This window comes from Sphingomonas pollutisoli (genome assembly GCF_029167165.1).
In the GTDB taxonomy this organism is placed as follows: Bacteria; Pseudomonadota; Alphaproteobacteria; order Sphingomonadales; family Sphingomonadaceae; genus Sphingomonas; species Sphingomonas pollutisoli.
Genome location: NZ_JARFNJ010000005.1, coordinates 115,344 through 173,014 on the forward strand (window position 1 = coordinate 115,344; position 57,671 = coordinate 173,014).

The window sequence follows — 57,671 nt, forward strand, 5'->3', positions numbered from 1 at the left end:
CGTCGGTGTAATAGAAGGTCAGGAAATTGGCGATCAGTCCAGTGATGACCGTGCCACCCGCGTCGCCGAAGCCATAGCAGATCTTCTCGAAGAACGGCACGCCCCGCGCCGGAGCCCCGGCACGCGGCACGATGCCGCCCGTATCGCCATGTTGCGCTATCGCCGTCATCGCCGTCCTCCTCTCCGTCCGCCGCTTTGCGCGTGCTGTCGATCGTGTCAGTCGTTGGTGAATGCCGCCGCCGCCACCGTGCTCGGGCGCACGAACACGGGGATGCGGTCGATCGGCGCCGTGGCGCGCACCATCGCGCCCCCGGAGACGGCCGCGCCAGTCCAGGCGTCCACCCATGTGCCCGCCGGCAGCCAGACGTCGCGCGCGGTGGCGCCGGCCGCCAGGATCGGCGCGACGAGCAGATCGGGGCCGAACATATATTGGTCGTCGATCGCCCAGCAGCGCGCGTCATCGGGGAAATCGTAGAACATCGGCCGCATCAGCGGGTCGCCATGCTCGTGCGCCGCCGTCATCAGCGACGCGACATAGGGACGCAGCCGCTCCCGCACGTCCGCGTAGCGGCGCAGGATCGCGTACACCGGCTCGCCGAAGCTCCAGAGCTCATTGCCCGCGCCCGTGTCGCACTGCGCGACACCGTCGCGGAACGGCTCGGCCGGCGGGGTGATCGGGTCGCGGTGGCCGTGCATCCGCAGCACGGGCGTGAACACCGCCCATTGGAACCAGCGCACCATCAATTCGTGGAAGGCCGGATCATCGACATGGCCACCGTGGAACCCGCCGATGTCGGTCGTCCACCAGGGAATACCCGCCATGCCCATGTTCAGCCCCGCGCTGAGCTGGTTGCGCATGGCCTCGAACGAGCTGTGGATGTCGCCGGACCAGACCAGCGCGCCGTGGCGCTGGCTGCCCGCCCAGGCGCAGCGCACGAGGGTGACGATCTCCGTCTCACCCTCCGCGCGCAGCCCGTCGTGAACCGCCTGCGCATAATGGAAGGGATAAGCGTTGCCGACCGCGAGCACCTCGCCGGCGTGATAGCGATAGCTGTCATAATCGTAAGCGCCGTATTCGGGTTCCGCCTCGTCGAGCCAGAAGAGCTTGACGCCCTGGTCGCGATAATTGCGCTTCAGCCGATCCCACAGGAATGCACGCGCGCCGGGGTGGGTCGTATCGATGAAGCGCGTGTTGCCGAGGAAATCCTGCTGGATGTCGAGCCCGCGGCTCGCGCGGACCAGATACCCCTTCTCGATCATTTCCGCATGATTTTCCGAACGCGCATCGACCGTCGGCCAGACCGACACGAGCAATTCGGTCCCCATCGCCTTCAACTCGGCGGTCATCGCGGCGGGATCAGGCCATTCGCGCGGATCGAACCGCCAGTCGCCCTGCACCGGCCAGTGGAAGAAATCCGCGACGATCACCGCCAGCGGGATACCGCGCCGGTGATAGTCGCGCGCGACCGCCAGCAATTCCTCCTGGGTCCGGTAGCGCAGCTTGCTCTGCCACAGGCCGAGCGCGAAATCGGGCATCTTCGGCGCGGTGCCGGTAACGCCCGCATAATTGCGCACGATCGCGGCGGGCGTTGCGCCGGCCGTGATCCAGTAATCGATCTCGCGCGCGGCATATGCGGTCCAGCAGGCGCCGTTGGCGGCGAAGCAGACCTCGCCGACCGCGGGGTTGTTCCACAGAAAGCCATAGCCGTCGCTGGAAACGACGAACGGCACGCTGGCCTGCGAGTTGCGCTGCGCCAATTCGAGCACGCAGCCGGCGAGATCGAGGTTGGGTTGCTGATATTGGCCCATGCCGAACAAGCGCTCGCCCGGCTTGGCCTCGAAACGGACGGTGATGCGCGCGGCGTCGCCGCGCAACGGCTTGAACTCGCGGCCCGCGATGCCGAGCGCGCTGATCGTGCGGACCTCTTCGGTGCCGATCGTCCAGAATTTGGTCACCGTGTCACGCTGCCGCCACTTCTCCTCCAACAGCAACCGCCCGTCCGCGTCCAGAAAGCGCACGCGCCCCTGCAGATCGACCTCGGCGGCGATCCGGCCGTTCACGATACGGGCGACGGCCCCGTCGCGGCTGACCACCGGCTCGCACGCGGCTACCTCGATCAGCGCACCGGGGACGGCGTCGCGCGGGGCGCTCGCGGCGGCGCGCACGCGCAAGCCATCGCGCCCATAGGCTTCGATCCTCAACCAGTCGCCATTGTACGACCAGCCGATCGCGCGTGTTTCCAGAACGAGCGTATCCAAGCAACCATCCTCTCGCCAGTCGTCATATGCGACCGTAAACGTTTCCGGGCTTTCTTCGCGTGATCTCGCGATCTTGTCAATCCGCTTGCCTAATCAGGCCCGGATTGGGATCAGGCCGTATGGACATTCGCGCGCTTGCCAGCCACCTGGAGCTTTCGATCGGCACGGTTTCGCGTGCGCTGAACGACCGTAAGGACGTCAGCCCCGCCACCCGCCAGCGCGTGCTCGAAGCCGCAGCCCGACTCGGGTACACCCCGAATCAGTCGGGGCGCACGCTGCGCAGCGGGCGCACCGGCACGATCGGCTTCATGCTCACGCTGGAACATGACAGCGCGGTCCACGGCGAACCCTTCTTCATGGCGCTGTGGGAAGGCGTGCAAAGCGCCTTGACCGAGCACGGGCTGGATCTGGTCATATTGCTCGCGCGCAAAGGCGAGGATGGCCTCACTTTCCTGCGCCGTCACGTCGCGCGCGGCACTGTCGATGCGTGGTTGCTCTCCGCCACCCAATATCAGGACGACCGGATCGATTTCCTGCTGAACCAGAAGATCCCGTTCGTCGCGCTGGGCCGGTCGGCGATGGCGGCGCCGTTCGCCTGGATAGATCTCGATTTCGAAAACGTGATCGCGGAGGCGATCGCGCTGTTCGCCGCCGCCGGTCATCGCCGCATCGGCCTCGTCGCGCCACCGGCCGCGATCAACAACAGCCACATCATCGTCGACTGCTACCGGACCGCGCTTGCCGTCGCCGGCATCCCGTTCGATCCCGCGTTGGTCCACAATGGCGACACGGACGAGAATGACGGCGAATCGACCGCGCACCACCTGATGATGCTGGCGGATCGGCCCTCCGCGCTGCTGCTCATGGGCGAGACCGCGCCGGTGGGGGCATATCGCGCGTTGCGCGGTCTCGGCCTAGAACCCGGCCGAGACATCGCGCTGATCGGCCTGCGCGACAACCCCGCCTGCCGCGCATTGTCGCCGGACCTCACCTGCTTCACGCTCGCGCTCGACGAGCTCGGACTGGCGCTCGCCAACGCGCTGGTGGGAACGCTGGCCGCGCACGACACCAAGGACGCGGCGCTGCTGCAAATGCGGTGGCCGATGACGCTTCGCCTCGGCACCAGTCACCACATTCAAAACTTGCCCTGAGCGCCGGGCGGGGCGCCCCGCCCGGCGCTCTATTCCTCGCCGGTCGTCGCGGTCGCGGCGCGTGCCTTGTCAGGGGTCGTCCCCTCGCCGGCGAACCCCGCCATGCGGAACGTCACGCGGGTCGGCGCCAGGGGCACGCGATATTTTGGCAGGGGCTTGCCGACGTCGCTCCACTGCGTGTCGCCGCCGACGCCCCATTGCGCCCCATCCACCAGCAGCGTGACCTGATCGTGCGGCACGACATCGGTCGATTTCCACGTCCCCGGCGTGTGCCGGTCGAGATCGGCATAGGGAAAGGCGAGCACGTTCATCATCAGCGGCGTATCGCCCGCGACACGCAGCCCTCGGCCCGCGCCGCTCACTTCCATCCAGCGGACGTCGACCTTGTTGCCGGTCTCCTGCGGCCGGATATAGTCATGGTTCTGCGCGGCGATCGGCCCGCGCCACAGCCCGATCGGCGCCGAAGTCTTGCGGTCGACATAGCTTTCATGCGGTCCCCGGCCGTACCATTCGGCGGTGGTGATGTCGCTTGGCAGCGCGAAGGCGAAGCCGACGCGGAACGGCGGCGGCAGGTCGGGGCGAACCGGATCGAGCGCACCCGTCACCGTGACGCCGCCGTCGCGCGCCATCGTGTAGATCGACTGGAAGCGCGCGGCGCCATCGCCCAGCTCATAGTCGATCCGCACCGCCGCACCGCCGTCGGGCGCGTCGGTCGAGGACACGCCGCGCACCGTCCGCGTCTCGCTCATCGTCTTCCAAACAGCGAGTTGCCGGTCGGTGCCGATGCCGATGTCGTTGTCGGTCACCGCCCGCCAGAAATGCGGCGCGCCGCCGCTCGCGAGCGGTTTGCCGCCGCGCGCATAGCCGCGCACGAGACCGGTCTTGCGGTCGATCGCGAGCGTCGCATCCGCTGCCGATAGCGTGATGACGTCTCCCGCCTGCCGCACCGTCACCGCCGCACCGCCGACTTGAGCCGCCCTGGCCGCCGGCCGTTCGCCGAGCGCGAACTGCTCCCAGCCCACCACATGACCCGTCGGCACCAACGGCACCGCACCGGGCCGCGCCACCGCACGCACCGTCACGAAATATTCCGCGCCCGGCTTCCGCGCGATCGTCCCGACCGGGATCGTCAGCGTATCAGTCGCGTGCGGCGCCGTGGTCAACGCCGGCAGCGTTCCTTTGGCGACCGCGACGCCGTCCTCTTGAACCTCCCAGTCGAAGGCGAAGCCCGACAGATCGCGGAAGTCGTGCCGGTTGCGCAGCGTCACGCGGCCGGTCGCGGGGTCGAATGCCTCGAACTGGATCGGCGCATACACTTTACGCACTTCGTACAGCGCCGGATTGGGGGTCCGGTCGGACTGGAGCAACCCGTCGCCGAACTCGATCTCCCCGGTCGGGTTCGGGCCATATTCGCTGCCGTCCCCCCAATAGCGCCGCCCGTCCTTGGTGTAGCGGTACATCGACTGATCGACCCAGTCCCAGACGAAGCCGCCCTGCAGCTTGTCGGGATGCGCGTAGATCACATCCCAATACTCCTTAAGGTCGCCGCCCGAATTGCCCATCATGTGCGCATATTCGCACTCGATCAGCGGCTGCCTGAAGTTCCAGTTGGTGGCATAATCGGCCAATTTCTCGGCGCTGTCGTACATTGGCGCGTAGATGTCGGCATAATCGTTGGGCTGATGCTCTTCCAACGTGCCCCAGCCAAGATAGCTGATCAGCCGGCCTGGATCGCGCGTCTTGGCGGCTTTGGCGGCGGCCGCGAAATTGGGGCCGATCCCGGCTTCGTTGCCGAGCGACCAGAAGATGATCGACGGATGGTTCTTGTCGCGCTCGACCATGTTGGCGACGCGGCTGACATGCGCGTCCTGCCACGCCGGATCGAAGCCGATCTGATATTTGGCACGCTCGCCCAGGTGATTGTTTCCATACTCCATGTACGCGTGGCTTTCGATATTGGCCTCGTCCATCACGTACAGGCCATATTCGTCCGCAAGCGCGTACCAGCGCGGATCATTGGGATAATGCGACGTGCGTACCGCGTTGATATTGTTACGCTTCATCAATTCGATGTCGCGCCGCATCGACGCTTCGGAGATGACGTGGAAGGTCTCGGGATCATGCTCGTGGCGGTTGACGCCGCGGATCACGATCGGCTTGCCGTTGACGCTGACCAGCCCGTTCTTCATCTCGACGGTACGGAAGCCGATCCGCTGCGGCGTCGCCTGGAGCACCTTGCCATCGGCGCCGACCAGCTCGATCAGCAGCGTGTAGAGGTTGGGCGTCTCCGCCGACCAGGGCTTCACGCCGGGCACCGGCGCAGCGAGCGTCACCGTCCGCTCGCTCGATCCGGCGGCGACCGTCTGCGCACGCACGAGCAGGGTGCGCTCACCATCGAGCAGCGTCATCCGCGCCGTAACCGGCTTGGCCGACGGGGAGACGGCCACATCCGTCGACAGGACGCCGTCGCGATAGGCGGCGTCGAGCCCGGCATGGACGAAGATGTCGTTCACACGCGTCTTCGGCGCGGCCATCAGATAGACTTCGCGCTCGATCCCTGAGACGCGCCAGAAATCCTGGTCCTCCAGATACGAACCGTCCGACCAGCGATGAATTTGGATCGCGATGGTGTTGCGGCCCGGCGCGACGAAGCGGGTGACGTCGAACTCGCTCGGCAGTTTCGAATCCTGCGAATAGCCGACCTTCTTGCCGTTAACCCAGACGTCGTACGCCGATCCCGCCGCGCCGATGTGAAGGATGACATCCTGCCCGCTCCAGCCCGCCGGCAGCGTGACGTCGCGGCGATAGCTGCCGACCGGATTGGTCGCATGCGGGATCAACGGGCGGTCGGGCGGGAAAGGATAGTTGATGTTGTTGTAGCGCGCCTGATCGAACCCTTGCGCCTGCCAGTCCGCTGGCACCTTGATATCGGCCCAGGAGGCGACATCATAGCCCGGCTGCTCGAAGCCCGCCGGCGTCGCGTCGGACGAGGGCGACAATGCGAACTTCCACGTGCCGTCGAGGCTGAGGAAACGGGCCGAGCGCGTCCGGTCGCCGGCGAGCGCGGCGGCGCGGCTCTCGAACGGGAAGCCGGTCGCGTGCGCCGGCATCTTGCCCCGCGCGAACACCGCCGGATTTTCCCAATCCGGCCGCGCGGGATCGACCTGGACCGGCTGGACGCGTGGCGCGTCTTTGGCGAGCGCCGGCGACGCGAGGACGAGCGCGCTGGCGCCGACGAGAATATCGTTGAACTTCATCTTGATCCCCTACCCCAAACGACTCGCGGTCGGCCGTTGCCGCCACGCGTAACGCTCGCGCTGATACGCGCGATACTGTTGCCGCGACATGGCTGCCCGTCGAGGCGGAACAGCCAGTCTACGTGTCTTTTCACATGCCGCGCGCGCTTGAGGCGCCACGAATGCTCCGAACACGGGAGCCGAGCTTGGCCGTAAACGTTTCCGGACGCAAGCCAGTTGTGAGGAGGGATATCGCCGGACATATAATGTTACAGCGGCCGCGACGATGCCGACCGACCCTGTCCCGCTCAGGCCGCGTTGCGCTCCAGCAACGCCGCATACAGCGCCGCGCCGACGCCCGGTTCGTGTCGGGGCGTGACCAATTCATATCGCCCGCGCCGCTCCAGCCCGCGCAGGAACGGCTCGCGCACCTCCGCCAATTTGGTGAGCACCCCGCCCGACCACGACAGCGAAACCGTCTCGTCGGCCAGGAACCCCAATTTGCCCCGCAGCGCGTGCGCGATCTCGACCAGTTCGACCGCGGCGCGCTCGAGGATCGCCGCCGCCTCGATGTCCCCGTCCGCCGCCGCGCGCGATACGATCGGCGCCAGCGCGGCGATCTCATCGCGCGCCAGACCGCGCTCACCCATCACCCGCGCGCAGATATCGAGATCGGCACCGAGGTCGAACGCCTCGACGAACGCGCCCCGCAGCGGGCCTTCGGCCACGCGCCCGTCGCTCATGCGCGTGAAGAGATTGAGCCCCTGGATCGCGATCCAATAGGCCGAACCTTCGTCGCTGAAAATCTCGCCCCAGCCGCCGGCGCGTGCCTTCCGGCCTTGCCGCTCGCCATAAGCGATCGAACCGGTGCCGGCGACGAGATTGATCCCATCCGCACAGGCCAGCGACCCGGCCCAGCCGCACACCATGTCGTTGTCGCACGCATAGCGGTCATGGCCCAGCAGTTGCCCGCATGCGGCGCGAAGCAGCGGATCGACGACCGCATCTTCGCCGAACGCCGGCAAACCGAAGAACACATATCCGAACTGTTCCCGTGAGACGGACAGTTGGGCGCAGATCGCGTCGATGCCCTTGGCCAGCCGCGCGACAGCTTCGTCCAGCCCGACCTGAAGATGATAGGTCGTGCCCGTCAACGCGCGCGCCCTCACCGCGCCGGTCTGATCGATGCAGACAAACTCGGTCTTCGTGCCGCCGCCATCGATGCCGAGGTACAAGGTCATGCGGCCGGCGTGTGGATTCGAACGCCCTGCACGACGCGATTGACCGTACCGTTGGCGTTGGGCTGATCCGGCGTGCGGCCGAGCCGCAGCGAGCAATGCAGGCCGTAGAGCTGGGCGAAGGTGATGTAGGGGAACAGCAGGTCGGCATCGACGAGGTCGGCGGCATGCTCGACCAGCAAGGTCTCGCCGGCGGCCTCACGCGCGGCGATCACGATCACGGCGCCACATCGGCCATCGGCGCGCAATTCCTCGATGATGTCGAGATCGTACAGGCGCGTCAGCGGATCATTCGAGACGAACACGACCACCAGCGTACGCGGCGTGACGATCGTCTTGGGGCCGTGGCGGAAGCCGAGCGACGAATCGAACGCGGTCGGAATCGCACCGTCGGTGAGTTCGAGCAGCTTGAGCGCGGCCTCGCGCGCGAGGCCCTGGAACACGCCGCTGCCGAGATAGACGACGCGTTCGAAATCGGCGCCGGCGAGCGTCTCCGCCGCATGGTCCGAACGGCCGAGCATCGCCTCGACCGCGTTGGCGATCGCCTCGACACGCGCCGGCATCGTGCCCGCCCCGGTGAAGATCGACAGCGCAGAGAGCATCATCGCGCTGAAGCTGGACGTCATCGCGAAGGCGCGATCGTGCGTCTCCTCGGGCAACAACACGACGAAGGTATTGCCGGGCTGCCGGCGCGACAGCGCGCCCTGCGCGTTGCAAGTGATGACGAGGTGATGGACCGAGGCGATGCGCGCATCCGCCAGATCGACGGCGGCGACGCTTTCCGGGCTGTTGCCGGAGCGCCCGAACGACACCATCAGCGTCGGCCGGCCCGCATCGAGATAGAGGTGCGGCGCGCTCACGATATCGGTCGTCGCGACCGCTTCGACCGGGCGGCCCAGCGTCGCCGACAGCCACGGCGCGAGGCATTCGCCGATGAACGCCGACGTCCCCGCGCCGCACAGCATGATCCGCAGGCCGCGCTGGTCGAGCAGCGGGCGCATGAACGCGTCGATCTCGTCCCGGCGCGCGTCGAGGATCGCCTGGGTCGCGCGCAACGTGGCGGGTTGCTGGAGGATTTCGCGTCGCGTCCAGCTCTCATCGCCCGTGGAGGGCTGGGCGACCGCGAGGGTGCTGTCAAGCATTGGGGTTACAGGCTCCGTAATAGGCATCGAGCGTCGCGCCGATGTGCGCGACGATCAGATCGATGGGGTCGAGCGTCGCGGTGCCGGCGCGCACGGCGGCATAGGCGACAGGCAAATACTGGCTGAGCAGCGGCAACGGCGGCACATGCTCCCGCAGATTGTCGAACAGCACGGCCTGCGCGGCCGCGATCTGCGCGTCCGGCCAATAGTAGCGGATGCGATCGCTCAGCGAATATTGGAGCTGGAGATCGAGCGCGTCGCCGCTCTCATGATAATATTTGCGCCAATTGCCGGGTTCGGCCTTCATCCGCGCGATCGCGGTTTCGCGAAGGTTCGCGCTCTGGTCCGCCGGCACCGTCTCGCGCTCGATCGCGTCGAGCGCCCAGAGCGCCTCACGCAACGCGAAGGTGACGCCGGGGCCGACCTTCAGGATCGCGAAGTGATCGCGCACCAACGCGGCGAGCGCGCTCGCGGATTGATAGTCGGTGGAATGCGCCTCGAACACGATATGGTCGACCGGCACGATCGCCTCGCTCAGCGCCGTCGCGGCGGCGGGGTCGTAATCTACCACCTTCATGTGGTCGAATTCGACACCAGGCTGGACGACGGTGGCGATCACCCGCTCCCACGCGGCTTGCAGGCCGCTTTCCGCGAACAGCGCACGGTGCATGTCGAGCGTGGCGAGCGCCGCCTCGGGGGTGGTGACGGCGAGCGTGTCGAGATCCTCCGCCGCGCCGCCGGGCACCGGCACTTCGGTGCCGATCACATAGACCGGCGCGCGCGTAGGCTCTCCGGTGTAGGCGTCCTCCGCCACCCGGCACAGGCGCGCCGCGCGCTCGGCGATGGTGCGCTCGGGGAGCGGCGTGGGGTCGTCCGCGCAGGACATCGAGCAATCGAGATGGATCTTCGAGAAGCCGGCACGCACATAGTCCGCGATCATCACCTCGGCCTTGGCCATCGCCTGATCGGCCGGCAGCGCGGTCCAGGCATTGGGGCCGAGATGGTCGCCGCCCAGCACGAGCCGGTCGCGCGGATAGCCGAGCCGATCGGCGATGCCTTCCACGAAGGCGCGGAAATCGGCAGGCACCATGCCGGTGTAGCCACCGTCCTGATTGACCTGGTTGGACGTCGCCTCGATCAGCACGAACGCGGCGTCCCGGCCAAGCGCGTGCGCGAACGTCGCCTCGATCACCAGCGGATGCGCCGAGCAGATCGAGGTGATGCCCACCGTCTTTCCGCTCTTATGTTCGGCAACGAGATTTCGAATCATCTCCATCGGCTACTCCTTTGGCGGCTTCTTAGTGGCCTTGGATGCATAAGACAACAAATAGATGCTAAACGAAACTTACACTTCCGCGAGCACGGCGCTTTCGTCTTTGGTGTCGGGCTCCACCGCGAGCAGCAGCGAGGCGGCGACGGCGAGGATGATGCCGACCAGCTTGATCGGGCCGGGCATGACGCCGAGTGCGACGAGCGAGATGATCGCGGTGGCGAGCGGCGCGCCCGCGTTGGTCAGCGGGGCAACGATGATCGCTTTGCCGTAGCGGAACGCGAATACGAGCGTGAGCGCGCCAATCGCGTTCAGCACCTGGATCACCGCCGCGAGGCCGGGGCCGTCGAGCCCATAGTTGATCGGCCGGCTGAAATCGGTGAGCGACAGCGCGACCGGTACCAGCGCCAGACCCGTCACCGTCATGTAGAAGAAGATGCTCTCGCCAGACATCACGCCGTTGGCGGACTTCATGAAATAGGCCTGCAAGCCCCAGCACACCATAACGATCAGCGCGAGGATCAGCCAGCCGCCGCCCTGCGCATCCCCGCCGGGCGCGAAATCGAAGGTCGGCAGCGCGAGCAGCGCGAGCAGGATGCCGATTGCCCCGAGCCGCCCGGTACGCTCGCCCATGAACAGGAACGACAGCGCGATCGTGACGACCGGCGACAGCGAGATGACGGGGAAGATCAGATAGGCCGGCCCGCGCGTCACCGCGTAGAACAGCACCATCTGCCCGCCCGCACCAAGCGCGCCGACCGCGACGCCATAGGCGATCGCGCGCGGGTTCACATCGAGCTTCCACTTGGCGAGCGCGAGCACGATCAAGGCGGGCGGGATCATCGTCAGCGCCCAGACGCAATAGACCAACGTCTCGGGAAAACCGTGCTGCGGGGACAGGCCCGAGAACGCGCCCCATATACCCCACAGCACCACCGTGGCCATCGCGTTGAGCAGCCAGGCGCGGCCGCCCGGAGAGGTTGCGGTCATGCGTTGGTCTTTCCGTCGAGAGGCGTGGTTTCGAGCACCAGGAAATGCTCGAACGTGGCGGGCAAGCGCGCTTGCGGCCCGGAAACGGTGCCGAGCGGCTTGCCCGTGAAGCTGTCGGTCACCCGGTGCCGCCCCGGCGGCAGGCCGCGCAAGACGACCGCGCCCGACCAGAGATCCGCGTAGAACGCATAATGCATCCGCCCGTCCTTGCGGATCGCATGACTTTCCGGCTTGTCGAAGCCGATATCATACAACCCGCCGAGATACTCGCCCTTGGGCAGCATGTTGGCGTGGTACAGCGCGATCCACTTGCGCCACAGCGCCTCCTTCTGGGGGTGCAGCGCGATACCGCCCGGCGGCAGCGGATCGGTGGTACCGACCGGATCGTTCGGCCAGGTGAACTTAGTCGAGAGGATCGCGCCGATGCCGTAATGCGTCGCGAAATCGTCGTGGCGGTCGCTGAGTTCGACATGATCGCCCGCGAACGGCGCGGACGGCCCCATCATCGCCTTGAACGTCTTGCCCTTCAGGCGGATCTGCCAAGACGAGGTCGGGTCCGATGCCGGCGTGTGGTTCATGCCGGGAATGTTGTGGAACGCGAAGGAATCGCCGCACGGGCAGATTTCCATCACCGCGTTCGGATTGATCGAGATCGCCTCGTCATAAAGCGCCTTCCAGAAATCCTGGAGCTTCTCGTACGATTCCTCGGGCCGCGCGTGCTTGTGCGCCGGGTTGTAGCAGGGCGCGACGGCGTTGAGATGCTGGCCGTCGAGCTTCAGCCCTTCGAATCCCCAGCCGAGGATGCGCCGGATCTGGCCGCGAAAGTAATCGACCACCGGCGGATAGGCCGGGCACAGCGTGAACGCATCCCAGAAGCTGACGTTCTGCGCCGCGCCGTTCGCGTCGAGCAGCAGCATGTCCGGGTGATCGCGCAGCAGATCGGTGCCGGGATCGGCGGCGAGCGGCGCGAGCCACAGCCGCGGGCGCATGCCGCCCGCCTTGATCTGCGCGGCGAAGGCTTTCATGTCCGCGTCGCCGCGCGGGAACTTGGCGGGGTTGAGCTTCCAGTCGCCCTCCGAGGTCTGCCAGCCATCGTCGAGCACCGCCCATTCGAGGCCGATCTCCTTGGCCTTGCCCATGGCGGTGAGCACTTCGGGAATTTTGAAATCGCGGCCATAGCCCCAGGCGCACCACACTGGCGCATAGCTCGGCTCGGGGATGGCGGGCGCGGCGAAGCCTCGCTCGGCCATCAGACGGCGATAGGCGTCGAGCGGGCGGAAATGGTCCCCTTCATGCACCATCAGGAACACCGGCGGCAGCGCGAGCGTGCCCCCCGGCGGCACCACCGCCCCCTGATCGCCCACGATGGCGATGCGCGTGCCGCCCGGCTGGCCCGCGACCGGCAGCGAGACCAGACGTGGCACGGTGTCGACATGGCCGACCGCGATCCCGGCGTCGCGCCGCCACACCACCGCGACCGGCGTGCCGCCGCCGTAATCGGTCGCGTTCATCCCCATGAAGTTGCGCTGGCCGGTGCCGGGGCGGATCGGCTGCACCCAGTCGCGGCGATCGGGGTAGGAAGCGCCGGAGAAACTCCACGCGCCGTCTGGATGCGACAGGAGATCGTGCGTCGCCGCCTGCCATCCCGCCACCGCGAGCGGCGCGGCACCGGTGTTGCGATAGCGGATGTCGAGCAACGCCAGTCCGGGGTAAGCCGCGAGGAAGGTCACCGTGATGCGCTTCTCGATCCCTTCGGCCGTGCCACGCAGGTGGTGGACGCGGCCGCCAGCGATCTGGTCCTGCGTGTGTTCGACGAGGAGGAACCGGTCGACGACACGCTGGTCGCCGAGACGAATCGCCTCCCCCGGCTCCATCGCGGTCAGCGGCTTGCCGCGCATGGAAACGCGCGAGTGCATCCCCGTATCGAACGCGATGGTCAGCACGCCGTCGCTCAGCGGCAGGATCGGCGCCTCTTTCAGTGCCACTCGGGCGAAGGCCGCCGGGGACGTTGCGATGAGCGCGGCGGCGCCCGAAAGCCGCGACAGCGCGCCACGACGGGACAGATGCGATTGCGACACGGACAAGCCTCTCGTGAACAGCCGCTCGGAACCGGAAGCGCGGCTTTGGCCAAGGATGTGCCCGAAGGTTATCGCTTGCGCAAACCAAAACGCAACATAGGATGCATTTCGTTACGTTTCGTTTGGAGAGTATGATGCGCCTGTCGACGACACTGCTTCCCCTCGCCGCGCTGGCGCTCGTCGGTGCCGGCCCGGCCCCCAGCACCTATGGCGAAGCGGATTTCACCCGCGTCGCCAAGCTCGACGCGCATGTTCACGCCAATCGCGACGCGCCGGATTTCCTCTCCGTAGCCCGCAAAGACGGATTCGAGCTGCTGTCGATCAACGTCGATTATCCGGATTTCCCGCCACTCGCCGTCCAGGCACGTATCGCGTACAAGATGCACGCGGCCGATCCCAAGCGCTTCCACTTCGCCACCACCTTTTCGATGGACGGGTTCGGCGGCAAGAACTGGACCGCGCAAGCGACGCGCGCGGTCGATGACGGCTTCGCGCACGGCGCGGTCGCGGTGAAGGTGTGGAAGAACATAGGCATGATCGCCAAGGACACCGCCGGCAAGCGCGTCTTCCTGGACGATCCGCGGTTCGATCCGGTCATGGCGCACATCCAGGCGCGCGGACACCCGCTGATCGCGCATCAGGGCGAGCCGAAGAACTGTTGGTTGCCGCTCGACCAGATGACGACCGACAACGACCGCACCTATTTCAGCGAACATCCCGAATATTACATGTATCGCCACCCGGAGGAGCCGAGCTACGAGCAGCTCATGGCGGTGCGCGACCGCTTTGTTGCGCGCCACCCCAAACTCGCCTTCGACGGTGCGCATATGGCGAGCCTGGAGTGGAGCGTCGACGAACTCGCCAAGTTCCTCGACACCTACCCGAATGCGATGGTCGATCTCGCAGCGCGGATGAGCCAGGTGCAGGTCCAGTCCAATGCGAACCGCGCCAAGGTACGCGATTTCTTCATCAAGTATCAGGACCGGCTGATGTACGGCACCGACCTGACCGACAGCCCGCTCGATCCCAATGCACGCGCGCAAAACCCGCCGACGACGGGCAATTTCACCAAGGAAGCCGATGATATGTGGCGCTCGGACTGGCGTTATCTCGCCACGCCGCTGTCGCAGCCGATCGCCGCGATCAAGGCGGACGCACCGGGGCTGGCGCTGCCGCGCGCGGTGATCGACAAGATCTATTACGCCAACGCGCGGCGCTTCTTTCACTTGAAGGGGTGACGCCCTGCCCGGCCTCGGCCCCGACACGGGCCGGAGCCGCTCCTCGTTACGGACGCCCCCGCTCACGCCTCGTGGATGCGGAAGCCCAGGCGTTGCGAGGCCGCGTGGATATCGGCGGGCACGCGGTTGTCGGCGATGAGGTGCTGGATATCCTCGACCTTGACGATGCGGTGCAAGCAGACGCGGCCGAACTTAGACACGTCCGTCACCGCGATTACCTCGCGCGCCGCCTCGACCATTTTGCGGTTGAGCAGCGCTTCCGGTTCATAATGGGTGGTGATGCCGCATTCGATGTCGAAGCCGTCGACGCCCAGAAACAGCTTGTCGACGCGGAGATTCTCCAGCGCTGCCACCGTCTGCGCACCATAAAACGCGCGGTTCTTGCGGCGCAGCATACCGCCGAGCATGACGATGTTGAGCCGTTCCTTGGCAGCCAGCACCGACAGGATATCGAGATCATTGGTGAGGACGGTGATATCCTCGTCATCGGGCAGGAAGTGCGCGATCTGTAGCGTGGTGGTGCCCGAATCGAGCACGATCGACTCGCCGGGGCGGACCATCGAGGCGGCGAGCTTCCCGATCCGCACCTTCTCGTCGGCATGGCTCGAACGCTTCACCTCGACCGCCGGCTCGGCCGTGACGTTGACCGCGTCGGCACTGATCGCCCCGCCATACGATCGCTCCATCACGCCACGCGTCTCGAGATAGCGCAGATCCTTGCGGATCGTCTGCATCGACACGCCAAACCGCTTCGCGAGCGGCGCGACCTGCACGCTGCCGCGCTCACGGACCATGGCGCTGATGCGCAGCCGTCGCTCACTGGTGTCGCGGACCATGCCGCCGTCTTCCTTGCTCACGTGCCTGTTTCCACCACAGCCCGGCCCGGTGCCGGTCGTCCCATTATGTCGTCCGCGCCTTCGTGCGGAAAGCGAGCATTGTCCATGCAAATGCTATCGGCGACGCAAGCCCGCATCGCCCCAGCCGATCATCGGCGGGCGACCGGCGCGCGCACCGTCGTCGAGCGCGACGAGTTCGACGATCTCGGCCCCGGCGACGTCCGCCTCGATAGGTCGGGGCGCTGCCACCGGCGCGACCGCGACCTCCTTGACCAGCTTGCGATCGGCATAGACGCGAAAGCGCACGGTCCGCTCGCCGCCGAGGACCAGCGGCGTCGCGACGAAGCGGCGATATTCGCGGCCGGCACGCACTTCGATCCGGGAGTTGGCGAACAGGCCGATGCCATGCGCGAACGTCCGCCCCGCCGCGGTGAGCGGCGTGCCGTCGGGCGCGGCGGCGATGCGCGCGGGGAACTTGCCCATCGGCAGCGCCGTTTCGGCGGTCAGCCCGTCGGCGGCGATATTCACCCGTGCGGGCATCTCATCGAGCAACGTCGAGGACGGGTCCGCGGCGACGCCCTGGACGCGCAGCAGCAGCGCACCATGCGCGGGCAAGGTCGCGGTGATGGCGTCACGCGCGGGCGCGCGATCGGCGCGCGCCCAGATGTCGCGGACGCGCGCGCGGCTACCGGGCGCGAAGCCGAGCTGCGCCCATGTGACGCGGGCCGTGACCGGCTTGTCACCGCGATTGAGCAGCGCGACCGCGCGTTGACCGGTGCCCGCGAGCGTGCGGACCACCGCCATCGCGTCGCCGTCGCGATAGGGCACCCCCTGGTTGCCGGCGGCGTCCTGATCGATCGCGATCATCTCGGTATTGCCGACCAGATCCAGCAAGGACGGCGGCGCGCCCCGCAGATCGAAGCCGAGCAGCAGCGGCGCTGCGGTGATCGCCCACATCGTCAGGTGCGATCGTGCCTCGGTGGGATGATCCGCATCGAAATCGCCATGGCCGACCGCGAGCATGTCCGGGTCGTTCCAATGCCCCGGCCCGGCATAGAGGCCGCCATCGACCACGCTGTCGAAATTGCCGAGCATGCTCTTCCAGGTGAATTCGACGTCGGGGCTCGTGCGCCACAGATTGCCATGGACATGCCCCCAGATCGGCGAGAGCGCTTCGCCCCATGCGCAGATCGACAGGGTGGCGGCGTCGCCTCCGAACCGGCGCGCCGCTTCGCCCAGTGCGGCATAGAGTTTCTCGACCGCACGGGGATCGGACTTGGGGATATCGCCGCGCACGATCAGCGGCGCGAACGCCTGATATTGGCCGGATGTCACCGGCGGATCGGCCGGCGTGTAATCGGCCACGCCGCACGCGTCGATCTTGACGTAATCGAACTTCCACTCGGCGAACATGATGCGCATGTCCTGCTCGGCATGGCCAAAACTACCGACCTCGCGTTCGGCGACGGTGCCTTCGGGCAAGTTGCGGCTGTCGGCGTCCCAGCGCTGCGCACAGGTGTTGCGGCCGATATCGGTGTAGAGGCCCGCTTTAAGGCCGAGCCCGTGCAGGAAGGCGGTGAACGGCAGGAACGAACCCGCGTCGCTGCCCGCCACCTTGCTGGATGGAAACATGCTGTCGCGGATGCGCAGACGCCCGTCGGGGAGGCGCTTCAACGCCCAGCCATCGTCGATATTCACATAGCGATAGCCCTTGGCCGCGAGCCCCGTATCGACCAGCGCCTGCGCGGAGGCGCGGACCTTGGCCTCGTCCACATCGGTGCGGAAGGCGTTCCACGGGTTCCATCCCATCGGCGGGGTCTGCGCCGCCGCGCTCGGATACGCGGAGAATTGGCCGGAGGGTTCGAGCGGCGCCACCTGTGCGGCGGCCTGCTGCGCCGCGACCGACGCGATCAACGCCGACGTGGCGGCGAAGACGGTGCGCAAGCGCCGTATGGTCGACAATCTCTGCGTCATTTTAGCGGAATTCCTGTCAGCTACGAGGCGCTACCGATCCGCCGCACGCCGGCCATTCGCGAATCGGGGGAGGCGCACGCTATCAGCGAAACGGGGCGAACGCTACAAAACGAAGCCTTATGCCGTGTAAGGCGCCTCCCCTGACGTCCCCGTGCTCGCAGCGCGGCGTCGTCACCTTTCAGCAACATCCCGCAAGTTTCGTTTTAAAGCGTCTGACAACTTTGTTTCGTGCGAGGTAGCAAAGCGCAACAAAGCGATCGCCGCACGCCGCGTCGCTTACGATGATATCGCGAAATGGGAGGACGGAACATGGTCAACGCTAAATCGTGGCGGAACGTCGTTTGCACGGGCATCAGCGCGACCGCGCTGATCGCGGGATCACAGGCAGTCGCGCAGACCGAGCAACAAGGCCCGGTCGCCGGCGCGCCGACCGACCAGACCAACCTCGGCTCGACCATCCAGTCCGGCCCCGGCGCCAGCGGGGATGCGACCGCGACGACGGGTGACACCGGCACCGATATCGTCGTGCGCGGCGTGCGCGGCAGCCTGCTGCGCTCGATCGACACGAAGCGTGACGCCGCCACGATCGTCGATGCGATCTCGGCGGAAGAACTCGGCAAATTTCCGAACCGCAACGTGGCGGAAGCCTTGTCCAACATTCCGGGCGTCACCGTCGGCCGCGACGGTCGTGGCGAAGGCCGCAGCGTCACGGTGCGCGGGCTCGGCGAGAATTTCGCGCTGACCACGCTCAACGGCCGCGTGCTGCCGACCGATGGCCCCGACCGGTCGTTCGCGTTCGACGTGCTGCCCTCCGAAGTGATCTCGGGCGCCGAGATCCAGAAGGCGGCGCAGGCGTCACAGCTCGAAGGCAGCATCGGCGGCAATATCGATCTGCGCACTGCGCGCCCGTTCGATCACCGCGGCTTCCATGCCGCCGGCTCGCTCGAAGGCCAGTACAACCAGTTCGCGGAGAAGGGCGGCATCAAGGCGTCGGGCGTGGTCAGCACCACCTTCGCCAACGACACGATGGGCTTCCTGATCTCGGGCACGTACAACAAGTACAAGTTCCGCACCGACAATCTGGGCGAATATTCGAGCAACGACATCTACGACATCGTCACCGGCCCGAACGGCCAGCGCAGCGTCGTCAACGCGCCCGACGGCGGCGGCGTGATCGAACCGTATTTCTACAGCGTCGGCTATGTGAAGGGCGAGCGCCAGCGCTGGGGCGGGTCCACCGCCTACCAGTGGAAGCCTTCGGACAGCTTCGAACTGCGCATCGACGGCATCTACAGCAATTACACCGATACCGAGCACAACCACCGCGTCTCGGTCGGGCTGACCCCGTTCGATAACGACGGCAACGTTCGCTACGATCTCAACAACGTGCAGATCGACAAGAACAAGGTTCTCACCAACTACACGGTCAACGACGCGACGATCGACGTTCTGTCGACCGACGAGCCGCGCAACTCGGTGACCTATCAGGTCGGCGGCCACATCGACTGGAAGGCGACCGACCGGCTGAAGGTCGCCGCCGACGTGTCGTACGGCAAGGCGTCCGACAACACCGGCGGCCAGAACCGCTTCGTGGTCGCGGGCATTCCCGGCTCGCGCGCGCAGGTGGCGACGCGTGATGGCGGCTTGCCCGATCTCATCCTGACCATCCCCAACGCCGACGGCAGCGTCACCAACCGTACGCTCGATCAGGCGGGCAACCAGGATCTGCGCGTTCACTATATCGGCATCCAGGGCCAGAACATCTCCGACCGCAGCACCAGCGCCAAGCTCGATCTGGTGTATGAGGCGGATAACGGCCTGCTGCGCTCGATCGCGTTCGGCGGCGCCTATACCGACCGCAAGAAGACGGTCGATGTGATCGACAACCAATACACGACCGCCAACAATTTCGGCGGTTATCCCTTCCCGTTCTCGGCGATCGGCGCGAACGTGGTGCAGGCGCCCGAGTTCACCCACATCCTGCCCAACGTTTCCGGCAATTTCCCGCGTGCGATTCCGGCGTTCGACATCAACACCTATCTCTCGTCGCTGTCCAAGGCGGAGAACAATCCAAACGTCATCAACCCCAATACCGGCCAGCCCTACCCGACCGGCTATGCCACGCAGCAGATCGTGCCGGACCAGCTCGCATCCTACGCGATCACCGAGAAGACCTGGAACGCCTATGCCCAGCTCAACGTCGGCGGCGACAATTGGAAGGGCGATTTCGGCCTTCGCTACGTCAACACCACCGTCAATTCACTTGGCTACGGCGCGAGCGTGCGCAGCTATGTCGTGGTCGGCGTCGGCACCGCCAACGTGGTGTTCAACCCGATCGCGCCGATCTCCGGCGGCGGCAGTTATCAGCGGCTGCTGCCTTCGGCGAACTTCTCCTACGACATCGCCCGGGGGTTCCGCGTGCGCCTCGCCGCGTCGCAGGCGATCTCGCGGCCGACGTTCGGAGAATTGTCCTCGGCCAAGGATTATTCGGCGGCACAGTCCAACACCCCGGTGGTCACCGATGCCGGCAACCCGAACCTGAAGCCCGTCTCCGCCGATCAGGCGGACATCTCGCTCGAATATTATCCGAACCGCCGCATCGCGCTGACGCTCGCGGGCTTCTACAAGCACCTGACCAACTTCGTGACGACCAAGGCCGTCGCGTTCAACCTTGTGCCGACCAACCAGGTGCCGGGCGCGCCGGCGAGCTTCCCGTTCACCGAACTGACCTATGTCAACGGCGACAGCGCGACCGTGTACGGCATCGAGGCGGGCGGCCAGTATTTCCTCGACAACGGGCTCGGCTTCCAGGCCAACGCCACCTACAACCGCTCGCGCGCCAAGCGTGAGGGGCTGCCGACCACCGATTTGCAGGATGCGGTGCCGTTCTCGGCCAACGCCAAGATCTTCTACGAGAAGCATGGCATCAACGCGTCGGTGTCGTACCAGTATCAGTCGAGCTTCACCTCGTCGCAGTATAGCTACATCAACACGCTCGCGATCAAGCAGCGCCCCTATCACGAGCTGGCGGGCAGCATCTCCTACGACATCCTGCCGCAACTGACGGTGTATGTGCAGGGTTCGAACCTGCTCGACTCCGCCACGCAGCGCTACTCGACATACAGCAACGTGCCGGCCTTCTACGAATATACCGGCCGCGCGTTCTTCTTCGGCGTGCGCGCACGCCTCTGATCCGCTCCGCCGATCCTGCGTTCGCCCGAGCGGGCAAGCCCGTCTCAGGCGAACACAGGCCGGCAGGATCGAACAGCCGGTTCTCGCGGAACCCGGATTAGGCCGCACGCGGCGCGGGCGAGCCTACCGCCCGCGCCGCGGCCTGCGAGCGATCACATGTTGGCGGCGGTGGGCCGGACGATCACTTCGTTGATGTCCACGCCTTCGGGCTGCTCGAGCGCATAGCGGATCGCACGTGCGATCGCGTCGGGCGTCAGCGACTTCTGGCGCCAGTCCTGAAGAGCGGAAGCGATCGCCGGATCGGTGATGTCGTTGCCGAGTTCGGTCGCGACGACACCCGGCGAGATGACGGTGCTGCGGATCTCGTCATGCTCCTGCCGCAGCCCCTCGCTGATCGCCCAGACCGCATATTTGGTCGCGCAATAGACCGCGGCACTCGGCAGCACGAGATGCGCCGCGATCGACGCGACGTTCACGACATGGCCGGACCGTTGCGCGACGAACCGGGGCAGCACCGCCGCGATGCCGTTCAGCACGCCGCGGATATTGACGTCGATCATCCGCGTCCATTCGTCCTGCTTGAGCGCGGCGAGCGGCGAGAGCGGCATCACGCCGGCATTGTTGATGAGCACGTCGACCCGTCCGAACCGTGCCTCCGCCGCCTCGGCGAACGCGGCGAAATTCTCCGCGCTGGTCACGTCCAGCTTCTGCCAGGCGACGGTGGCGCCGAGTTCGGCGGCCAGCGCTTCCAGCCGATCGCTCCGCCGTGCGCCGATGAACAGGCGCGCGCCGCTGGCGGCCAGTTCGCGCACGGTGGCCTCGCCGATGCCGCTGGAGGCGCCGCTGATGAGGATCGTCTTGTCGATGGTGGTGGTCATGATCGTCCCTTCCTGTCGCCCCTTTCTCTCGCCGGGGCGGCTTGCCTCAAATGGCGGCGAACGGTGGCGGGCGTGAGCGCGATCGTCCGAACTCCTTGCCCGATTCTCCGGATATGGCCCCCGGCGCTTGCATGGCGCGGCGGAACGCGCGCAGAAGGCGGCATGGACCGCATCGCCGATCTCGCCGCCTCGATCGCGCTTCAAATCCCCCGCACGGGTATGACGGTCACGGCGGTTCCGCGCCTTTCGCTGTTCCGCGCCGATCGGCCGACCGTGCCGCTACCGGCGGTGTATGACGCATGCCTTTGCCTGATCGCGCAAGGATCCAAGCATGTGTCGCTGGGCGAGCGGAACCTGGTCTACGATCCCGCGCATTATCTGCTGGTGTCGGTGGACCTACCGCTGGTCGGCCATGTCACGCAGGCGAGCCCCGCCGCGCCCTATCTTTGCTGCAAGATCGATATCGACCATGCCGCGCTGGCGGACTTGATCCTCGCCGAAGGCGGTCGCGCGCCGAAAGCCGACCTGCCCGCGCTCGCCGTGTACCGGAGCGATGACGACCTGATCGACGCCGCGTGCCGGCTGGTGCGGTTGCTCGATCGGCCGGAGAGCATTCCCGCGCTCGCCCCGCTGATCGAACGTGAAATCCTCTATCGTTTGCTTACCGGCCCGCATGGTCCGGCGCTGCGCTACATGACCGTCGCGGACAGCCGGCTCAACCAGGTCGGACGGGCGATCGCCACTATCCGGCGCGGCTTCGATCAGCACCTGCGAATCGACGACATCGCCGCCGCCGCGAATATGAGCCCATCGTCGCTGCACGAGCATTTCAAGGCGGTCACGCGGATGACGCCACTGGAGTATCAGAAGCAATTGCGCTTGCAGGAGGCGCGCCGCCTGATGCTGTCGGAGGGCGCGAGCGCGGGCTCGGCCGGCTTCGCGGTCGGCTATGAAAGCCCATCCCAGTTCAGCCGCGAATATGCCCGGCTGTTCGGCGCCCCGCCCAAACGCGATATCGAACGCATGCAGGCGAGCGGCGATCTGCTCACGCCGGTTTGATCCGGAGTGCGCCCGGTGCCCGGAACACCGCGGCCCTTGTCTTTCGGCAGCGGCTGGGCTGAAACGGCGCGATGTTCTTCCGCAAGAAACCCGCCAGAAGCTCGCCGGTGCGCCAATATTACGGCGAGTCGGTCTCGGCGCGGCTCGCCGCCAATCCCGCGACGACGCGCGCCAAGAGCGATGCGATCCAGCTCTTCTACTACCCGGACTTTCTGAACGCGGCGGTCTGCGCGCGGCTGCGCGCGATGATCGACGCCAACCGCCGCCCGTCGACCGTGCTGAGCACCGCCGATCCCGATTACCGCACCAGCGACAGTTGCGACATGGATCGCTGGTCGCCCGAGGTCCGGCCGACCGACGAGGCGATCGCCGAACTGCTCGGGCTCGATCCAGTTCACGGCGAGACGATGCAGGGCCAGCGCTACGCGCCCGGCCAGCAATTCCGCGCGCATTGCGACTGGTTCAGCGAGGATCAGCCCTATTGGCCGGCGATGCAGCAATGCGGCGGGCAGCGCACCTGGACGACGATGATCTATCTGAACGATGTCGAGGAAGGCGGCGCGACCTGGTTCCCGCTCGCCGGTGTGCGCGTCACCCCGAAGCGGGGCCTGCTGCTCGCGTGGAACAACATGAGCCCCGATGGCAGCCCCAACGACAAGACGCTCCACGAAGGCGTCGCGGTGATGAAGGGGACGAAGTACATCGTCACCAAATGGTTTCGCGAGGGGAATTGGATTCAGGGGTAAGCGCTCCCCTTCGCCCTCCCTGGAGGAGAGCGAAGGGTGACGCGATCAGGCCCGGGCGACCTGGAACCCCGCGAAGCTCTGCCGCACCGGCATCAGTTCCAGCGTGTTGATGTTGAGATGCGGCGGCAGCGTCGCCACCCACGCGATCGTCGCGGCGATATCCTCGGCGGTCATCGGCTCGGCGCCGCCGTAGAGCGTATCCGACGCGGCCTGATCGCCGCCGGTGCGCACCAGCGTGAACTCGGTTTCCACCATGCCCGGTTCGATCGAGGTGACGCGCACGCCCGTCCCCGCCAGATCGGAACGAAGCCCAAGGCTGAACTGATGCACGAACGCCTTGGTGCCGCCATAGACGTTGCCGCCGGTATAGGGATAGGTCGCCGCCACGGAGGACAGGTTGATGATCGCCCCCTTGCGCGCGATCAGCCCCGGCAGCAGCCGGTGCGTGACGGTGGCGAGCGCGGTGACGTTGGTGTCGATCATCGTGCGCCACTGCTCGAGATCGGCGGATTGCGCGGGCGCGGTGCCGAGCGCGAGGCCGGCGTTGTTGACGAGCAGATCGATGTCGCTGAACGGCGCGGGCAACGCTGCCAGCGCGGCCTCGAACCCGGCTTCGTCGCGCACGTCGAACGCGGCGACATGGACGAGATCACCGATCTCCGCCGCCAGCGCGTCGAGCCGGTCGGCACGGCGGCCGGTCGCGACGACATGCCAGCCCGATCCGGCGAGTTCCCGCACGGTCGCGGCGCCGATGCCGGAGGTGGCGCCGGTGATGAAGGCGGTCGGCATCGGAAACTCTCCTCAAGGTTGCGCGCCCTCATGTCGCGGACGGTGCGGCGATTGCAAGGCTCGTGCGGCACAAATCCTCCTCCGCCAAGGGGAGGTGGCGCGAAGCGCCGGCGGGGAAGGTCGCGGCGCGCTTGCGGCCGTCTCGTGGTCCGCCCCCTCCGCCACGCTACACGTACCACCGCCCCCGGCGGGGCAGGATCGCCGTCAGAACAGCAGCTTGCGCACCGAGACGCGGATCGTCCGCCCGAGCGGGTTGATATAGCCCGGCTGATAGCTGACCGGCGTCACCCCCTGCGCGTCGCGCACCGTCTGGCGCGTGTCGAACAGGTTGGTGATGCCGACCGCGATCCGCATGCCCCGCACCCAGGGATGCGCCTTCACCAGATCGAGCCGCTGGCCCAGATCGGCGAACAGCCGCAGGTTGATCGTGCCGAGCGCGGAGAAGTGCAGCGGATCGGGGTTGCCGACGGTGCCGCCGGTCACGTCGGTGGCGCTCTGCCAGTCGGCGGAGAGCCGCGCACCGAGGCCGTTGTTGCTATAGCCCGCCTGCGCCTCGATCTCGTGGCGCGGCTGGCCCCCGCCCGAACCGACCGTGTCGCCGCGCAGCAGATCGAGCGCGGGGCCGCCTTGCGCGACCAGCACGCGATCGGTGAAGTGCCAGGTGTGATAGACCGCGAACTGGAGCCGTCCGCCGCCCTGCCCGCGCCCGCCGAAGCCGCCGCCACCGCCGCGAAACCCGCCACCGCGGGGTCCGCCACCGCCGCCACCTGGCCCGCCCGGCCCGCCACCCGGCCCGCCGAAGCCGCCGTTACGCGGGCCGCCGCCATTCGGGCCACCCGGCGGCGCGCCATCGCCCCGGCGTCCGCCCGGCGGCAGCAGACCTTGCAACGGGTTCGGCCCCTTACCCGCGCGATAAGCCTCGAACGCCTTCTGGATCTTCGACTTGAGCGGCACGGAGAAATTGACGCCCCAGCGCAATTCCGATCGACGCGATTCGGCGAAGTTGATCGGCCGCTGGTCGATCTGGGTCAGATCGCCATCCGCATCGCGCACGAAGCGGCTGGGGAACACGCTCTCGATCGCGGCGGTCGCGCCCGGGAAGGACACCGCCGAATTCTCGGTGCGGACCTGCACGTAATTCGCGGTGAGATTGATGTCCTTCGCCGCCCATGGCTTGAGCGTCGCGCCGATCTTCTTGGTGTGCGTGGTGTCGGCGAGGAGCCCGCGGTTGCCGCCGCTGATCGCGGTGACGATCGCGGTGGTGCCGCGCACATAATCGAAAACGCGGACGTTGGGGGTGATGATGCTCGGATTGCCGAGTTGCTGCGCGGTCGGCGCGTCATCCTGGTCGGTCGCCGAGGCGATGATCCGCAAAGCCGGGATCGGCGCCCAGTTCACGCCGTAGCCGACCGTCGTCAGCGTCCCGAAATCGGAGAGGTGATCGACCGCGAGGTTGAAATTGGCCGACAGCGTCCCGATCGCGCCGAGCACCTGCTTGGATCGGCTGGTGAGCGGCACGTCGACATTGATCTGGCCGTTGACGATGTCGCGGCGGACGGTGCCCGCCTGCTCGATGTTCGAGCGGAACGAGTGGCTGTCGAAGCTGTTGGCCTGCGCGCCGATGCGGATCGAGGTCGAGATCGCGCCGGCTGGCAGCTTGAACAGCGTGCCGCTGAACAGCGCGTCCGCACCGCCGGTCTGCGCGGTCGAATAGCCGCGATTGACCGGCAGCACGCCCAACTGGCCGCTGAGCGGGCCGTACGGGTTGGCGGTGCGGTCGCCCGCGTTCAGCCGCGCCTGGAAGGCGGAGGCATCGACGCCGACATCGGTGAAGGTCTCGCTTTCGGTGCGGTCGTACGTGCCCGTCACCGACCATTGCCAGCTACCGACATTGCCGTTGAGCGTGGTGCCGAGATGCGCGATCACGCTGGAGGAATCCTGCCGCAGCGGCAGATATCCCGTACCGAGCGCGCGATCCACCACCACCGCCTGCGAGAAGGGCGAGAAGGGATTGCCCGCCGGCAGCGTGAGCGCGACGTTGGCCGGGCCGTTCAGCGCGTGGCTGTCGGTCACCTCCAGCCGGCCGTTGAACGATGCGCTCACCGTGCCGAGGATAGAGGTCGCGTAATTCGTGTTGACCGCGAAGTCGCGGCTCGAGGGAACGAGCGTGCGATAGGCGCCGGGGTCGGCCACGTTGGCCGCCGTGCCCGCGAAATCGCCGAGCGACGGTGTCGTCGCCCCGGCGGTGCGCGGCACGCCGACGATCGTCGCGGTGCCCAGCGCCGGGTCGATCGCGCCGCCGCCGACTCCGGTGATGTTGCCGCCCACCGCGAACGGGCTGGCGATGGGGAGGATGCCGCGCTCGTCCTCGGTCAGCGCCGTGCTGGACTTGTAGGAGAGATGGACGTTGGCGCGCGTACCGCTCTGGATCTTGAGCAGATCGGCCTCGACGCCGGGGCTGTTGTTGCCGCCGGCGGTCGGCACCGTGTCCGCCAGTTCGGTGGTGAGCGCGCGGAAGCGACGGCGCAGCACGATGTTCACCACGCGCTGATCGGCCCGGTAGCCGTATTTGAGCGCGACCTCTTCGGGCAGAATTTCTGCGCGCAGGATCGCCTCGGTCGGAATGTCTCGGATTTCGGCTAAGCTGGAGATGCGCTTGCCGTTGAGGAGCACCACCGGCGCTCCCCCGCTGCCCCGGTCGCTGCGGGTCTGGGGCGACAATTCGGTGAGCAGGTCGGCGACCGAACTGACCCCGTAGGAACGGATGTCGGCGGGGCTCAGCGTCTGCTCGGGCGGAATGTCGCCAACCACCGAGCCGGGCGGCTTGACGCCCTGCACGACGATATCGCCGGCCTCTTCATTCTCCTCGGACGGCGCGGGAGCATGGGGCCGCTCGGACGGCCGATCCTGCGCGGCGGCGATCGTCGCGGTGCTCGCACATGCGAAGAACACTATGGCGGAGCTGCGGCGCATCGATCGTCCTCGTTTCGTTACGAAAGACGGGATGCCCGCATTTTGTCGCAGGATTATGCCAGATCGGCCCGAAATCGATTATTGTGCGTCGCAACCCGTGGTGCGCGACGACCAACTCGCGTTGGCGATCTTCCACACGCCGCCTTCGCGGATCAGGTCGAAATGGTCGGTCCCGCAATGATGCACCTTGCCGTTCACCCGGAAGGTGTACGGCGCCCACACCATCGCGATGTCGCCATCGCTCTCGATCGCGGGGTCGCTGATCCGCTCGTCCCAGCGGTCGGCGCCGGGCGCGAAGCGCGCCGCCACCTCGGCCCATGTCCGCCGCGTGATGCTCCGCCCACCGTCGGCCGCCTCGGTCGCATAGGTCGCGCCGCCGTCGGGACGCACCACCGCGAGGATCGCCTGCGGGTCGCGCGCGGCGACGCCGGCGAGGAAGGCGTTGATCGGCGCCATCACCGCGCTGGTATCGGCATCCGCGAGCGGGATCGGGTTGGCGGGCGGCAGCTTGGGGGTCGGCGTCGTCTGGCCGACAAGCAAGGCGGCGGCAAGTAGCAGGCTCATCAGCGTCTCCGGAAATCAGGCGGGCAACATCGTCTTGAGCGGTACGTCGGCATCGGCGAGCAGCGCGGGATCGACCGCCGCACCCGCCAGCACCAGCGCACGGCCCTGCACATAGTCCCTGGTGGAATTGACGCAATCGAGCGCGATCACACGGCCCGCCTTCAGGTAAATCACCGAGAAGCTGCGCGTCTCCGGCGCCCCGCGCACCACCACCGCGTCATGACCGGTCGAGAGGCCGACCGTTTGCAGGCGCAGGTCATATTGGTTCGACCAGAACCACGGCACCGCATCGTACGAGACGGCGTCGCCGAGGATCGTCTTCGCCGCGACCGTGGCCTGGTCGTTGGCGTTCTGCACCGATTCGAGCCGGATCGTCGCACCGCCCGCGAAGCGATTGACGTGCGCCGCGCAGTCGCCGATCGCGAAGATATCGGCGAGGCTGGTGCGGCACTGCGCATCGACCATCACGCCATTTCCGCCCTCCGCACCCGCCGCGATCAGCGGTTCGACCGCAGGTACGATGCCGATGCCGACGATCACCATCTCGCACGGCAGGATCGCACCGCTCATCAGCCGCACCCCGCACGCCGCGCCGTCGCGCTCCTCGACGCACGCGACGCCCACCGACAGGCGCAGGTCGACGCCGTGCGCGCGATGCTCGGCCTCGTAGAAACGCGACAGCGGTTCGCCCGCAACCCGCGCCAGCACGCGGCCCTGCGCCTCCAGCACGGTGACATGCTTGCCGAACTTGGTCAGCACCGCCGCCGCCTCCAGCCCGATATAGCCGCCGCCGACCACGACCACGCGCTCGACCTGCGGAAGCTCGCGGATCAATTGATCGACATCCGCACGCGTGCGCACCGCATGGACGCCGCGCAGGCTGTGACCATCGCACGTCAGTTTGCGCGGGCGCCCGCCGGTCGCCCAGATCAGCTTGCCATAGCCGATCACGTCCCCCGCCGCCGTCTCGACGATCCGCGCCTCGGGATCGACGCGCGTCACCGCCGAGCCGAGCAGCATCGTCACGTCGCGCTCTTCCCAGAAGGCGGGCTGGCGGATCAGGATGCGCTCGAAGCCCTTCTCGCCGGCGAGATAGTCCTTGGAGAGCGGCGGGCGTTCATAGGGAAGTTCGGGTTCGTCGCCGATCACCGCGATCGTGCCCGCGAACTTCTGCTGGCGCAGCACCACCGCCGCCTGCGCGCCGCCGTGCCCCGCCCCGACGATCAGAACATCATAGCTGGTCACGTGATCCTCCATTCTCGTTTTCCAACCCTGTGCCCAGCGGAGGCGGCGTTGTCGAGATGGTCAGCACCGCGCGCATCCTGTATCGCGGCATCATGAGTGAAGACCGATTCGAGCGCCACCGCCAACCCTGGACCACCGACGAGATCCAGAAGCTTCACACGCTCGCGAAAAAAGGCATGGCGCTAAAGGCCATCGCCAAGGCTCTCAAGCGCAGCGAGGAATCCACCAAGGATCGCGCCAAGGCCGACGGGCTTTCGATCGCCAAGTTGCGGTAAGCCCGAATCGGGCGTGTTGCGCCGCAAAAGAAGTCGGTTACACAAGGCGTCATACCCGGTATTCGGATTCGGCGTCTCGTGCGGGGGGATCATCCCCCGCATGCGCTCCGGGCGAATGCGCGATGGAGAAACGATGACGCCTCCCCACCCCTGCCGCGCCTTCTCTTCGTCTTTCACCCTCGCCCCCGTGATCGCCCTGCTCTGCACGGCGGCGCTCACCGGGTGTTCGGGGTCGGGCGGAGCCGGAGCCGCCGGCGGCAAGCGGGGCAACGCCGGTCCGCCGCAGGTCGGCTATGTCGTCGCCAAGGTCAGCAGCGTGCCTCTCGTCACCGAACTGGCCGGCCGTACCTCGGCCTTCGAAAGCTCGGACGTGCGCCCGCAGGTGTCGGGCGTGATCTACCGCCGCTTCTTCACCGAAGGCGCGCTCGTCCGTAAGGGCCAGCCGCTCTACCAGATCGACCCGAGCCTCTACCGCGCCTCCGCCAACCAGGCGCGCGCCAATCTGCTGAGCGCGCAGGCGACCGCCGCCTCGACGCGGATCAAGGCCGACCGCTACAAGCCGCTCGCCGAGATCGAAGCCGTCGCCAAACAGGATTATACCGACGCCGATGCCGCCGCGAAACAGGCCTCGGCGGCGGTCGCGCAGCAACGCGCCGCGCTCGAGACGGCGAACATCAACCTGCGCTTCACCACCGTTCCCGCGCCGATCACCGGGCGGATCGGCCGCTCGCTCTACACGGTCGGCACGCTCGTCACCTCGGGGCAGGCGGACGCGCTCGCGACGATCCAGCGGCTCGACCCGATCTTCGTCGATATCCAGCAATCGAGCGCCGATCTGCTTCGCCTGCGCCGCGCGCTCGCCTCGGGCGGCGAAGTCCCCGCCAGCGCCGCCGTCACGCTCAAGCTGGAAGACGGCAGCGATTACGGCATGACCGGCAAGGTGCAGTTCTCCGAAGTCGTGGTCGATCAGACCACCGGCACGGTGACGCTGCGGGCGGTCTTCCCCAATCCCAAGGGGCTGCTGCTGCCCGGCATGTTCGTGCGCGCGAGCTTCGCGCAATCGATCGACAACACCGCGATCCTGATCCCGCAACAGGCGGTGTCGCGCACCGCCAAGGGCGATGCGACCGTCTTCGTGCTGAACGGCGACAAAGCCGTGCTGCGCACCATCACCGCGACGCGCACCGTCGGCACCGACTGGGTCGTCACCGCCGGCCTAAAGCCGGGCGAGAAGGTCATCACCGAAGGCGTCGGCAAGACCAAGCCGGGCATCACGGTGATGCCGGTCCCAGCCGGCTCGCCGCAGAAGATCCAGGCCCCGCAGAAGCCCGGCCAGAAGGGCTGATCGGCCAGTGATCTCGCGCATCTTCATCGACCGGCCGATCTTCGCCTGGGTCATCGCCATCATCATCATGCTGGCGGGCGTTGGCGCGATCTACACGCTGCCCATCGAACAATATCCAGACGTCGCCCCGCCGACCGTCAACATCCGCGCAACCTATCCCGGCGCCTCGTCCGCCACGCTGGAAAACAGCGTCACGCAGGTGATCGAGCAGCAGCTCACCGGGCTCGATGGCCTGCTCTATTTCCAGTCGAGTTCCAGCTCGCGCGGATCGGTGACGATCACGGCCACCTTCCAGAAGGGCACCGATCCGGACATTGCGCAGGTGCAGGTCCAGAACAAGGTCCAGCAGGCGATCTCGCGGCTGCCGCAACAGGTGCAGCAGCAGGGCCTCACCGTCACCAAGTCCAACCCCGACTTCCTGATGGTCATTGCGATCTACGACACGTCGGACCGCGTTACCAACGAGGACGTGTCCGATTATCTCGTCTCGAACATGCAGGAGGCGCTCGGCCGCCTGAAGGGCGTCGGCGACACCAACGTGTTCGGCTCGCAATATGCGATGCGGATCTGGCTCAACCCCGACAAGCTCGCCAGCTACAGCCTGATGCCGAGCGACGTCACCTCCGCGATCCAGGCGCAGAATGCCGAGGTCGCGGCGGGCGAGATCGGCGGCGCGCCCAATCCGCCGACTCAGGTGCTCGACGCCACCGTCACCGCGCAGACTCGCCTGCAAACCCCCGAGCAGTTCCGCGATATCGTCATCAAGACCCAGACCGACGGCTCGGCGGTGCGCATCCGCGATGTCGGTACGGTGCAGCTCGGCGCGGAAAGCTACGGCATCGTCAGCCGCTACAACGGCCATCCCGGCGCGGGCATGGCGATCAGCCTGGCGCCCGGCGCCGATGCGATGTCCACCGCCGAACTGGTCAAGGCCGAGATCGAACGCCGGTCGAAGGGCTTCCCGCACGGCTTCGCCTACGCCTTCCCGCAGGATTCGACCAAGTTCATCAAGCTTTCGGTCGAGGAAGTGGTCTGGACGCTGATCGAGGCGATCATCCTCGTCATCGTCGTCATGTTCGTGTTCCTGCAAAGCTGGCGCGCGACGTTGATCCCGACGATCGCGGTGCCGGTCGTGCTGCTCGGCACGTTCGGCATCTTCGCGGTGGCGGGCTTCTCGATCAACACGCTCACCCTGTTCGGCCTCGTGCTGGCGATCGGCCTGCTCGTCGACGATGCGATCGTCGTCGTCGAGAACGTCGAGCGTCTTATGGATGAAGATCCCTCGCTCTCGCCACGCGACGCCACGATCCGGTCGATGGACGAGATCACCGTCGCGCTGATCGCGATCGCGCTGGTGCTGTCCGCGGTGTTCCTGCCGATGGCGTTCTTCGGCGGCTCGACGGGCGTGATCTACAAGCAATTCTCGGTAACGATCGTTTCGGCGATGGTGCTGTCGGTGATCGTCGCGCTGGTGCTCACCCCGGCGCTGACCGCGACCTTGCTCAAACACCGCGCCGAAACGAAGAACGACACCTGGTTCGCGAGGCGGTCGCAAGGCGCGAAGGACTGGTTCAACGGCAATTTCGACCGGATGGTCGATCGCTACGGCAACGCCGTCGTGCGCGTGGTCGATCGCAAATGGCTGTTCCTGTTGATCTACGCGCTCGTGGTCGCGCTGCTGGCGATCATGTTCGTTCGCCTGCCCACCGGCTTCCTGCCGACCGAGGACCAGGGCATCGCGCAGCTCCAGTATAATCTCGCGCCGGGTTCGACGATCAACAGCACCAAACTCGCCCAGCGCGAGATCGAGAAATATTTCCTCACCCAGGAAAAGGCCAATATCGACGGCGTGCTGACCGTGGCGGGTGTCGGCGGCAGCGGCGGCGGCGGCCAGAACGCGGGGCGCGGCTTCGTCGCGTTCAAGGATTGGTCCGAACGCAAGGGTAGCGCGAACGGCGCCGCCGCGATCACCCAGCGCGCCACCGCCGCGCTCGGCGCGCTGCGCAACGTCGAATTCTACGCGATCCAGCCCGGCGCGGTGCGCGGCCTCGGCCAGTCGAACGGCTTCACGCTCGAACTGCAGAACACCGGCGGCCTCAGCCGGGTCGATTTCAAGGCGGCACGCGACAAATTGCTCGCCGCCGCGCGCGCCGACAGCCGGCTGGCGGCGGTGCGCCCGACCGAGCTCGACGACCAGCCGACGCTCAAGGTCGATGTCGATCCGCTCAAGCTGAGCGCGCTCGGGCTCAGCCAGGCGAGCGTCAACGCGACGCTGTCGACCGCCTGGGGCGGCTCCTACGTCAATGACTTCAACGATCGCGGCCGCGTCAAGCGTGTCTATGTGCAGGGCGATGCGCTGTACCGCTCACGCCCCGAGGACATGGCGCGCTGGTACGTTCGCGGCGCGAGCGGCTCGATGGCGCCCTTCTCCTCCTTCGCGACGACGAGCTGGAACACCGCGCCAAACTCGCTGTCGCGTTTCCAGGGATTGTCGTCCTACGAAATTTCGGGTCAGCCCGCGCCGGGCCAAAGCTCGGGCGACGCGATGAACGTGATGACCGAACTCGCCGCGCAGCTTCCCGGCACCAGCGTCGCGTGGAGCGGGCTGTCGTATCAGGAACGGCTGTCGACCGGACAGGCGCCGTTCCTCTACGGCATCTCGCTGCTCGTCGTGTTCCTGTGCCTCGCCGCTTTGTACGAAAGCTGGACGATCCCGGTGGCGGTGCTGCTCGTCATCCCGCTCGGGCTGGTCGGCGCGATCTTCGCGGTCACGCTGCGCGGGCTGCAGAACGACGTCTATCTGCAAATCGGGCTGCTGACGACGATGGGCCTCGCGTCCAAGAACGCGATCCTGATGATCGAATTCGCCGAACAGGCCGAGAAGAAGGGCGCCCGCGTCATCGACGCCGCGCTGGAGGCCGCGCGGCTGCGGCTCCGCCCGATCCTGATGACGAGCTTCGCGTTCATCTTCGGCGTGCTGCCGCTGGCGATCTCGACCGGGGCGGGCGCGAACAGCCGCGTCGCGATCGGCACCGCCGTGATCGGCGGCATGCTGACCGCGACGATCCTCGCGATCTTCTACATCCCGTTGTTCTTCGTGCTGGTGCGGCGCGGCGTGCGCGACGGGCTCAAGGCGGTGCAGCACCGCCTCCACCACGACACCCCGCCGGAGACCGCGGCATGACCCGCACGATCGCCACCGCGCTCGCGCTCGCCGCGCTCGGCGGCTGCACGATGGCGCCCAAATACGTCCGCCCGGCAGCGCCCGTGCCCGCGTCCTGGCCAACCGGGGACGCCTATCTGCGCCAGACCGAGGCGGCGCTGCCGAGCGTCGGCTACCGCGACATCTTCCGCGATCCGCGCTTGCGGACGATCATCGACCAGGCGCTCATCAACAACCGCGATCTGCGCGTCGCCGCCGCCAACATCGCCATCGCCCGCGCAACCTACCGCATCCAGCGCGCCGAACTGCTGCCGACGATCGGCGCCAACAGCGGCTACACCTTCCGTCAGAACAGCTCGGCGGGCGGGGTCAACACCGGCGGCACGGGCAACGGCGGCATCGGCAATGGCAACACCGGCAACGGCGGTTTTGGCGGGTCGGGCGGCACCTCGAACAATTTCTCCGCGAGCGTCGGCATCACCGCGTTCGAGGTCGATCTGTTCGGCCGCATCCGCTCGCTGAGCGAAGCCGCGCAGAACCGCTATTTCGGAACCGAGGCCGCCGCGCGCGCGACCCGCCTCACGCTGATCGGCGATCTCGCCACCGGCTGGCTCACCTACGCGGCCGACAAGAGCCTGCTCAGAATCGCCGAGCAGACCGCCGAGGTCGCGCGGAAGAGCGTGACGCTCACCCGCCAGCGGCTGAGCGGCGGTATCGCCCCGCGCACCGATCTCGCGCAGGCGCAGATCACGCTCGAAACCGCTTTGTCGGATCTCGCCGAACAGCGCACCGCGCTCGCGCAGGATGTCAACGCGCTGCAACTGCTGGTCGGCGCGCCGATCGATCCCGCCTTGCTGCCCGACGGCATAGAACAGGCCGGCACGACCGTCGCCGAACTCCCCGCCGGCCTCGATTCACGCGTGCTGCTGCGCCGCCCCGATGTGGTCCAGGCGGAATATGAACTCCGCGCGGCCAATGCCGAGATCGGCGCGGCGCGCGCGGCGCTGTTCCCGACCGTGTCGCTCACCTCGCTGGCCGGATTCGCATCGAGCGCGCTGTCGAACCTGTTCACGGGCGGCGCGTTCAATTACTCGGTCTCGCCGGGCGTGAGCTACCCGATCTTCCGCGCCGGCGCCGGTCGCGCGGGTCTCGCGCAATCGCAGGCACAGCGCGATTCCGCGCTCGCCAGCTATGAGAAATCGATCCAGACCGCGTTTCGCGAAGTCTCGGACGCGCTCGCGCGGCGCGGCACGATCGCGGATCAGGAACGCGCGCAGCAAGCGTTGACCGCGGCGTCGCGGGACAATTTCCGGCTGTCCGAAGCGCGCTATCGCGGCGGCATCGACACCTATCTCGCGAGCCTCACCGCGCAGCAGTCCTTCTATTCGTCGCAGCGCTCGTTGGTGAACACGCAACTCACCGCTGCGACCAATCTGGTGACCTTGTACCGCACGCTGGGCGGGGACTCGACGCTGGATGCGGCGCCGGACGACAAACGGCCGGCTCCAGCGGCAAAGTAAGCCCGTTCGCCCTGAGCTTGCCGAAGGGCGTGCCCCAACCGAAACGCAGCGAGCGGGGCACGTGCTTCGACAAGCTCAGCACGAACGGGTGTGGTTCCGGGTAACGCTCAGCGAGGACTCACTCCTCCTTGGTCGGCGTCACCACCTCGCGTCCGAACTTCATGATCAATTCGCCGATCTCGCGCGCCTGATTGACCGATCGGTTGCTCTGCTCACGGATGAAGTCGCCCTGGATCTTCATGACCTGCGACAGATCCTGCGCCGAGGCGACCTGGCGCATCGCCGCGAACGCCTCTCGGGTGTTGGACTCGGCCTGGTCGAGCATGCGCAGGCCGAGGTTCGACCCGCCCTCGACGAACTTGAGGTGCGCCTTGCGCGCCGGATCGGCGATCTTCTCGTCGAACGCTTCCTTGGCCTTGTTGGCGAATTCGTTGATGTCGACCATCGAATGGCTCCTTCTCTCGCGGGCAGCCGGATCGGTCCGGCCGGGGTCGGCTCTGCGGCCACGAACGCGCGGGCTTGGCCCCGCGTCGCTCAAGTCCCTGGAGAATAGGGAGCCGCCCCCGCGCAGGCAACGCCCGTGCCGCACAGCAACGGAATTTTACGCCGCGCTCATCAAAGCGGCGCATTCGCCGGCGCGCCTATAGCGCGCGTTCGCCGCCCTTGATGACCGCCACGGGATGTTCGAGCACCCGCACATCGGCGAGCGGATCGCCCTCCACCGCGACGATGTCGCCGTAGCGCCCGACCGCGATCTGCCCGACATCCTCCGGCGTGCCGAGCGCCTCGGCGGCGCTGAGCGTCGCGGCGCGGATCGCCTGAAGCGGGGTCATCCCCCATTTCACCATCACCGCGAACTGCTTCGCGTTGTCGCCGTGCGGATAGACGCCGGCGTCGGTGCCGAACAGCATCGGCACGCCGGCTTTCACCGCCCGCTGGAACGTCTGGCGCTGCTTGAGGCCGATCATCCGCTCCTTGTCGAGGCTCTGCTGCTCGGTGCCGTTCTTGGTGCCGGTGGCGAGGATATAATCGTCGTTGTAAATATCCATGTCGAACCAGGTGTGATGCTGGATCGCGAGCTTGATCGCCTCGTCGGAGGCGAGGCTGCAATGTTCGATCGTGTCGATGCCGGCGAGGATCGCGGCCTTGATCCCCTCGTCGCCATGCGCGTGCGCTGCGACCTTGAGATGAAGCATATGCGCCTCGTCGGCGATCGCCTTCATCTCCTCGAACGAAAGCTGCTGGCCACCGACGCTGTCGCCAAGCGAGAACACCCCGCCGGTCGCGCAGATCTTGATGACGGTCGCGCCATATTTGTGCAGCCAGCGCACCTTCGCGCGCGCTTCTTCGGGCGAGTTGACGACCGAAGGCTGCTGCCGGTCGAGTGAAGGTGGCAAGGTGTTGTCGTCGCAATGCCCGCCGGTCGCGCCGATCGCATAGGTCGCGGTGGTCATGCGCGGGCCATCGATCCAGCCGCCGTCGATCGCCTGGCGCAGGCCGACGTCATCGAAATCGGCCGATCCGACATTGCGCACCGAGGTGAAGCCCGCCCGCAACGTCTTCTTCGCGTTCGCGACGCCGACCGCCTGCCAGAAGCTGTCGGTATATTTGAGACCAGTATAGCCGCCGATCTCGGCAAGCGACGTCAGGTGAACGTGCATGTCGATCAGCCCGGGCAGGATCGTCTTGCCGGGCAGGTCGATCCGCGTCGCACCGGCGGGGATCACCGGGCGCGCATTGGCGCCGGTCACCACCGAGGCGATCCGCCCATCGGTGATGACCACGACCGGGTCGTCGAGCGTCTTGCCCGACGCGACATCGAGCAGATGCGACGCGGTGACGACGACGCTGTCGGCGAGCGCCGGTGTCGCCACGGACGCGAGCAGCACCGCGGCAAGAATCTTGCGAACCATCAAATCCCCCTATCTTTCAACCCTGTGGAACGGGTTGTCGCGCCGGTGCCGCCGCCTGTCCATCCCATTCGAGCATCGCCGCATAGCCCGGTGGCGGCGAGGGCAGCACGGCGCGCGCGACCAGGCCGGCGGCGATCACCAGCGCGAGCGCGAGGCCGCAACCGCGTGCGATCCGGCGCGGCACTCCGCCCTCGCTCGCCAGCAGGATCGCCGCCAAGGCAGCCGCCATCATCGGCCACAGGTGATAGCGCAGGTCCGAAGCGATACTCACCACCGCGAAACTCGCCTCCAAAGCGAGCGCGGAGACGGCGAGCGCCAGTGCGAAATCGCGCACCGGCGTGCGTGCGCCGGCGATGACGATCGCCACCACCGACGCCGCGACCACGATCCACGCAACCGGCCAGCCGAGCGGCGACGCCACCAGCCAGCCCGCCGCCGCCACGATCGGCCACACCGCTTTCGATGGCGACCCGAGACCCACCGTGTTCCGTTCGGACGCCGGGGGCGGCGCCGCGCTCACCCAGACCGTCGGCACCAGCCAGCGCGTCGTCGCGTTGAGATGTGCCAGCCGATGCCGCGCATAGGCGATCGGATGCCGCACGATCGCGCCCGCCCAGGCGATGTCGAGCGTGCTCGCGGGCACCGCCTCGAAGCGGTCGGCAATCGCGCCGCAGCGCGACACGCTGCCAATCGGATCCCAGAAGAACGGCTGGTAGCAATGCTTCTCGACGATCATCGCGCGCTCGTCGGGGCGCAGCACACCGTCATCCCCGGCGAAATGCGCGATTCCGGCGAGGTCGAACAGCGGCAGCGTGTGGCCGACGGTGGTCGGCTCGGCGCCGAGCAGCCGGTGGTTGATGATCGGCGACACCGCCAGCACCGCCAGTGTCAGCCCGGCGATCGCGCCCGCGCGCCTCCCCCACCGCCGCCGCCCCGGCACCAGCAACACGCCGAGCGGCACCACCGCGAACACCGCGTTTGTCCGCACCAGCGCCGCATAGCCGAGCAGCGCCACGACCGCGATCAGAGCGGGCAGCGACAATGCCCGCCCGGCGAACCGCGCCCGCGCGACGATGCCGACCGCCGTCAGCATCGCACCGAGCATCTGCGCGTCCTTGAGCACCACCGATTGCCACGCGACGAACAGCGGCAGCGCGCCGAGCACGATCACCGCCCAGCCCGCCCATGCCCGCCCCGCCCGCGCCAGAGCCGCCGCGATCAGCCCGAGGCCGAGCCAATAGGCCGCCGCCTGCACCAGCAACATCGGCGCCGCGCCCGGCCCGAGGGGACGGAGCGCCGCCCATAGCCGCGCCATGATCGGCGGATGCCAGTCGTCATATGCGCCGCTCAGCGCCTGCGTATATTGGCCGACCGTGTCGAACATCGCGACACCCGGCCACCACAGGACGATCTGGAGCAGAAACAGCAGCGCCGCCGCGAGTGCGACGGGCCGGGCGGCGGTCACCGGCATCGCGCGTCAGGGCTCGGCTGGAAGTCCTCGCGCGGCGTGCCGCTGACGGTGTAGAGGCGCTCGGCCGGCAGCTTCACCACCAGCCCGCTCGCGGGCAGCGGAAAATCATAGACCGCACCGCGCAGCCCCGCCATCCGCGTGCCGCACACCGGCGTGCCGAACGCGGCGAAGCCGATCGCGATCCCCTCGCCCATGCTGCCCGTCCAGCGCCCGACCCGCGCCCGAACCGGCCCGGAATGATATTTGCCCGCGCGCGGCAGCACCTGTTCGATCCACTGGCGCGGCACGCCGGTCTCGCGCTCCTCGGCGGGTAGGGTGTGGACTTGATAGGCGCTGGGTCCGCGCACGAACCACCCCATCACCGCGCGCGCGACACTGGTGTTGCCGCCGCTCGGCGTGTCGGTGAGGTCGATCGTCACCGGCGCGGCGCCGGGAATCGCGGCCATCGCCGCATCGAACGCCGCGATCGTGGTTTGGTCGCCAAGCGAATTGTTGAAGCGGATCGTCGTGCCGGTGACGGTCAGCGGCGGTCGATCCGTGTGCGTGGCGTACAGGCTGGCGAGCGTCAGCGCGCGCGTCCCGCGCGCGCCCGCGAAGGTCAGCACGCGTGGCCGGTCGCGCCGGCCCGCCGCGAGCACGCGCGCGCCGTAAGCGCCGCGTTCACCGCCCGCATCCAGCCCGAGCGGGGCCCAGAACGCCGCCAGCGCCCGCGCGATCGGCACCCCGCCGACCGCGATCAGACGATCGCTTCCGACGACACCCGCCCGCGCGGCCGGCGTATCAGGGCGCACCGCATCGACGACATAGCCGTCACCGGCGCGCTCGATCCACAGATCGGCATAGGTCGGCACCACCGCCCAATCGTCCTTGAACGACGCGCCGGTGATCGCGTGATGATCGGCGAGCGCGGTCAGCACATCCTCGGCATAATGGAGCAGGCTGTCGCGGTCGTGGACCGCGTCGCGCGCGGCGGCGAGCTGCGGGGTCGCCGGCGCCGTCCCGCCGGGGAAGCGATCGAGATAGGCGTAATTGGCGGCGACGAGCGCATCGAGCGCCCTCGCATCGCCAGCGAAATCCGGCGTCGCCGCGCCGAGAGTGACCGGCGCGGCGAGCACACACAAGGCCGCCGCGCCGGGGCGCATCAGATGTGCAGCGCGCGACCGTAGGCGCCGAGCACGCTTTCGTGCATCATCTCGCTCAGCGTCGGGTGCGCGAACACCGTCTCCATCAGCTCGGCCTCGGTGGTCTCGAGCTGGCGGGCGATGACATAGCCCTGGATCAGCTCGGTCACCTCGGCGCCGACCATGTGCGCGCCGAGCAGTTCGCCGGTCTTCGCGTCGAACACCGTCTTGATGAAGCCTTCGGCCTCGCCGAGCGCGATCGCCTTGCCGTTGCCGATGAAGGGGAACTTGCCGACCTTCACCTCATGGCCGGCGTCCTTGGCCTTGGCCTCGGTCAAGCCGACGCTCGCGACCTGCGGGCGCGAATAGGTGCAGCCCGGAATGTTCCACGTCTCGAACTTGTGCGGCTTGAGTCCGGCGATCGCCTCGACGCAGACGATGCCCTCGTGGCTCGCCTTGTGCGCCAGCCACGGCGGCCCGGTCACGTCGCCGATCGCATAGATTCCCTCGACATTGGTGCGCGCATAGCCATCGACCTTGATGTGGCCGCGATCGGTCTCGATGCCGAGCGCCTCCAGGCCGATATTCTCGGTGTTGGGCACGATCCCGATCGCGACGATGACATGGCTGAACTCGGTCGATGTGACCTGCCCGTCCTTGCCCTTGATCTTTGCCGTGACGCCGTTCGCGCCGACGTCCAGCCCATCGACGCCGGTGCCGGTGAGCAGCTTGATGCCCTGCTTGGTCAGCGCCTTGTCCATGAACGCGGAGACTTCCTCGTCCTCCACCGGCAGGATGCGCGGCAGCATCTCGACGATCGTCACGTCAGCGCCCATGTCGTTGTAGAAGCTCGCGAACTCGACGCCGATCGCGCCCGAGCCGATCACCAGCAGCTTGGTCGGCATCTCGGGCGGCACCATCGCGTGGCGATAGGTCCAGATGCGCTTGCCGTCGGCCTTGGCGAACGGCAGGTCGCGCGCGCGCGCGCCGGTCGCGACGATGATGTGCTTGGCCTTCAGTTCGACGTCCTTGTCGCCCTGCTTGACGACGAGCGTATCCTTGGCGGTCAGCGTGCCGGTGCCCTCGAACACCGTCACTTTGTTCTTCTTCATCAGCCCTTTGACGCCGGCGTTGAGCTGCCCCGCCACCTTGCGGCTGCGCTGCGTCACCGCCTCCAGATCGAAGCCGATCTTCTCCGCGCTAAGGCCATAATCCTTGGCGTGCGTCATATAGTGATAGATTTCGGAGGTGCGCAGCAGCGCCTTGGTCGGGATACAGCCCCAGTTGAGGCAGATGCCGCCCAGCCGCTCACGCTCGACGATGGCGGTCTTTAGGCCAAGCTGCGCCGCGCGGATCGCCGCGACATAGCCGCCAGGGCCGGAGCCGAGGATTACGAGATCGAATGATTCGGACACTAAAGGTTTCCTTCCAGCAGCGGCTTGATATCGGAAGTGGTCGGCGTGGTGTTAAGGGCCTTCGGCGCGCCGTCCTCGCCCATCGCGACGAGCACGAAGGTGCCCCGCGCGGCGCGCGTGGTGCCCTCGCCGTGGCGATCACGCCGCCACACCTCGACCGCGACCGTCATCGAGCTGCGCCCGGTGCCGACGATCGCGGCGTGGAACGAGACTTCATCGCCCGCCACCACCGGCGCTGTGAAGGCGAAGCCGTCGGCGGCGACCACCGGCGCGCGCGCGCCGCTATGGCGCGACGCGACCGATCCGGCGGCAAGCGCCATCTGGCCCATCAACCAGCCGACGAAGATCGTGCCATAGGGATTGTTGTCCGCGGACATCGCCGTCGCGCGGATCGCGGGCTCGCCGGCGGGCGGCACGGGCTCAACCATCGGCCCGCGCCCCGGCCTGCGTCGTCGCGCGATCGAGCAGCCACGCACGGCGGATCGGGCGGAGCTGGAGGAGCACGTCGATCACCATCACCCCATAGGCGACGGTCCAGACCGCGCGGCCGGTGCCCGGCACCGCCCACACCGCCAGCGACGCGATGCCCACCGCCACGCCCAGCCCGAGCGCGAGGAACATCAGTTCGACGAGCGTGCGCCGCACGACCGTCTTACGCGAGCATCGCCAGCGGCGATTCGACCAGCGCCTTGAACGCCGCCATCAACTCGGCACCATCGGCGCCGTCGATCGCGCGGTGATCGAAGCTGCCGGTCGCCGACATCACCGTGGCGATGCCGAGTTGACCGTCGATCACATACGGGCGCTGCTCGCCCGCGCCGATCGCCATGATCATGCCCTGCGGCGGGTTGATGACCGCCTCGAACTGCTTGATGCCCATCATGCCCATGTTCGACAGCGAGGCGGTGCCGCCCTGGAACTCCTCGGGCTTGAGCTTGCCATCCTTGGCGCGGGTGGCGAGATCCTTCATCTCGGTCGAGATCGCCGCGACGCCCTTGGTGTCGGCGCCCTTGATGATCGGCGTGATGAGCCCGGCCGGCACGCTCACCGCGACCGACACGTCGGCGCGGGTGAAGCTGATGAGCTGATCGGGCGTGTACATCACGTTGCACTTGGGCACCTGCATCAGGCTGACGCCGAGCGCCTTGATGAGCAGATCGTTGACCGACAGCTTCACCCCGCGCGCGGCGAGGCCGGCGTTCAACTCACCACGCAGCTTGAGCAGCGCATCGAGCCGGATGTCGACGGTCAGGTAGATGTGCGGCACCTGCTGCTTCGATTCGGTCAGGCGGCGGGCGATCACCTTGCGCACGTTCGACAGCTTCTCGGCGGTGTGCGGAATGTCGGGCACGTTGGCGACGGTCGGCGCGGGTGCCGGAGCCGATGCGGCGGCGGCCGCGGCTTCAGCCTTGGCGGGTGCCGCGGCGGGCTTGGCGCCTTCGAGATCGGCCTTGACGATGCGACCGTTCGGGCCGCTGCCGGTCAGCGCGGCGAGGTCGATATTCTTCTCGGCGGCGAGGCGGCGCGCGAGCGGGCTGGCGCGCAGGCGCTCGCCCTCGGCGGCCTTGGGCGCCGGGGTCGATGCCGCCGCGGGCGCGGGGGCCGGTGCCGGCGCCGCCTGGGCCTTGGCGGCCTCCTTCGGCGCGGCGGCTTCGGCCTTGGGTGCGGGCGTTGCCGCCGCATCCTCGCCGTCGCCGGCCATCACCGCGATCACGGTGCCGACCTTCACGCCCTCGGAACCCTCGGCGACCAGCAGCTTGCCGATGACGCCCTCGTCAACCGCTTCGAACTCCATCGTCGCCTTGTCGGTCTCGATCTCCGCCAGCAGATCGCCCGACCGGACGGTGTCGCCCTCCTTCACGAGCCATTTCGCGAGCGTGCCCTCCTCCATCGTCGGGGAAAGCGCGGGCATCTTGATCTCGATCGGCATGAAGTCGTCCTTGAAATCGAATCCTGGGGCGTCCGCGTCTCTCGCGCCCCGAACCGGCCCGGTCAAGACCATGATCCGTGCAGTCAGGCTTGCACGCGACGCGCGCACGCGCCACCTAACGCGTTGAGGGGCCTTCACATGCGCATCTATCTCGTCGTGATCGACAACAATCCCGAAAGCGCGATCGCCTTGCGCTTCGCCGCGCGGCGCGCGGTGAAGACCGGCGGCGGCGTCGAAATCCTCGCGCTGATCGAGCCGCAGGAATTCATCCCGTTCGGCGGCGTGCAGGCGACGATCGAGGAGGAAGCGCGGCTCCATGCCGAGGGCTTGGTCGCGGGCGCGGCGGGCGCGCTGATCGAGGAATCGGGGTTGCGCCCGTCGATCACGGTGCGTCAGGGGGACGGTCCGAAGATCATCCGCGAGATGATCGCCGCCAATCCCGATATCGCCGCGCTCGTGCTCGGCGCGGCGCCGGTCGGCTCGCCCGGCCCGCTGATCGCGCATTTCGCCGGCGATTCGGGTGCGCTGCCGATCCCGCTGATGATCATTCCCGGATCGCTCGACGCCGAGGCGATCGACCGGCTGAGCTGACCGCCTGATCCGTCCCCCTCTCAAGCCGCGCTCAGCAGACCGCCGTCAGAACGCCATCGCCAGCCGTTCCTGCATCGAGCGCGCCGGGCCCGCCCCCATCGCCACGCCCGCCTGCGCCGCGTCGAGCAGACCGACCCGCCGGTACAGGTCCGCGCTCGCCTGGATCAGCGCGCGCGCCCGCGCCGGCAGGTCCGCCACCGCCGCCGCGTCGCTGATCGGCGCCGGGCCGAGCCGCCGCGAGGGATCGAGCGCGTCGCGCGGCGCCATTTCGCCGGCGGCGACCGCGCGCTGGGTCAGCAGCCAGGCGATCGCGTGCATCAGCCGTGTCGTCACCTTGAGCGATTCACAACTGAACGCCACGCGCGCGAGCGGCGGCAGCGCTTCACGGTCCACCCGCCCGCCATCGTCGAAATAGCTGCGCGCCTCGTCGGCCAGCACCATCGCATCGACGTACAGCACGTCGATCAGATGGCGATGGATCCGCGAGTCCGGCAGCGCCCCCCTCATCTCGGCACCCCTCATCTCAGCGTTGTGGCACAAGTCCCGCGCGCGGCGTTAGCGCGGCGGACACCGGCCGCGTCGCCGGTCGTCCCATTTCGGGTCGTCACGGTCACGCGATGATGTCGGGGATCAACTGGTCCTCGAGCGCGACGATCTCGTCGCGCAACCGCAGCTTGCGCTTCTTGAGCCGCGCGAGCTGCATCTGATCGCCCGCACCGCCCGCGGCCAGCGCGGCCAGCGCGGCGTCGAGGTCACGATGCTCGACCCTCAGCACCTCGAGCCGTTTGGCGATCTGCGCTCCGTCCATTCGTCCCCCTGCGCCGGTGATCGGCTGAGTCGCGTCGGCCCGCGCACCGCCCGACCGCCGATCACGGATCTACCGAGGCTTGGGGCGGGGGAACGGGCCGGCGACGGGAACTCTAGCAAAACCGCGGGCGGACGCGAGCGCCAAAAAACCGATCGTCGCACTTCCTTACTCGGTACGTCGAATCATGCCACACAGGGGGCAGACATTTGATCGGAAGCGTGCTTGATTGACTCCCCCGCCACCCTTTCGGAAGGAGGAAGACTCAATGCGGAACGCGCACCATATGGCCTTGGAGGCCAAGCACGCCGTCCTCGAAGAGAAGATCAGCGCCGAGTCGCATCGACCGCAGCCTGATAGCGCAATGTTGGCCGCGCTCAAGAAGCAAAAGCTTCGCGTTAAAGAAGAAATGACGATCCTTTAACGATCAGCGCGCCCGGGCAGCCCCGCTGCCCGGGCTTGAAACCGCATTCACGCGCGCGGTGTGTATTTGGGCGCGACCACCGTCTTCGGCTTGCTCCCCGTGCCGACCGGCTTGCGCGCCAGCATCGGATCGATCTGCCGGTCGAACGCGATTCCGATCCGCCCCGCCGCCGACCAGGCGACCCGCCCGCGCACCGCGCCGACCCCGCGCAGGTCGACTTCTACCTCGGTGCCGACCTCCAGACCCTGCTGATATTCCGCCATCAGCCCGCCCGCCGACAGGTTGCGCACGCGCACCGTCGTCTTGATGTCGCCGACGCGCAGGTCGGCCATCACCAACAGGCTGTCACGCGCGCCGCTACGGTCGCCCGCGCCTTCGTCACGCGCGCGCTCGCCGGCCGGGCCGCGCAGGGGATCTTTGGAGGACTCGTCCATTACCATCGCCGGATTGAAGATACTCGGACCCGCGAGATAGCGGGTTTCGGTATCCAACGTCTTAACCGCGCGCGCCGACGATCCGCCGGCCCGCCTCAATCCTCGCGCGAGACTTTCTCGTTGCGTTCGTGGCGCTCCTGCGCCTCGACCGTCATCGTCGCGATCGGCCGCGCCTCCAGCCGGCCGAGCGAAATCGGCTCGCCGGTGACTTCGCAATAGCCATATTCGCCGTCCTCGATGCGGCGCAGCGCAGCGTCGATCTTGGAGATCAGCTTGCGCTGCCGATCGCGCGTGCGCAGCTCGATCGACCAGTCGGTCTCGCTCGACGCGCGATCGGTCAGGTCCGCCTCGCGCAGCGAATCGAGCTGGAGCTGCGATAGCGTGCCCGCCGATTCGCGCAGGATCGCGTCCTTCCACGCCTGCAGCTTGTCCCGGAAATACGCCTGCTGGCGCGGGTTCATGAACGGTTCGTCCGCGCTCGGCCGATATCCGTCGTCGTCGTTCGACATCGCCGGCGGCGTGTCGAATTTCGTGGTGTCATCTAGGTGATTCAAGACCAGTCGCCATCCCATCGCTGCCAGACGTATGACGCTCAAAGCGTTCTTTTTTCACGCCCGGCTGTCCCATGATGAGCGCGCCTATAGCCATGCCGTTCCCGCTCCACAAGCAACCCGGCTCCACGGTGGATGAAAGCGCACGGGCACCCTCGTTTTCATGCCTGATCTGTACCGTGACGGTACGTTAACCACGATCCGCGGCCATCCCGCGCCCGGAATCCCGTATTGAGACCGGGATAACTCGGTTAACAGCCTTGAACTTAACACTTTGTTCGGCACTTTGGGCAAAGAGCGGCGAACCGCTGGGGTAAAGCATATCCGGTAGACGATCCTATCGGCAACGAAAGAGCGAAATCATGTCGGTGCGGATGGCCTTGGCTAAACTGTGCGCTTGCGCATGCGGCGGCGCTATCGTCGGCGGCGGCGCGGTACATGTCGCCGAGACATCGAAGGTCCGCCACGCCTATGTCCACAAGACCAAGCGCGTCGTACGCCGCACGGTGAGCCGCCCCGCCGGGCGGGTTCGCCGAGTCGTGACGCAGACGCGCGCGGTGTGCCCGCCCGCGGTCGTCACCATGACGAGCCAGGGCGCGCCGATCCCGCTGCCCCCCGCCGACGTGCCGGCGATGGGCGGCGGCGGTGGCGGCGGCGGTCTGACCGTGATCGGCGGCGGTGGCGGCTTCGGCGGATTTGGCGGCGGCTTCGCGGGCGGCGGCTTCTTCGGGGGTGGCGGCAGCGGCGGTTCGGGCGGGATCGTCATCTCCTCGACATCGAGCGGCGGCTCGACCTCGACCAGCGGCGGCTCCACTTCGACCGGCGGATCGTCGACGTCGACCGGCGGCTCGTCCACCTCGACGGGCGGATCGTCGACGTCGACCGGCGGCTCCTCGACCTCGACCTCGACGGGTGGCTCGTCCACCTCGACCTCGACGGGCGGATCGTCCACCTCCACCTCGACCAGTTCCTCCACCTCCGGGTCCACCTCCACGTCGAGCGCGTCGAGCGGATCGAGCAGCTACGCGTCGAGCAGCCACGGCTTCCCGGGCAGCAGCGGCTGGCATGGCAGCAGCGGTTGGCATGGCGGCAGCAGCGGCGGGCATGGCGGCAGCAGCGGTGGCCACCCGGCGCCGGTGCCCGCGCCGCCGATGGTGCTTCTGTTCGGCGCCGCCGCCGCTGCGCTGGTCGCGCGCAGGCGCTTCGCTAGGAAGCCCGCCGCCGAGGCATGAGCCTGGCGGGCGCCCCCACGCGCCGCGCGTCAGGCCAGGAGTCTCACCGCATCACGCGGCCCTGATCGCCGCCTCGATATCGGGAATCGGATGATCGGTGAGATCCTTGTGGATCTCAGCCTTCAGGCGCGCCTTCACCTCGGGATGATAATGCGGACGCAGACTGCCGAGCGTGCGCGGCGGCGCGACGATGATGAGCGATTCGAACGCGTTCGCCAGCGCTTGATCGCGCAGCAGTACGGCCGCGTCGGCGGCGAAGCGCGCCTCGCGCTGTTCGTGGTAATCGGGCTCGCCCATCGTCGCCTGCCCGATCACGGGGCCGCTCGGCGCGCCGCCGGCAAGGTCCGTCTTCAGCTCGTGATCGGCGGGGTCGGACTGTTCCCGCGCCTGTTCGACGACGAGGTTGGGTTCGGCGTCGCTGCCCGCGTTGCGCAGCCATAGCAGCTTGCGCCCGTCGAGGACGAGCACGGCGGCATCGTGCGGAATGTGCATGGTCGCTCTCCGTCAGTGGAACGGTAATAACGCTTGCCCGCCGGAGTGGGTTGCGCGGGCGCGGGCGCGCGGCCATAGCCACGCGCATTATGCACGACATCCGCCTGATCCGTGACGATCCCGCCGCCTTCGATGCCGCCCTCGCCAAACGCGGTGTCGCCCCCGTGTCGGCCGATCTGCTCGCGCTCGACGAGACCCGCCGCGCCCTCATCACCGAGGCGCAGGCCGCGCAGGCGCGCCGCAACGAGGCATCGAAGGCGATCGGCGCCGCCAAGGCGCGCCGCGACGACCCCACCGACCTGCTCGCCGAGGTCGCCGCGCTCAAGGAACGTTTGCCCGCGATCGAGGCGGAAGAGAAAGCGGTCGGCGAAGCGCTCACCGCCGCGCTCGCCGCCATCCCCAATCTGCCGCTCGCCGACGTGCCGCAGGGCGCCGACGAGGACGACAATCTCCTGGTCGCGACCCACGGCACGCAGCCCGCCTTCGCCTTCGCGCCCAAGGAGCATGACGCGATCGGCCCCGCGCTCGGGCTCGATTTCGAAGCCGGCGCGGCGCTGTCGGGCGCGCGCTTCACGCTGGTGCGCGGCCACGCCGCCAAGCTGCACCGCGCGCTCGGCCAGTTCATGCTCGACACGCTCACCGGCGAACATGGCTATGAGGAAGCCATCCCGCCGCTGCTGGTGCGCGACGAGGCGCTGTTCGGCACCGGGCAGCTTCCCAAGTTCGCCGAGGACCAGTTCCGCACCACCGACGGCCGCTGGCTGATCCCCACCGCCGAGGTGCCGCTGACCAACATCGTGGCGGGCAAGATCCTCAGCGAAGCCGAACTGCCGCTCCGCTTCGCCGCGCTCACCGCCTGCTTCCGCTCCGAGGCGGGCGCGGCCGGGCGCGACACGCGCGGCTTCATCCGCCAGCACCAGTTCGAGAAGGTCGAGATGGTCTCGATCGTCACGCCCGACGCCTCCGAGGCCGAGCATGAGCGGATGACCGCCTGCGCCGAGGGCATCCTCACTGCGCTCGGCCTGCCCTTCCGCCGCATGAAGCTTTGCACCGGCGACATGGGCTTCACCGCGGCGCGCACCTATGATCTCGAAGTCTGGCTGCCCGGCCAGGGTCGCTACCGCGAGATTTCGAGCTGCTCGACCTGCACCGATTTCCAGGCACGCCGCATGAACGCGCGCTACCGCCCCGCCGAGGAAAAGGGCACCCGCTTCGTCCATACGCTCAACGGTTCCGGCCTCGCGGTCGGGCGGACGTTGGTGGCGGTGCTGGAGAATTACCAGCAGGAGGATGGCTCGGTCGCGGTGCCGGAGGTGCTCAAGCCGTACCTCAAGGGCCTCAACCGCTTGGAACCCAAATGACCCGCCCCGGCGCGGGAAGGATCTGATGCGCATCCTCCTGTCCAACGACGACGGCATCCACGCACCCGGCCTCGCCGTGCTCGAACGGCTCGCGCGCACCTTGTCCGACGACGTCACCGTGGTCGCGCCGATCGAGGAGCAATCGGGCAAGGGCCGCTCGCTCTCCCTCACCCAGCCGGTGCGGCTGCGCGCGTTCGGCGAGAAGCGCTGGGCGGTCACCGGAACGCCCACGGACGCGGTGATGATCGCGCTCGCCGAGATCATGAAGGACGCCAAGCCCGACCTGATCCTGTCCGGCGTCAACCGCGGCGCCAATCTCGGCGAGGACGTCAGCTATTCAGGCACCGTCGCCGCCGCGATGGAGGGCGCGCATGCCGGCATCCGCTCGATCGCGCTCAGTCAGCGCTATGCGGGCAGCGGTATGGGCGACGCCGTCACCTTCGCGGCGGCGGAAGCCTGGGGCGAGCGCGTGTTGCGCACGCTGATCGACACGCCGTTCGCGCCGCGCACGCTCGTCAACGTCAACTTCCCGCCGATCGCGGCCGAGGCGGTGCAGGGCATTCGGGTCGTCGCGCAGGGCTTGCGCGATTACGGGCGGCTCCAGCTCGATCGCCGTACCGATCCGCGCGGTTTCGACTATTACTGGCTGCGGCTCGGGCGCATTCCCCACACGCCCGCCGAAGCCACCGATCTCGAGGCGATCGAGCAGGGCCACATCACCGTCACCCCGCTGCATCTCGACCTGACCCACCGCGCGTCGCTCGCCACGCTTGGCGAGAGGTTCCATAAGGACGCGTGATGGGGTGGTTTCCGGGTCGGTCGCGCAACGCGGCGTCGTTGGCCGTTCTGCTGCCCGCGCTGGCCGCCTGCATTCCACAAGGCGCCGCCCCCGATCCGGACGCGACGCGCTATCGCCCCCGCCAGACCCCGCCTGACCGGCCCGTCGATACGCCTCCCGCCTATGGCCAGGATGATGCACCGCCCCGCGCCGACGCGAGCGTCGCCGCGGTCCCGGCGCCGCCGCCCGCGTGGCAGGCGCGCCCGGTCCGCGCCGATGCGAAGGCGATCGACCCGACGATCTACGTCGTGCGCTCCGGCGACACGCTCCGCGCGGTCGCGGACCGGACGGGCGCCGGCTCGGAGGCGATCGCGCGCGCCAACGGGCTTAGCGCGCCGTTCATGATCCGCGCCGGCCAGCGGCTGGCGATCCCCGGCGGCCGCTACCACCTCGTCCGTTCGGGCGAGACCGGCATCGCGATCGCGCGCGCTTACGGCATCGACTGGTCACGGATCGTCACCGCCAACGGCCTCAGCGAGCCCTATACGCTGCGCGCCGGGATGCGCGTGCTGATCCCCGATGCCACCCCCGGCCTCAGCAGCGCGGCCGAGCGCGCCGCCGCGTTCCGGCTCGACGTCGATGATCTCGTCACCGGCAGCGCGCCCGCGCTCGCCGGCAACCAGCGCCCCGCCCCGCCCACACGGTCACCCCGCCGCGTGCTCGCGCCGACCGAGGCGATCAGCGAGCCGACGCGGCTGCGCGGCGTGTTCGGCTGGCCCGCGCAGGGCCGCATCGTGGCGCGCTTCGGCCCGAGCGGCGCGAGCGGCGAGCGCTTCAACGGCATCAAGATCGCGCTGCCGATCGGCACGCCGATCCTCGCCGCCGCCGATGGCGTGGTCGCTTATGCCGGCAGCGAGGTGCCGACGCTGGGCGGCCTCGTCATCATCAAGCACGGCGACGGTTGGACCACGGTGTACGGCCACGCCAGCCGCCTGCTCGTCCAGCGCGGCCAGGCGGTCAAGCGCGGCCAGACGATCGCACTGTCGGGTGATACCGGGCTGGCCGACCGGCCCGAGCTTCACTTCGAAATGCGCAAGGGCCGCACGCCGATCGACCCGATCGGGCAATTGCCGCGATCGTAAGCGCCTACCCTCCCGTTCGTGCTGAGCGGAGTGTCGCCGCCCCCTCCAACCGTTCGTGTCGAGCGAAGTCGAGACACAATGCACGTCCGCCCGGGGCATGTCCCTCGACTTCGCTCGGGACGAACGGGGCATGACGCTTCAAGACGTTGACGACGGCTCCAACACCGAAAACGCGCCGTAATTCCCCTGGAAGAACAACAGCGGCGCGCTCGGCGCCTCCACCTCCAGCGCGATGACGCGGCCGAGCACGATATAATGGTCGCCCGCCTCATGAACCGCGTCGAGATTGCAGTCGATCCACGCCACCACCCCGTCGAGGATCGGCGAGCCGTTGGCGGAGGCGCGGTGCGAGATGCCGGCGAACTTGTCCGCACCGCGCGTCGAGAATTGTCGGCACAGCGCCTCCTGATCGGCGGCGAGCACGTTGACGCAGAATTTGCCGACCTTCTCGATCCGCGGCCAGCTCGACGAGCGGCGATCGGGGAAGAACGCCACCAGCGGCGGATCGAGCGACACCGAGGTGAACGAGCCGACCACCATGCCGGTCGGCGTGCCGTCCGCCTCGGCCGCGGTGACGACACAGACACCGGTGGGGTAATGGCCCAGCACGCGGCGGAACGTCGCGTTATCGAAACTTGTGCTCACCGGCGACTCCCCGCATAATCCCGGCGCAACGCATGCGGATTCCGCGCGCGGCAATCAACCCCGCCTAGCTGCGATTGGGGCCGGCCTAGAATCATTCGCTTGCCGCGCGGCGCCGCGCGCCGTCTTGGGGGCACTCACCCTCGATCATCCGGACATGCCCGTGCAATCGCTGACCCATCTGCAACGCCTCGAATCCGAAGCGATCCACATCCTGCGCGAGGTGGTTGCCGAAGCTGACAAGCCGGTGATGCTCTATTCGGTCGGCAAGGATTCGGCGGTGATGCTGCATCTCGCCAAGAAGGCTTTTTACCCCGCGCCGCCGCCCTTCCCGCTGCTTCACGTCGATACGACCTGGAAGTTCCGCGACATGTACGCGCTGCGCGACAAGGCGGCGGCCGATGCCGGCATGGAACTGCTCGTCTATCAAAACCCCGAGGCGCGCGAGAAGGGCATCAACCCGTTCGACCACGGCCCCTTGCACACCGATATGTGGAAGACCGAGGGGCTGAAGCAGGCGCTCGACCTCTACGGGTTCGATGCGGCGTTCGGCGGCGCGCGGCGCGACGAGGAAAAGAGCCGCGCCAAGGAACGCATCTTCTCGTTCCGCACCGCCTCGCACCGCTGGGACCCCAAGGCGCAGCGCCCCGAACTCTGGCACCTCTACAACGCGCGCAAGGCCAAGGGCGAAAGCATGCGCGTGTTCCCGATCTCGAACTGGACCGAGCTCGACATCTGGCAGTACATCCAGCTCGAAGGCATCGAGATCGTGCCGCTCTATTTCGCCGCGCCCCGCCCGACTGTCGAGCGCGACGGCATGCTGCTGATGGTCGACGATGATCGTTTCCGGCTGAACCCCGGCGAGGTGCCGGTGGAGCGCTCGATCCGCTTTCGCACGCTCGGCTGCTACCCGCTCACCGGCGCGGTCGAGAGTGACGCGAAAACGCTCCCCGAGGTGATCCAGGAAATGCTGCTCACCACCACCAGCGAACGCCAGGGCCGCGCGATCGACAAGGACGGCGGCGACGCGAGCATGGAGAAGAAGAAGCAGGAGGGGTATTTTTGATACGCGACCCCGCCCCATCCCCGTTCGTGCTGAGCCCTTCGGCTGGCTGGCAAGCCAGCCGCTCAGGACAGGCTTCGGCCCAAGAGGCCGAAGTCGAAGCACGTGCCCCAAACGCCGCTGCCCGTGGCACGTCCTTCGACTTCGCTCAGGACGAACGGGCTGGTGATGTTCCCGCTTCTCACGGGCAGACGAAATGACCGACACCCAAGACCCGATCTACCAGACCGACACCCTCATCGCCGAGGACATCGACGCCTATCTCGACGCGCATCAGCACAAGACGATGCTGCGCTTCATCACCTGCGGGTCGGTCGATGACGGCAAATCGACGCTGATCGGGCGGCTGCTCTACGATTCGAAGATGATCTTCGAGGATCAGCTCGCCGCGCTCGAGGCGGACAGCAAGCGCGTCGGCACACAGGGCGGCGAGATCGACTTCGCGCTGCTGGTCGATGGCCTCGCCGCCGAGCGCGAACAGGGCATCACCATCGACGTCGCGTACCGCTTCTTCGCGACCGAGAAACGCAAGTTCATCGTCGCCGATACCCCCGGCCACGAACAATATACCCGCAACATGGTGACCGGCGCCTCGACCGCCGACCTCGCGGTGATCCTGATCGACGCGCGCAAAGGCGTGCTCGTCCAGACGCGGCGGCATTCGTACCTCGCCCACCTGATCGGCATCCGCAACATCGTGCTCGCGGTGAACAAGATGGATCTGGTCGGCTACGACCAGAGCGTGTTCGACGGAATCGTCGCCGACTACACCGCCTTCGCCACCTCGATCGGGATCGAAAGCTTCGTCGCGATGCCGATCTCGGGCTTCAAGGGCGACAACATCACCACGCGCAGCGCCAATATGCCCTGGTACACCGGGCCAACGCTGATGGAACATCTCGAAACGGTCGCGGTCGATGCCACACTCGACGCGCAGAAGCCGTTCCGCATGCCGGTGCAATGGGTCAACCGCCCCAACCTCGATTTCCGCGGCTTCGCCGGGCTGATCGCGGGCGGGGCGATCCGGCCGGGTGACGCGGTCCGCGTGCTGCCCTCGGGCAAGACGTCGACCGTCAAGGCCATCGTCACGCTGGACGGCGATCTTGACGAGGCGATCGCCGGCCAGTCGGTCACGCTCACGCTCGCCGACGAGGTCGATTGCTCCCGCGGCGACGTGATCGCCGCCGCCGACGCCCCGCCGCAGGTCGCCGACCAGTTCGAGGCGACGATCGTGTGGATGGACGAGGCCGAGATGCTGCCGGGCCGCCCCTATTGGCTCAAGATCGGCACGCAGACCGTCTCGGCTACGCTCCAGCAGCCGAAATATCAGGTCAACGTCAACACGATGGAGCATCTCGCCGCGAAGACGCTCGATCTCAACGCGATCGGCGTCGCCAACCTCGCCACCGACCGCCCGATCGCCTTCGAACCCTATGCGCAGAACCGCGATCTCGGCGGGTTCATCCTGATCGACAAGATGACCAACGCCACCGTCGCGGCGGGGATGATCCACTTCAGCCTGCGCCGCGCCGACAATATCCACTGGCAGGCGGTCGACGTCAGCCGCGCCGCGCACGCCAGCCAGAAGTGGCAGGAGCCGCGCGTGGTGTGGCTGACCGGGCTGTCGGGGTCGGGCAAGTCGACGATCGCCAATATCGTCGAGAAGAAGCTGTACGCGCGCGGCAAGCACAGCTTCCTGCTCGACGGCGACAATGTCCGCCACGGGCTCAACAAGGATCTCGGCTTCACCGATGCCGACCGCGTCGAGAACATCCGCCGCGTCGGCGAAGTCGCCAAGCTGATGACCGACGCCGGGCTGATCGTCATTACCGCGTTCATCTCGCCGTTCCGCGCCGAGCGCGACATGGTGCGGCAGATGCTGCCCGCCGGCGAGTTCATCGAGGTGCATATCGACACCCCGCTCGCCGAGGCGGAGGCGCGCGACGTCAAGGGCCTCTACAAGAAGGCGCGCGCCGGTCAGCTCAAGAATTTCACCGGCATCGACAGCCCCTATGAGCCGCCGCTCAACCCCGAAATCCGCATCGACACGACCAAGCTCAGCGCCGATCAGGCGGCGGACGTGATCGTCGAGGCGATCGTCGGCATCTGGAGCCATGACCTGTGAGCATGACCGACGCCGACCTCGCCGCGCACCTCGCCGAGACCGCCGGCACGCTGCTGCGCGCGGTGCGGGGCGCGGGCGTGTTGTCGCCCAAGGCGCTCGGGCTCGCCGGTGACCAGACCGCCAACCAGTTCCTCGTCCACGCGCTGCGCGACGCGCGGCCCGAGGACGGGCTGCTCTCCGAAGAGATGAAGTGCGACGGCACCCGGCTCGGCATGCGCCGCGTGTGGATCGTCGATCCGGTCGATGGCACGCGCGAATATGGCGAGGCACGCGCCGACTGGGCGGTCCATGTCGCGCTCACGATCGACGGTGTCGCCAGCGTCGGCGCGGTCGCGCTGCCCGACGCCGGGCTGGTGCTGCGCAGCGATCGCCCCGCTCCGGTGCCGCCCCCGCCCGCGCAGTTGCGCATGGTCGTCAGCCGTACCCGTCCCGCGCCCGAGGCGATCGCGGTCGCGGGCAAGCTCGGCGCCGAGCTGGTGCCGATGGGATCAGCGGGTGCCAAGGCGATGGCGGTGGTGCTCGGGCAGGCCGACATCTACCTCCATTCGGGCGGGCAATACGAGTGGGACAGCGCCGCCCCGGTCGCGGTCGCGACCGCCTACGGGCTGCACTGCTCGCGAATCGACGGTTCGCCGCTGCGCTACAACAACGCCGACGTGTATATGCCCGATCTGCTGATCGCGCGTCCCGCGCATGCCGAAATGGTGCTCAAGCTGCTCAACACTTGATTCTCTCCGGCACGGAGAGGGGGGTGGAGGGGGACTTCCACATACGATACGCTTGTGGAAGCCCCCCGCCGCCGCGCTACGCGCGCCAGCTTTTCGTGCCGGGGAGGATCAGGAAAGGATATCTCATGCCGACCGCACGCTGGAACGGCGCGATCATCGCGCAATCGGACGATACCGTCGTCGTCGAGGGCAATCATTATTTCCCCGCCGACTCGGTCGATCCCGCCCTGCTGGAAGACAGCGCCACCCACACGATCTGCCCGTGGAAAGGCACCGCCAGCTACAAGACGATCGTCGTCGGCGGCGCGCGCAATCCCGATGCGGCCTGGTATTATCCCGATCCCAAGGCGGCCGCCGCCGAGATCAAGGGGCGTTTCGCGTTCTGGAAGGGCGTGACGGTCGCCTGACACCCGCTGGCGCGCACACGCGAGCGCGGGTATGGAGCGCGCATGTCCACGACCTTCACGATCGACACCGCGACCAGCCGCGCCAATCCCACGCCGGCGCCGATGAAGCGGCTCACCGTGCCCGCGATCCGCAAGCGCAAGGGTGCGAATGGGAGTGGCGAGCCGCTGGTGATGCTCACCGCCTATACGGTGCGGATGGCGCAACTGCTCGATCCGCATTGCGACATCCTGCTGGTCGGCGACAGTCTCGGCCAGGTGATCTACGGCCTGCCTTCGACGCTGCCGGTCACGCTCGACATGATGTGCGCGCATGGCGCCGCGGTGGTGCGCGGCAGCTACCATTCGGTCGTCGTCATCGACATGCCGTTCGGCAGCTACGAGGCGAGTCCTGAAGCCGCCTTCGCCTCGGCGGCGCGGATCATGAGCGAGACCGGCGCGGCGGCGGTCAAGCTCGAGGGCGGCGTCGCGATGGCGCCGACCGTCGCCTTTCTGTCCGAACGCGGCATCCCGGTGATGGGGCATGTCGGCCTGACGCCACAGGCGGTCAACGCGCTCGGCGGTTACGGCGCGCGCGGCCGCAGCGAGGCCGAGCACGCCAAGATCCTCGCCGACGCGCGCGCGATCGCCGATGCCGGCGCGTTCGCGATCGTCGCCGAGGGTATCCTCGAGCCGCTCGCCCGCACGATAACCGCCGAGGTGGCATGCCCAGTGATCGGCATCGGCGCCTCGGCGCAGTGCGACGGTCAGGTGCTCGTCACCGAGGATATGCTCGGGCTATTCGAGCGCACGCCGCGCTTCGTCAAGACGTTCGACGACATGGCTGGCCGCATTTCCGCCGCGGTTGAGACCTATGCGCGCGATGTCCGGTCGCGCACGTTCCCGGGCGTGGACCAGACGTATCTGCCGAAGGACTGAGCCACTTCCCCTTGCTATCGCGGACCGCTAAGGTCCGCGCCTTCCCCGCCCGATTGGAGTTATGCGTTGGCTGTCCCGCCGAATACCGATGCCGCTTTCCTGCGCGAAGTCGATGAGGAGCTGCGCCGCGACCAGCTCGCTGGCGCGTGGCAACGTTACGGGCGGATCGCGATCGTCGCGATCGTCGCCGCGCTGGTCGCGTTCGGCGGCTATCTGCTGTGGCGCAGCCACCAGCAGTCCGAAGCGGGCGCCAAGGCCGAGACATTGCAGAAGGTGTATGACGGTATCGCCGCCAAGGATGCCGCCGCCGCCAAGCCGCTGCCCGATCTCGCCAAGGCGAGCGAGCCCGGCTACCGCGCGCTCGCGCAGTTCACCCAGGCCGATCTGCTGCTTCAGAAGAACGATCTGCCCGGCGCCGCCAAGCTGTTCGCGGCCATCGCCGCAGACAGCGGCGTCGGCCAGCCGTTCCGGGACCTCGCGCTGATCCGCCAGACCAGCGCCGAGTTCGACACGCTCAAGCCCGACGTGGTCGTCTCGCGGCTGCGCGATCTCGCCAAGCCGACCAACCCGTGGTTCGGCAGCGCGGCCGAGCTGGTCGCGATCGCCTATCTGCGCATGAACAAGCCCGATCTGGCCGGGCCGCTCTTCGCGCAGATCGCGCGCAATGAGGATGTACCCGGCACGATCCGCCAGCGCGCCGTGCAGATGACGGGCGCGCTCGGTGTGGATGCCGTCGATCAGGCTGAGGACAAGAAGGCGAAATGAAGACGAGGATATTCCTGGCCGCGACGGCATCGGCTGCACTCGCGCTCAGCGGCTGCGCCGCGCTGAAGGGCTCCGGCCGTCACAAGACGCCGACGCTCGGCGAGCGGATTCCGATCCTCGCCTCCGAAAGCGCCGCCGACGCCGACAAGACGATCGCCGACGTCCAGGTGCTGCTGCCCGAGGCGACCGCAAACGACACCTGGGC

General features: G+C 67.7%; 51 protein-coding genes (2 of these 51 cut by a window edge). 22 read left to right on the forward strand and 29 right to left on the reverse strand.

Features of this window, described 5'->3' with window-relative positions:
* Both PX554_RS12365 and PX554_RS12370 read right to left on the reverse strand, forming a co-directional pair.
* Positions 1–169, reverse strand: partial view of an MFS transporter gene (locus PX554_RS12365; protein ID WP_275502123.1) — the 5' portion only. Its footprint begins 1,223 nt before the window's first position; only the first 169 of its 1,392 coding nucleotides appear in the window; it begins with the start codon at positions 167–169; the stop codon falls past the left edge of the window.
* Positions 170–216: 47 nt separating this feature from the next.
* The gene (locus PX554_RS12370; RefSeq protein WP_275502124.1) at positions 217–2,259 is read right to left on the reverse strand and encodes a glycoside hydrolase family 31 protein; all 2,043 of its coding nucleotides are present in this window, start codon (positions 2,257–2,259) and stop codon (positions 217–219) included.
* 119 nt (positions 2,260–2,378) lie between these two features.
* Between PX554_RS12370 and PX554_RS12375 the strand changes: the two genes are divergently transcribed.
* Positions 2,379–3,410 carry a substrate-binding domain-containing protein gene (locus tag PX554_RS12375; protein ID WP_093222072.1) on the forward strand — a complete coding sequence of 344 codons (1,032 nt, stop codon included), beginning with the start codon at positions 2,379–2,381 and terminating at the stop codon, positions 3,408–3,410.
* A 29-nt stretch (positions 3,411–3,439) separates the two neighbouring features.
* On the opposite strand, the gene PX554_RS12380 is transcribed toward PX554_RS12375, so the two are convergent.
* The 6 genes from PX554_RS12380 to PX554_RS12405 all read right to left on the reverse strand — a co-directional run bounded on the left by PX554_RS12380 (position 3,440) and on the right by PX554_RS12405 (position 13,364).
* Complete coding sequence (locus PX554_RS12380) at positions 3,440–6,667, reverse strand: glycoside hydrolase family 2 TIM barrel-domain containing protein (RefSeq protein WP_275502128.1); 3,228 nt, start codon at positions 6,665–6,667, stop codon at positions 3,440–3,442.
* 287 nt (positions 6,668–6,954) lie between these two features.
* The gene (locus PX554_RS12385) at positions 6,955–7,887 is read right to left on the reverse strand and encodes an N-acetylglucosamine kinase (protein ID WP_275502130.1); all 933 of its coding nucleotides are present in this window, start codon (positions 7,885–7,887) and stop codon (positions 6,955–6,957) included.
* Complete coding sequence (locus PX554_RS12390; protein WP_093222081.1) at positions 7,884–9,026, reverse strand: SIS domain-containing protein; 1,143 nt, start codon at positions 9,024–9,026, stop codon at positions 7,884–7,886. The genes PX554_RS12385 and PX554_RS12390 overlap by 4 nt, the downstream gene beginning before the upstream one ends.
* Positions 9,019–10,302 carry a D-tagatose-bisphosphate aldolase, class II, non-catalytic subunit gene (locus PX554_RS12395; protein WP_275502138.1) on the reverse strand — a complete coding sequence of 428 codons (1,284 nt, stop codon included), beginning with the start codon at positions 10,300–10,302 and terminating at the stop codon, positions 9,019–9,021. Before PX554_RS12395 ends, PX554_RS12390 begins: the two co-directional genes overlap by 8 nt.
* 69 nt (positions 10,303–10,371) lie before the next feature.
* Positions 10,372–11,286, reverse strand: coding sequence for a DMT family transporter (locus PX554_RS12400; RefSeq protein WP_275502140.1), 915 nt, complete (start codon positions 11,284–11,286; stop codon positions 10,372–10,374).
* Positions 11,283–13,364: a glycoside hydrolase family 36 protein gene (locus tag PX554_RS12405; RefSeq protein WP_275502145.1), complete on the reverse strand. Its 2,082-nt coding sequence runs from the start codon at positions 13,362–13,364 to the stop codon at positions 11,283–11,285. Before PX554_RS12405 ends, PX554_RS12400 begins: the two co-directional genes overlap by 4 nt.
* Positions 13,365–13,498: 134 nt before the next feature.
* On the opposite strand from PX554_RS12405, the gene PX554_RS12410 reads away from it, so the two are divergent.
* The gene (locus PX554_RS12410; protein WP_275502147.1) at positions 13,499–14,602 is read left to right on the forward strand and encodes an amidohydrolase family protein; all 1,104 of its coding nucleotides are present in this window, start codon (positions 13,499–13,501) and stop codon (positions 14,600–14,602) included.
* 62 nt (positions 14,603–14,664) lie between these two features.
* On the opposite strand, the gene agaR is transcribed toward PX554_RS12410, so the two are convergent.
* Both agaR and PX554_RS12420 read right to left on the reverse strand, forming a co-directional pair.
* Positions 14,665–15,459 (reverse strand): transcriptional repressor AgaR, encoded by a 795-nt coding sequence (gene agaR / locus PX554_RS12415; RefSeq protein WP_275502149.1) that lies wholly within the window; start codon positions 15,457–15,459, stop codon positions 14,665–14,667.
* A gap of 93 nt (positions 15,460–15,552) precedes the next feature.
* Positions 15,553–17,412: an NPCBM/NEW2 domain-containing protein gene (locus PX554_RS12420; RefSeq protein ID WP_275502151.1), complete on the reverse strand. Its 1,860-nt coding sequence runs from the start codon at positions 17,410–17,412 to the stop codon at positions 15,553–15,555.
* Between the two features lie 309 nt (positions 17,413–17,721).
* On the opposite strand from PX554_RS12420, the gene PX554_RS12425 reads away from it, so the two are divergent.
* The gene (locus PX554_RS12425; protein ID WP_275502153.1) at positions 17,722–20,604 is read left to right on the forward strand and encodes a TonB-dependent receptor; all 2,883 of its coding nucleotides are present in this window, start codon (positions 17,722–17,724) and stop codon (positions 20,602–20,604) included.
* Between the two features lie 152 nt (positions 20,605–20,756).
* Here PX554_RS12425 and PX554_RS12430 read toward each other — a convergent pair whose 3' ends face one another.
* Positions 20,757–21,482 (reverse strand): SDR family oxidoreductase, encoded by a 726-nt coding sequence (locus PX554_RS12430; protein WP_275502155.1) that lies wholly within the window; start codon positions 21,480–21,482, stop codon positions 20,757–20,759.
* Positions 21,483–21,644: 162 nt separating this feature from the next.
* Between PX554_RS12430 and PX554_RS12435 the strand changes: the two genes are divergently transcribed.
* A complete protein-coding gene (locus PX554_RS12435) occupies positions 21,645–22,541 on the forward strand; it encodes an AraC family transcriptional regulator (RefSeq protein ID WP_275502157.1) in 897 nt (298 codons plus the stop codon).
* Positions 22,542–22,612: 71 nt separating this feature from the next.
* Positions 22,613–23,287 (forward strand): prolyl hydroxylase family protein, encoded by a 675-nt coding sequence (locus PX554_RS12440; RefSeq protein ID WP_275502159.1) that lies wholly within the window; start codon positions 22,613–22,615, stop codon positions 23,285–23,287.
* A gap of 45 nt (positions 23,288–23,332) precedes the next feature.
* On the opposite strand, the gene PX554_RS12445 is transcribed toward PX554_RS12440, so the two are convergent.
* The 4 genes from PX554_RS12445 to PX554_RS12460 all read right to left on the reverse strand — a co-directional run bounded on the left by PX554_RS12445 (position 23,333) and on the right by PX554_RS12460 (position 28,858).
* Entirely contained in the window at positions 23,333–24,076 is a 744-nt protein-coding gene (locus PX554_RS12445) for an SDR family NAD(P)-dependent oxidoreductase (RefSeq protein ID WP_093222104.1), read from the reverse strand.
* 204 nt (positions 24,077–24,280) lie between these two features.
* The gene (locus PX554_RS12450; RefSeq protein ID WP_275502162.1) at positions 24,281–27,049 is read right to left on the reverse strand and encodes a porin family protein; all 2,769 of its coding nucleotides are present in this window, start codon (positions 27,047–27,049) and stop codon (positions 24,281–24,283) included.
* Positions 27,050–27,127: 78 nt separating this feature from the next.
* Entirely contained in the window at positions 27,128–27,613 is a 486-nt protein-coding gene (locus PX554_RS12455; RefSeq protein WP_275502163.1) for a nuclear transport factor 2 family protein, read from the reverse strand.
* A 15-nt stretch (positions 27,614–27,628) separates the two neighbouring features.
* Positions 27,629–28,858, reverse strand: a complete 1,230-nt coding sequence (locus PX554_RS12460) for an NAD(P)/FAD-dependent oxidoreductase (protein WP_275502167.1) — start codon at positions 28,856–28,858, stop codon at positions 27,629–27,631.
* A gap of 92 nt (positions 28,859–28,950) precedes the next feature.
* Between PX554_RS12460 and PX554_RS12465 the strand changes: the two genes are divergently transcribed.
* The 4 genes from PX554_RS12465 (at position 28,951) to PX554_RS12480 (ending at position 35,161) form a co-directional block, all read left to right on the forward strand.
* The gene (locus PX554_RS12465) at positions 28,951–29,133 is read left to right on the forward strand and encodes a hypothetical protein (RefSeq protein WP_069207285.1); all 183 of its coding nucleotides are present in this window, start codon (positions 28,951–28,953) and stop codon (positions 29,131–29,133) included.
* Positions 29,134–29,266: 133 nt separating this feature from the next.
* The gene (locus PX554_RS12470) at positions 29,267–30,478 is read left to right on the forward strand and encodes an efflux RND transporter periplasmic adaptor subunit (RefSeq protein ID WP_275502169.1); all 1,212 of its coding nucleotides are present in this window, start codon (positions 29,267–29,269) and stop codon (positions 30,476–30,478) included.
* Between the two features lie 7 nt (positions 30,479–30,485).
* On the forward strand, positions 30,486–33,662 hold the full coding sequence (locus PX554_RS12475; protein ID WP_275502171.1) for an efflux RND transporter permease subunit: 3,177 nt from the start codon (positions 30,486–30,488) through the stop codon (positions 33,660–33,662).
* Positions 33,659–35,161 carry an efflux transporter outer membrane subunit gene (locus PX554_RS12480; protein WP_275502173.1) on the forward strand — a complete coding sequence of 501 codons (1,503 nt, stop codon included), beginning with the start codon at positions 33,659–33,661 and terminating at the stop codon, positions 35,159–35,161. Before PX554_RS12475 ends, PX554_RS12480 begins: the two co-directional genes overlap by 4 nt.
* 118 nt (positions 35,162–35,279) lie before the next feature.
* On the opposite strand, the gene PX554_RS12485 is transcribed toward PX554_RS12480, so the two are convergent.
* The 8 genes from PX554_RS12485 to PX554_RS12520 form a co-directional block, all read right to left on the reverse strand.
* Positions 35,280–35,606, reverse strand: a complete 327-nt coding sequence (locus PX554_RS12485) for a phasin family protein (RefSeq protein ID WP_093222118.1) — start codon at positions 35,604–35,606, stop codon at positions 35,280–35,282.
* A gap of 196 nt (positions 35,607–35,802) precedes the next feature.
* A complete protein-coding gene (locus PX554_RS12490) occupies positions 35,803–37,074 on the reverse strand; it encodes a Xaa-Pro dipeptidase (RefSeq protein ID WP_275502177.1) in 1,272 nt (423 codons plus the stop codon).
* Positions 37,075–37,090: 16 nt separating this feature from the next.
* Entirely contained in the window at positions 37,091–38,545 is a 1,455-nt protein-coding gene (locus PX554_RS12495; RefSeq protein WP_275502179.1) for a hypothetical protein, read from the reverse strand.
* Positions 38,536–39,687, reverse strand: coding sequence for a S41 family peptidase (locus PX554_RS12500; protein ID WP_275502181.1), 1,152 nt, complete (start codon positions 39,685–39,687; stop codon positions 38,536–38,538). Before PX554_RS12500 ends, PX554_RS12495 begins: the two co-directional genes overlap by 10 nt.
* Positions 39,687–41,081 (reverse strand): dihydrolipoyl dehydrogenase, encoded by a 1,395-nt coding sequence (lpdA, locus tag PX554_RS12505; protein WP_275502183.1) that lies wholly within the window; start codon positions 41,079–41,081, stop codon positions 39,687–39,689. Before lpdA ends, PX554_RS12500 begins: the two co-directional genes overlap by 1 nt.
* A complete protein-coding gene (locus PX554_RS12510) occupies positions 41,081–41,509 on the reverse strand; it encodes an acyl-CoA thioesterase (RefSeq protein ID WP_275502184.1) in 429 nt (142 codons plus the stop codon). The genes lpdA and PX554_RS12510 overlap by 1 nt, the downstream gene beginning before the upstream one ends.
* Entirely contained in the window at positions 41,502–41,726 is a 225-nt protein-coding gene (locus PX554_RS12515) for a hypothetical protein (protein ID WP_275502186.1), read from the reverse strand. The genes PX554_RS12510 and PX554_RS12515 overlap by 8 nt, the downstream gene beginning before the upstream one ends.
* Before the next feature lie 7 nt (positions 41,727–41,733).
* Positions 41,734–43,011, reverse strand: a complete 1,278-nt coding sequence (locus PX554_RS12520) for a pyruvate dehydrogenase complex dihydrolipoamide acetyltransferase (protein WP_275502188.1) — start codon at positions 43,009–43,011, stop codon at positions 41,734–41,736.
* Positions 43,012–43,149: 138 nt separating this feature from the next.
* On the opposite strand from PX554_RS12520, the gene PX554_RS12525 reads away from it, so the two are divergent.
* A complete protein-coding gene (locus PX554_RS12525; protein WP_093222137.1) occupies positions 43,150–43,602 on the forward strand; it encodes a universal stress protein in 453 nt (150 codons plus the stop codon).
* Between the two features lie 45 nt (positions 43,603–43,647).
* Here the strand turns inward: PX554_RS12525 and PX554_RS12530 are convergent, their stop codons facing one another.
* Together PX554_RS12530 and PX554_RS12535 are read right to left on the reverse strand one after the other, a co-directional pair.
* A complete protein-coding gene (locus PX554_RS12530; protein WP_275502191.1) occupies positions 43,648–44,109 on the reverse strand; it encodes a DUF1465 family protein in 462 nt (153 codons plus the stop codon).
* 103 nt (positions 44,110–44,212) lie between these two features.
* Positions 44,213–44,410 carry a DUF465 domain-containing protein gene (locus tag PX554_RS12535; protein WP_093222142.1) on the reverse strand — a complete coding sequence of 66 codons (198 nt, stop codon included), beginning with the start codon at positions 44,408–44,410 and terminating at the stop codon, positions 44,213–44,215.
* Positions 44,411–44,675: 265 nt separating this feature from the next.
* Between PX554_RS12535 and PX554_RS12540 the strand changes: the two genes are divergently transcribed.
* A complete protein-coding gene (locus tag PX554_RS12540) occupies positions 44,676–44,831 on the forward strand; it encodes a YdcH family protein (RefSeq protein WP_093222144.1) in 156 nt (51 codons plus the stop codon).
* A 47-nt stretch (positions 44,832–44,878) separates the two neighbouring features.
* On the opposite strand, the gene PX554_RS12545 is transcribed toward PX554_RS12540, so the two are convergent.
* Both PX554_RS12545 and dksA read right to left on the reverse strand, forming a co-directional pair.
* Positions 44,879–45,322, reverse strand: a complete 444-nt coding sequence (locus tag PX554_RS12545) for a PilZ domain-containing protein (protein ID WP_256326098.1) — start codon at positions 45,320–45,322, stop codon at positions 44,879–44,881.
* 38 nt (positions 45,323–45,360) lie between these two features.
* Complete coding sequence (dksA, locus tag PX554_RS12550; protein ID WP_176787081.1) at positions 45,361–45,774, reverse strand: RNA polymerase-binding protein DksA; 414 nt, start codon at positions 45,772–45,774, stop codon at positions 45,361–45,363.
* 404 nt (positions 45,775–46,178) lie between these two features.
* Between dksA and PX554_RS12555 the strand changes: the two genes are divergently transcribed.
* Positions 46,179–47,048, forward strand: a complete 870-nt coding sequence (locus PX554_RS12555; protein ID WP_275502197.1) for a PEP-CTERM sorting domain-containing protein — start codon at positions 46,179–46,181, stop codon at positions 47,046–47,048.
* 51 nt (positions 47,049–47,099) lie between these two features.
* Here PX554_RS12555 and PX554_RS12560 read toward each other — a convergent pair whose 3' ends face one another.
* On the reverse strand, positions 47,100–47,540 hold the full coding sequence (locus PX554_RS12560; protein ID WP_275502199.1) for a host attachment family protein: 441 nt from the start codon (positions 47,538–47,540) through the stop codon (positions 47,100–47,102).
* Between the two features lie 89 nt (positions 47,541–47,629).
* Here PX554_RS12560 and serS point away from each other — a divergent pair, with 89 nt between their 5' ends.
* From serS to PX554_RS12575, 3 genes are read left to right on the forward strand one after another with little or no spacing between them, the layout of a single operon-like run.
* A complete protein-coding gene (serS, locus tag PX554_RS12565) occupies positions 47,630–48,901 on the forward strand; it encodes a serine--tRNA ligase (RefSeq protein WP_093222155.1) in 1,272 nt (423 codons plus the stop codon).
* A 25-nt stretch (positions 48,902–48,926) separates the two neighbouring features.
* The gene (gene surE / locus PX554_RS12570; RefSeq protein WP_275502200.1) at positions 48,927–49,700 is read left to right on the forward strand and encodes a 5'/3'-nucleotidase SurE; all 774 of its coding nucleotides are present in this window, start codon (positions 48,927–48,929) and stop codon (positions 49,698–49,700) included.
* Positions 49,700–50,821 carry a M23 family metallopeptidase gene (locus tag PX554_RS12575; RefSeq protein ID WP_275502202.1) on the forward strand — a complete coding sequence of 374 codons (1,122 nt, stop codon included), beginning with the start codon at positions 49,700–49,702 and terminating at the stop codon, positions 50,819–50,821. The genes surE and PX554_RS12575 overlap by 1 nt, the downstream gene beginning before the upstream one ends.
* 138 nt (positions 50,822–50,959) lie before the next feature.
* Here PX554_RS12575 and PX554_RS12580 read toward each other — a convergent pair whose 3' ends face one another.
* On the reverse strand, positions 50,960–51,466 hold the full coding sequence (locus tag PX554_RS12580; RefSeq protein ID WP_093222162.1) for a flavin reductase family protein: 507 nt from the start codon (positions 51,464–51,466) through the stop codon (positions 50,960–50,962).
* Positions 51,467–51,620: 154 nt separating this feature from the next.
* Between PX554_RS12580 and cysD the strand changes: the two genes are divergently transcribed.
* From cysD to PX554_RS12615, 7 genes are all read left to right on the forward strand, one after another.
* Entirely contained in the window at positions 51,621–52,529 is a 909-nt protein-coding gene (cysD, locus tag PX554_RS12585) for a sulfate adenylyltransferase subunit CysD (protein WP_275502662.1), read from the forward strand.
* Positions 52,530–52,722: 193 nt separating this feature from the next.
* Positions 52,723–54,651: a sulfate adenylyltransferase subunit CysN gene (cysN, locus tag PX554_RS12590; protein ID WP_275502205.1), complete on the forward strand. Its 1,929-nt coding sequence runs from the start codon at positions 52,723–52,725 to the stop codon at positions 54,649–54,651.
* 2 nt (positions 54,652–54,653) lie between these two features.
* The gene (locus tag PX554_RS12595; RefSeq protein WP_275502207.1) at positions 54,654–55,379 is read left to right on the forward strand and encodes a 3'(2'),5'-bisphosphate nucleotidase CysQ; all 726 of its coding nucleotides are present in this window, start codon (positions 54,654–54,656) and stop codon (positions 55,377–55,379) included.
* 125 nt (positions 55,380–55,504) lie between these two features.
* Positions 55,505–55,786: a DUF427 domain-containing protein gene (locus tag PX554_RS12600; protein ID WP_093222173.1), complete on the forward strand. Its 282-nt coding sequence runs from the start codon at positions 55,505–55,507 to the stop codon at positions 55,784–55,786.
* Positions 55,787–55,828: 42 nt separating this feature from the next.
* Positions 55,829–56,701: a 3-methyl-2-oxobutanoate hydroxymethyltransferase gene (gene panB, locus PX554_RS12605; protein WP_093222176.1), complete on the forward strand. Its 873-nt coding sequence runs from the start codon at positions 55,829–55,831 to the stop codon at positions 56,699–56,701.
* 66 nt (positions 56,702–56,767) lie between these two features.
* Positions 56,768–57,466: a tetratricopeptide repeat protein gene (locus tag PX554_RS12610; RefSeq protein WP_093222179.1), complete on the forward strand. Its 699-nt coding sequence runs from the start codon at positions 56,768–56,770 to the stop codon at positions 57,464–57,466.
* Positions 57,463–57,671, forward strand: the 5' portion of a protein-coding gene (locus PX554_RS12615; RefSeq protein WP_093222183.1) for an outer membrane protein assembly factor BamB family protein. Its footprint extends 1,168 nt past the window's final position; only the first 209 of its 1,377 coding nucleotides appear in the window; the start codon lies at positions 57,463–57,465; its stop codon lies off the right edge, out of view. Before PX554_RS12610 ends, PX554_RS12615 begins: the two co-directional genes overlap by 4 nt.

Bases quoted from the DNA above. Each gene is read 5' to 3' on its own strand.
- PX554_RS12375 (WP_093222072.1), top strand. From the start codon at position 2,379: ATGGACATTCGCGCGCTTGCCAGCCACCTGGAGCTTTCGATCGGCACG.
- PX554_RS12380 (WP_275502128.1), bottom strand. From the start codon at position 6,667: ATGAAGTTCAACGATATTCTCGTCGGCGCCAGCGCGCTCGTCCTCGCG.
- PX554_RS12385 (WP_275502130.1), bottom strand. From the start codon at position 7,887: ATGACCTTGTACCTCGGCATCGATGGCGGCGGCACGAAGACCGAGTTT.
- PX554_RS12390 (WP_093222081.1), bottom strand. From the start codon at position 9,026: ATGCTTGACAGCACCCTCGCGGTCGCCCAGCCCTCCACGGGCGATGAG.
- PX554_RS12395 (WP_275502138.1), bottom strand. From the start codon at position 10,302: ATGGAGATGATTCGAAATCTCGTTGCCGAACATAAGAGCGGAAAGACG.
- PX554_RS12400 (WP_275502140.1), bottom strand. From the start codon at position 11,286: ATGACCGCAACCTCTCCGGGCGGCCGCGCCTGGCTGCTCAACGCGATG.
- PX554_RS12410 (WP_275502147.1), top strand. From the start codon at position 13,499: ATGCGCCTGTCGACGACACTGCTTCCCCTCGCCGCGCTGGCGCTCGTC.
- PX554_RS12420 (WP_275502151.1), bottom strand. From the start codon at position 17,412: ATGACGCAGAGATTGTCGACCATACGGCGCTTGCGCACCGTCTTCGCC.
- PX554_RS12425 (WP_275502153.1), top strand. From the start codon at position 17,722: ATGGTCAACGCTAAATCGTGGCGGAACGTCGTTTGCACGGGCATCAGC.
- PX554_RS12430 (WP_275502155.1), bottom strand. From the start codon at position 21,482: ATGACCACCACCATCGACAAGACGATCCTCATCAGCGGCGCCTCCAGC.
- PX554_RS12435 (WP_275502157.1), top strand. From the start codon at position 21,645: ATGGACCGCATCGCCGATCTCGCCGCCTCGATCGCGCTTCAAATCCCC.
- PX554_RS12440 (WP_275502159.1), top strand. From the start codon at position 22,613: ATGTTCTTCCGCAAGAAACCCGCCAGAAGCTCGCCGGTGCGCCAATAT.
- PX554_RS12445 (WP_093222104.1), bottom strand. From the start codon at position 24,076: ATGCCGACCGCCTTCATCACCGGCGCCACCTCCGGCATCGGCGCCGCG.
- PX554_RS12450 (WP_275502162.1), bottom strand. From the start codon at position 27,049: ATGCGCCGCAGCTCCGCCATAGTGTTCTTCGCATGTGCGAGCACCGCG.
- PX554_RS12455 (WP_275502163.1), bottom strand. From the start codon at position 27,613: ATGAGCCTGCTACTTGCCGCCGCCTTGCTTGTCGGCCAGACGACGCCG.
- PX554_RS12465 (WP_069207285.1), top strand. From the start codon at position 28,951: ATGAGTGAAGACCGATTCGAGCGCCACCGCCAACCCTGGACCACCGAC.
- PX554_RS12470 (WP_275502169.1), top strand. From the start codon at position 29,267: ATGACGCCTCCCCACCCCTGCCGCGCCTTCTCTTCGTCTTTCACCCTC.
- PX554_RS12480 (WP_275502173.1), top strand. From the start codon at position 33,659: ATGACCCGCACGATCGCCACCGCGCTCGCGCTCGCCGCGCTCGGCGGC.
- PX554_RS12485 (WP_093222118.1), bottom strand. From the start codon at position 35,606: ATGGTCGACATCAACGAATTCGCCAACAAGGCCAAGGAAGCGTTCGAC.
- PX554_RS12490 (WP_275502177.1), bottom strand. From the start codon at position 37,074: ATGGTTCGCAAGATTCTTGCCGCGGTGCTGCTCGCGTCCGTGGCGACA.
- PX554_RS12495 (WP_275502179.1), bottom strand. From the start codon at position 38,545: ATGCCGGTGACCGCCGCCCGGCCCGTCGCACTCGCGGCGGCGCTGCTG.
- PX554_RS12500 (WP_275502181.1), bottom strand. From the start codon at position 39,687: ATGCGCCCCGGCGCGGCGGCCTTGTGTGTGCTCGCCGCGCCGGTCACT.
- PX554_RS12510 (WP_275502184.1), bottom strand. From the start codon at position 41,509: ATGGTTGAGCCCGTGCCGCCCGCCGGCGAGCCCGCGATCCGCGCGACG.
- PX554_RS12520 (WP_275502188.1), bottom strand. From the start codon at position 43,011: ATGCCGATCGAGATCAAGATGCCCGCGCTTTCCCCGACGATGGAGGAG.
- PX554_RS12525 (WP_093222137.1), top strand. From the start codon at position 43,150: ATGCGCATCTATCTCGTCGTGATCGACAACAATCCCGAAAGCGCGATC.
- PX554_RS12530 (WP_275502191.1), bottom strand. From the start codon at position 44,109: ATGAGGGGGGCGCTGCCGGACTCGCGGATCCATCGCCATCTGATCGAC.
- PX554_RS12535 (WP_093222142.1), bottom strand. From the start codon at position 44,410: ATGGACGGAGCGCAGATCGCCAAACGGCTCGAGGTGCTGAGGGTCGAG.
- PX554_RS12540 (WP_093222144.1), top strand. From the start codon at position 44,676: ATGCGGAACGCGCACCATATGGCCTTGGAGGCCAAGCACGCCGTCCTC.
- dksA (WP_176787081.1), bottom strand. From the start codon at position 45,774: ATGTCGAACGACGACGACGGATATCGGCCGAGCGCGGACGAACCGTTC.
- PX554_RS12555 (WP_275502197.1), top strand. From the start codon at position 46,179: ATGTCGGTGCGGATGGCCTTGGCTAAACTGTGCGCTTGCGCATGCGGC.
- PX554_RS12560 (WP_275502199.1), bottom strand. From the start codon at position 47,540: ATGCACATTCCGCACGATGCCGCCGTGCTCGTCCTCGACGGGCGCAAG.
- serS (WP_093222155.1), top strand. From the start codon at position 47,630: ATGCACGACATCCGCCTGATCCGTGACGATCCCGCCGCCTTCGATGCC.
- surE (WP_275502200.1), top strand. From the start codon at position 48,927: ATGCGCATCCTCCTGTCCAACGACGACGGCATCCACGCACCCGGCCTC.
- PX554_RS12575 (WP_275502202.1), top strand. From the start codon at position 49,700: ATGGGGTGGTTTCCGGGTCGGTCGCGCAACGCGGCGTCGTTGGCCGTT.
- cysD (WP_275502662.1), top strand. From the start codon at position 51,621: ATGCCCGTGCAATCGCTGACCCATCTGCAACGCCTCGAATCCGAAGCG.
- cysN (WP_275502205.1), top strand. From the start codon at position 52,723: ATGACCGACACCCAAGACCCGATCTACCAGACCGACACCCTCATCGCC.
- PX554_RS12595 (WP_275502207.1), top strand. From the start codon at position 54,654: ATGACCGACGCCGACCTCGCCGCGCACCTCGCCGAGACCGCCGGCACG.
- PX554_RS12600 (WP_093222173.1), top strand. From the start codon at position 55,505: ATGCCGACCGCACGCTGGAACGGCGCGATCATCGCGCAATCGGACGAT.
- panB (WP_093222176.1), top strand. From the start codon at position 55,829: ATGTCCACGACCTTCACGATCGACACCGCGACCAGCCGCGCCAATCCC.